Here is a 57,671-nt window from a genome sequence, read left to right as displayed (position 1 = left end):
CAACCTGAACATAGATTTATCTCCATGAAAATGCCTAACTATAAAGATTTTGAAGGAGCAAGTAAACAAATTTTAAATAGATTTCTTGGCTGATATTAAAATTTGTCTCTAATCTTAAGCAAAGGTATAGTTAAAGTTGTTAGGGTAATTTAGAAATTACCTTTAAAAATACTTTACGAGTTAATTGATGATAGTAGGATTAGAAAAACCACGTAAACAAGGAGAATATTATGAAACTCTTAAACTATTTATTAACGGCCGTTTTGTTATTCGGCATAGTGCAGAATGGGATAGCCAGGGAAAATGAGCCTGCTAAGCTTATGGTCAGTGGGGAAGCTCGTATACATAAGCCTGCAGAAAAAGCTGTGGTGCATATCAGTGTCGTCACGGAAGACGTGCATTCAGAGAAAGCCGTGTTTAATAACAATCTTAAGATGCAAAAAGTGATAGAGGCTCTCAAAGGCTTAGGTTTGACTCACAATGAATTTAAGACAGGGCAGTTTACCGTTCGTCCTAGATATTCCGATCAAACCATTAAAGGCTATGAAGTGGCAAATAGCTTGTCTATCTCAACGGAAAAAATTCATTTGGCAGGCGATATGATTGCTGCAGTGAATCGAGCAGGGGTTAATTCCATCGATTCCATTCAATTCACGGTAAAAGATCCTAAGGCTTATCGGGCAGAAGCCTTACAAGCAGCTGCCGCAAATGCGATGGCGGATGCGCAAATGTTGGCCCAGACAACAGGAGTAAAACTTGTGCGTGTTTTAGAGCTTTCGGCTGGACAATCCAGCGAGCATTACCCTATGCCTCGTTATCATACGATGATGGCAAAGGGCTTTGATAGCAATAACGCTCCTATTGAAGCTGGGAATGTAGAGATTGTGGCAAATGTTTTTATGATTTATGAAATTTCATCAAGTCCTTAATTTCTTAAATTCAAACGCTTGAGCGTTTTCAAAGACAGACCGTTCTTTCAGGCCTTGGCACCTGAAGAACGGTTAAAAGAAAATGCTTGCGAAAGAGGCTGTTTTTAAACCCTAAATAGGAAGAAAATGGAAGCCGTTACAAACATGGGAAACAAGGTGGCGAAAAAAAGTTTTTTAGGTGAAATTCCTTCGGCAAAATGAGAGTGGGAAGGGGCCTCCTGTTTGGAATTAAAGGGATGACTGATGACAGTTAATCCCCCCGCTGCAAGGGTTCCCACAATGACGGAATACTTAGTAGCATCATTCAAAGAGGGGAGCAATGTCGCAAGGTATGCCAACGTGGCTCCATCCACGAAAGATCCAAACAGATAAGAAGCTCCTGTCAACATTAAAGCATCCACCCTTTCCAGTAAGGGAGTTGTCCACCACTCTTGCAGCCCTCCATGAATAACTAAAGCGGAAAAGAAAAAGCCTACTAACATAGGAGGGCGTAATTTTAAACGGGTCTGATATTGGCGGGTGGTTTCGTGAAAAATAAGGAAGAGGCAGGTAACGCTAAGAAAAATAGGTGGGTGGTATAAGGAGAGTATGGCCACACTTAAGCACATTGTGTGGGTGGCTGTAACCCACCAAGGAATTCGCTGCCTGGTCTCGGAAGGACTAAAAGTTTTTTCTCGTTTAGCTAATTCAGCAAATTCATCCCGAAAATAAAGGTAATAGCAAAGAGTGGAGATAAAAATAGTGAGGAGGGATTTTCCGCTAAATCGAGCAAGGGTGAAGAGCTCTTCTTCGCTCCATTGTTCTACATGCATCCAATCAAGGGGGGCACCAAAATTGGTTAAAATGGCGCCGAGAGAAATATGAGTAAAAAGTAATCCGAGAGTCGCATAGGCTAAATTTTGACTAACAGGGCGTGTGTAAAATTGCTTAGCAAGTAAAAGGCTAGTCACAATCAGGGCGCCAGCTTCTGTAATCACGGCTCCTAATATGGGCCCTACAGTAAGAAGAGAAACCCACCAGGATCCAGGTGACTCTTTCCCTAAAGAAGCGATTTTGCGAATAAATGCTTCCATCAAGTTTAGGATAGGCTGAGAAGAGACAATTGTCATGATCACCGAAACAAAAAGGGCTTCCGTATAATTGCGGGTACTTAAAAAGTTTATGGCAATTCTCCAGTCATATAGGAAAGTAACCGATGCCAAAAGAGGAATAATCCAAATCCCCACAATCCGTTTAGCTGTTCTGACATAGTGGAAAAAGAGTTTTAAGGGGTTTTTTGAACTTATCCAACTTAGAGCCTGCTCATTCTCCCCCACCTGAATTTTTTGCCAATTAGGAGGGAAGGTGAGGATTTTGCGTGATAAGAAATTATAGGCAAGCGCTATTCCTAGCAAAACATTAGCAGTGATGCTCAGGGGAGTAATTCCTACAGCGCCTGAGAGCCCGTGTCCTAAATCTTCATTTGAGGCCTCTTCCCAACCCTGAAAAGAAGACAAAACTTCTTCATTGTCAGATAAAGGGGAGGAGGTGATCGTTTCCTGCGCATCAAGCAAAGTTGCTTTAGCTGTGGCAACTAAAACTAAACAAAGCCACTTCATTAAATGCCCTTTATGGTGAGACTTTATCAAGTCCGTGGTCAGTTTGTAAGATAACTTTTACTCCTTGCGTCTTTCCTTATGCTAGTAGGGTAGGCTGTTTGCCTATCCCCTATTTCCTTTAAATCTGCACTTCCTCATTTGTCACGCATAAGAATTGACTTATTTTTATTTGGCCTTTTACGCCCTTTGTAAGGGATTGGTTTTTGGCTTGTCTTTGGCAAAAACAGCATATCAATATCCAGGATTAGAATAAATGTTAAACCAACAAAAAATGCATTTTCTGGGAACCTAATTTTGGATCTTTTTCACCCTGCAAGAAAGGGAAAAATTCGTATTCTTATTTCTTTAGTTATTTTTTCCCTCTCTTTTGTTGATTTGACTTTCAAATTTTGAAAAAGAACAATTTGGTTGGAAATTTTTCTAAAAAAGCCTAAATTTTATGCCAACTTTATTCAAACGCAGAGCAAAGGAATTTTATGCATAGATTTTGGGGAGTTTTAGTAGGCTTAATGACGTTTTTTTCTAGCGGCCATGCCTTAGTGGATTTAGACTATAAGATAGGGGCTGGATACAGGCAAGATCGATTTGAATGGTCCATCTCTGATCCACAAAGTGATCCGAGTGTTTCCTCTAAATTGGCTTGGGAAGATCTCTACAGCTATAATGTCATGGGGAATTTCAAAGTATCTATCTGCTCACTTACAGCTCGGCTTAAGGGGAATTATGGAAGCATTTATCATGGCAAAAATCAGGATTCAGATTATTTAGAGGGGGAGCAGAAGCAAGAATGCTTACGCTTAATTTCCGATGCTGGAAAAGGGGAGGTTTTTGATCTGTCTGCTGCGATTGGCTTTCAAACTACTTGGTTTTGCAGTCTGCTCAAAATTATTCCGCTTGTGGGTTGGTCTCATCATGAGCTGCATTTGAGGCAGTTTGATGGAAACCAAACCGTTAATCTTTTTGGGGATTTAGGAAAAATTTCTAATTTACACAGTAACTATCGGGCGAAATGGGAAGGCCCTTGGACAGGAGTGGATACTTTTTGCTATCTAGGACCCTGGACGCTGTATGGCACATTGGAGTACCATTGGGCGCATTTCAATGGAAAGGGGCACTGGAATTTAAGGTGGGATTTTCTTAAAGATTTCAAGCAAGGAGCTCATGCCAACGGCACATTTATTACTTTGGGCACCCAATATCAATTTAAGTGGGGAGGGCTCATTGGATTAGAGGGACAGTATGTGCATATGAAAACTTGGCATGGCCTCGATTACATTTATTCCATCTATTATGGGAATACCTCGCTCCCTTTTAATGGGGCTACATGGCAATCCTATAGGATTCTAGGTACCCTGTCTTACATGTTTTAAAAAGAGAGATCTTGTTTAGGAGGGAGTATTAGCTGTGCAAATCCCCCGAAATGGCTCTCCTTTATCCTAATTTTTTAAAAGAAGGTGGTCAGAGGATTGACATCAATCAAAAATTTGATGTCTCGAGGTATAAGTGCGTGTTGTAAGGTGGTTTTGATAGCTTGATTTGCTGAATATATACTGGGGCCTCGAATTAAAAATTGAAAACGATATCGATCTTTAACTTTCGCATGGCCAGAGGGAATCACAGGGCTTAAGGTAAATATTTCGGGGAGATTTATCTGCAATTTGTGGCGGAAAAGCTGGGCGAATTCCTCCGTTTTTTTCTCATCGGGGCCGGAAAAATTGAGTTTTACTAGGCTGCTAAAAGGGGGAAAGGCAAAGAGTTCGCGCGATAAAATTTCTTCTTCGAAGAAAGCTGTATAATTTTGTTGAGCTGCTAATTGAATGGTGGAATTTTCGGGGAGGTGCGTTTGAATAATCACCTTTCCTTGTGTAACACCTCTACCCGCTCTTCCTGCAACTTGAGTCATCAGCTGAAAAGCAATTTCCGATGAGCGGAAATCAGGAATATTCAAAGAAGCATCTCCGTTTAAAATGCCTACTAAAGTGACTTCGGAAAAATGCAATCCCTTGGCAATCATTTGGGTGCCAATCAAAACATCTGCCTTGCCCGTGCCGAAATCTCGCAAGAGTTTTTGATGGCTACCTTTGTGCCGAGTGGTATCGGCATCAATCCTGATAATGCGACTATCTGGAAATACGGCGTGCAATGAGCGCTCGATTAGCTCTGTTCCCACGCCCTGATATTTCATAGGAGCGTCTTTTTTGCAACTTGGGCAAATAGAAGGAGGGGGAGTGAGAGCAAAGTCACACAGGTGGCAAGAGAGGCTATTTCGAGAGTAATAAAAAGTTAGGGCTAGAGAACAGTGAGGGCATTTAAGGGATGTATGGCAGCTAGGGCACTTCAAGGTAGTGTGATAGCCGCGCCGATTTAAAAAGAGGATCGTTTGCTCGCCAGTTACTAAGCGCTTTTCTATCTCATTTAGAAGAGGCTCGGAGAAATTTGTAAATCCTTTGGCCTTTTCAAACTCTCTTTTCATATCGACAATGGTGACAGTTGGAAGTAGAGAGGCTTCGGCGCGGTGTTTTAAAACGCTTAATCCATATTTTCCTTTTAGGGCGTTGTAATAACTTTCGATGCTAGGAGTGGCACTTCCTAAAATGACGGTTGCTTGCGCAATTTTACCCCGCATGACAGCTACGTCTCGTGCGTGATAGCAAGGGGCTTCTTCTTGCTGCTTATAGGATTGTTCGTGCTCTTCATCTACAATGACCAGGCCCAAATCTTGAACCGGACTAAACACAGCCGAGCGTGCTCCTATGACGATGCGAGCTTCCCCCCGCCGAATTTTATGCCATTCATCGAACCTCTCTCCATGGCTTAAGCGGTGATGTAAAATGGCAATCTTGTCAGGAAAACGGCTCTTAAATCGTTCAATCGTTTGGGCTGTCAAAGAAATTTCAGGGACAAGCATAATGGCGCTTTTTTGCATTTGAAGCGCCTTTTCAATTGCCTGTAAATAAACTTCGGTCTTGCCGCTACCTGTAATTCCATATAAAAGATGTGTTTGAAAAATGTTATCTTGAAGGGATTGAGCGATTCTCGTAAAAGCCTCTTGCTGTTCCTCACTTAAAATTTTGGGTTTAGTTAAGAGGTACTCCTCCCCCACTAGGGGAGAACGATCGATGCGGATGGGCTCAACAAGAAGATACCCCTTTGCGGATAGGGTATCCACAGGGCTTCGAGAGCCTCCCGTTTTTTCTAGAAGTTCAGAAAGCAAAATTCCCTTTTTGACCAATAACATGACATCCAATACCGCAGCTTGGGCGGGATGTTTGTTGCGGATCTTTTCACATTCCTCTTTGAGCCGTTCTCGAGTTTGCTTACGCATGACAAATAGCTGCTGTTTGTGTGCCATCTCTTTGCGAATACTGGAAGGGACAAGAATTTTAAAAACTTGGAAAAGAGGCGCTAAATAATAACGGGAGATCCACAAAGCGAGCTCAAAAAGGTCTTCAGGAATTTGAACATCTGAAAAAATACGCTGAATAGGGGCCACTTTTCCATAATCAGATGTGTCTTTAATTGCCAAAATATAACCATTGCGCAAACTTCCACGTAAAGGAACTTCGACTCTCACACCTTTTTGGGCGTGCACTAATAAATCATCGGGGATCCCATAATCGAGAGCTTTCTCCAGTGCAACATCGAGAACGACTGCTGCATATTTGGTAAATTTTTGGGGTTCCACAAGCACCATCAGCTTTTTAACATTTTACACAAAGCTTGCCATAGAGGTAGCTTCAACTTAGGTTCTTTTAAGTATAAGGAAAGATCGGATAATAACAGCAAAGGGATGCGGCCCAAATAATGGTGGGATTGTTTAGGTGTTTCGCGATAAAACGAGGCTAGGTGAGGACAAGCATGAATGCCGGCATCTGTTGCAATAATCAGCCGCAACTCTTGAGATTGCAGCAGTGTATTCCATTCCTTTGCTGCTTCGATAGCAAAAGCGGAGCGGATCTCAACCGCTTGCTGGACAAGATGTTCGATGGCTTTGGCGAGATTTTGAAGAAAAAGAAGCTGCTTATCAGGCTCTCCAAAAGAAAGAATGACAACAGAAGGGGAGCCTGGAGGATGTTTCCAAAGCTCGCTTTTCTTTTTGCCTTCTGCATCATCTGGAATTTGTTCTACAAGCGTTCTTGCGGGAAAAAGCTTTCGAAATAAAGCCTGAAAGTTTTCAAAAGAATCTGTCGTCGAAATTGGCACGGGTTCTAAAGACCATTCTTCAGGAGCTTTTGGCAGGGAGACCGCCGATTCTTTTTCTTTAAATGCGGCGGCTTTATTTTCTTCCTGCAGCAGCACGGAGGACAACAGAGGGGGCTTTTTGGGAGGGAGAGGAGGCGGTGGATTTTTGGGTGGCAGAGGGGTAAAAGAGGAATTTATGACAGGAGCGGGCGCGAGGGAGGCTTTTTGAGCGATTGCTCGATCCTTAAAATAAGCAAAAGCTTGCGACTCGGCAAACGTCCAATCTTTCAAAGGATGTTCTTGGAGCACATAGAATTGAGTTAACGTTAGAAGTTCAGCAAACTGTTTTTCTATATCCATCATGCGACGACAACGATTTGCAATTCTGTGATTTTGCTTGCAATAAGGGGCAAAAGATCAAAAAAACCGCGCTCTCCATATTTTTGCAGTAAAAATTGGCCTGCCCCCGGAACTCCATTTTCAAACATTTTTTCAAAAAGATTCTTCACAAAATTCTTTTCATAAATCTGATCAAATCCTTCTTTTTGTTGAAGGATGAAGTATAAAATATTTTCATCGCGACGGAAGGTTAAGGATACGCGTGCAATCAAACGTGTAAGGTGTTGAATCTGGCTAAAAAGTTTCTCTAATGTGAGGATAAGTAGGTTGTTTGCTTCAAAAACTTTTTCCACCGGGAGAACGGACTCGAAAAGATTGTGCTGTAAGAGGCGAATGTAATCTAAAGATTGTAAGCAAAAGAGCCAGGCGCGATTCGCATAGCGTTGCATGTGCATAGGGGCTTTATCAGAATTTTCTTTATTCTGAGAAAAGAACGTGCAGTAATTCCTTAGTTTAGTTAAAGCGCCTACTTCTAAATTCCAAGCGAAGAAACGCATATGCTCTTGAGCTGAACCTGATAAGTTTCGAGTAGCTAGAGTCAAGGTATTTAACAAAGAAGCAAATTCGTCTTGAGAATTTGGATCTGGCTGGCGCATTTTTAACAGGATAGTTTTCATCACCTGAATTTCACGATGAACAGCGATAAATTCACATAAAATAAACTGAAATAGCAAGCTATCTGTCCGATGGTAAAAGTGAATCGGCGCTGAATTCGCTAAATGTGAGGGGCTTTTTGTTGGTTGATGTCTCACGTAATCCTCATAGGTCCCACAAAAACACAGCTTTACATTCATCCAAATGATGGGCCAATTTTGCCTGAAATGATCATAAATGAAAAGCGACAAAAACGTTTTTATCTTGTCATTTTGAACAAAAGTAGTGCTTTTTTTGCAATTAAAAGGGTTTAAATATTTTTAACCTAATATCTAAAAAGGTTTTGCAGATGAGGCCCTTTTAAGGGGTCTTGGTTGTTTTTATCCCAGCTTTTACTTCTAGCCTTTGTTTCATGCCTCATTGTATCGCTTGTGATATTGAGGATTCACCTAGAGAGAGGTGAGTTTTTTTCTTGCCTGGGACCTTCGAAAATTGAGAAAGGGGAAGGGGTAAAAAGGGGACATTTTTTTATTATCCTCTTTTTCTATTGGTGAAAGCGATTTTTAAATCCGCTCTTATTCTATAGTCAGAAGGGGGATAGCAAAGTTGTTAGGTGGCTATGACATTTATCTGAATTGTTTCTCTCGAGGAGAAAAGCGAGAAATACCCTTTTAAAAGAGGTTTGGGTAACATACCCTATTTATTTTAAAAAGCTTGCCTGATTTATGGGAAGGCTGTTTTAAGAAATACCTCTTTTTATATAATAGGGGCATTTTATTAAAATTGATTGAATTATCATATGCTTCATTCCATTCAAAACAAAATTTATATAGCCTATATTAAACAGGCTTGCCAGCCATACCATTTGAGTAAAAAGAACCTTCGCAAGGTTATCTCTATCATTGCTATACGCTGCTTAGCTTACCTTTTTTTGTCCCGTTCAGAGCGGATAGCCATAAGAAATAGTTTAGCACCTAAAAAACATGCAACCTGCCAAAAAGTCAAGTCCACCTTTAAAACGGCTATTATTAAAAGTGCCATTCCGTCTCCAAATTTTCTGAATGTAGAGGAAAAAAAGAGCGAAAAGCCTTCTTTTCTTCATCCGCTTTTTTATAAGGCCATTTTAGAGGAAAGCCTGCCTACGGTAGAGCCTTTTTTGATTTTAACCACCAAGGCTTTTGAGCAAGAGCCGTATATTCAATTAGCTGTTCGGAGGGGAAGCCTTCAAATTATCAAATTGATGTATCAACATCAGTGGTTAAACAGCCAAAAGAAGAAAGAACAGATGTTTACATTAGCCCTTCGATATGGGCATCTTCCCCTCATGGATTTTTTTCTTCAGCAACAGGTGGGGCTAAACATAACAACCAAATGGGGATCTCCTTTAGCTGCAGCCTTCGCTTTGCAGCAGCTTGAGGTAGCCAATTATTTGTTGGATAAAAAAGCTAAATTTAAAGCCAGCAAAGCGCAAATAAAAGAGATCTTTTGTCGCTTGAACCATAAAAAAAATCGAGAATTGACTAAATTATTTATTGAAAAAGGATTGCCGCCTTCCTTGCATTCTAAATATAAATATTACCTTATTGAATTGGCGATTCGCTTTGGATTGGTGGAATTTCTCCAATCTCTGGTGAATGGCATTCTAGATTTAAAAAAATTGGATAAAGAGAAGAAAGCGGCTCTCTTGGTTTGTGCCATACAAGAGAACCAGGAGAAAACTTTAAAATTCTTGCTTAATAATGGTGTGAAAGCTGAAAAGAATGCTGAGCCTCTTGTGGCAGCGGTGTTTACTTCTTTAGGGCTTGTGAAGCTGATCATGGAACATCAGACAGAAATAGATCATATTAACGAATGGGGATTTACCCCTTTACTTGTCGCTATAACAGAAGGAAAAGAAGATTGTATGCATTACTTCCTGGAAAAGGGAGCTAATTTAATTAAATGCCAGCACCTCAGGCACCAAAAATTGCTTAGCTCCTTTTTAACATTGTGTGGGCAATCCAAGATAGGGTCTCAAACTTTCAATTGGGAAGGAATGAATTATGGATTTGGAATCCAAGAGCTTCAAAAATTTGTAAAGATTTTTTTTAATCATCCTGACCACCGAGCTCTTGACGAATTCCCCGATGAAAAATCTCAAAAGCAAATTTTAGAGGGACTTGAAGACCTAAAGCAAAACCTTTCCCCTACTAAGAGAAACGAAGATATCCTAGAGGATTATCGGCAGGGAAAAATGGTCTTGCTCACTTCAGGGTGGGCAGGACATGCTTGTTATCGATTTCTTTATCAAGGATTTTATGTAGAAGTCAACCGTGGAGCAAAAGCAGGACACTCGCCAGGATATCAGATTTACAAAATTAATGCGGCTCTAACCCCCAAACTCATAGAGAGAATGAGAGGAGGGGAAAAAAAGCTTTTCAGATATGCCCAAAAAGATCAAAAAAAAATTTGCGCGGGCCTTGATCTAAAACAAATTGTAAAAGGTAAACTAAAGGCTCAAAAAGTAGGCAATTGTACAATAGCCAATGGAAAAGCGATTTTTCGAATGATGTTGCTCATAGACCGATATATTTCTTTTAGGGTAAAAATGCCGTCAGCAGATCCGGGCGACTTGTTTTTAAAAGCTGAAGCTGTAAGCTCCCGTTTCTATAAAATGTTTTCGAAAGGTATTCGTGAAACAGTTATTCAACAAGCCTTAGATTTTTACCGCGACAACCATGCGGAGGAAATCCCTTTTTTACTTTTAATTCTTGTGCTGGCTAAGTTCAAGGGGAGCCGCGAAATAAGCTTAGCTTTGGCTTGCTTTTTGAATGAAAAGGGAGTTGATTGGCAGTTAAAAAATAAGCGAGGAGAGGGATTTGTGCATTATGTTCGAAAAACAAAAAACCATCCTTTAATCCCTTTCCTCATAAACAATGGTTTACTTGCCTCCCTTTGAAACAAGCTGGTCCCAGTATGAGCGCATTTCTTGAGAAAGATAAGGTCGAATAAACCCATACGAAGGGGAGCTACGCACATATTCAGTGTCGACAAAAGCAAATTGCCCGGATGTTGTTAAAGGAAGATTATCGGGGCGGATAGATACCCTAGATAGCTTGCTGACAATGGTATATAATTCCTTAAGTTGTTTCTTTTGTATGTGATTTTTCCAGACATCGAGGGTTTGCTGAAAGGGAACTAAATCCATTTTTTGTACCACTAAAACGACTGGTTTTTGCTTGTACGCCTTTGATAAAGGGGGGCAGGGGTTGAGAGGAAGGGGGTAAACCCACTTTTGCGGTACAATAAAAGATTTAATGTGGTATTTTTGGATGATCTCCGCAATTTTTTTAGCATATTCACAACGGCGCGCAAACCATTCCCACTCTGGTTTGCCCCGTTTTTTTCTTAATTCACAGTCGAGAACCGCCTTAAGTAGATATTGAGAAAAGGATGGATGAGAAAGAACATGAATAAAGCTTCTTCCTTGCACTGAAAGAATTTGAAAATTAGAGTCCTTTAAAGCTTTAGAATCTTGTGTAGCCCTAGCATGCAAAAATAGGCTGTCTAAAGGGGATTTAACCGCATGTCCTGCAGGGAGTAAATAAGGGCTTAATTTTTTGCGGGCGGCCGAACTTAAGTAGGGGTTCTCTTTAAAGTCATTATAAGACGCAGAAAGCTTAAAAGTTGCCTTTAAGGGATCTCTTGTAGAGCTTGTATAATACTCTTTCCATGTTTGCCATTTGGTTGCAGATGCATGCGCGCCGGAATGATTCACCCAAGTTAAAAGGTTGGTTAGTTTATGCTTTTCTTTTTCAGGCAGCGGTGTTGTTAGCTTCTTTTGAATTTGGCTGCATGCATGTATCGTTGCCCATAATTGTTTTAGGGGGGCAAAATCGTGGGAGGCATCCGCCAAATCTTGCATGGTTTCTAGAGAAACTTTCACAGGATCTTCGCCTATAAAATCCAGCCAAAGGCTATGAACCTGAAGAAAACAAGAAAATAGGAGAGAGAAAGTTTCTTCTTTAGGTTTGCTAAAATCGATTTGCCTATAGGCATGCAAGGCCCGCCTAAGGGGCCATGCGTGTGTTTGGTATGATTCATCCCCACAGAAATTTTCGATTGTAGCCCAAAGATCGAGCACGTTTTCCTCCGAAAATGGGATGCATTCAGAAGGGTTATCTTGTCCTTCTAGTGAAAGGCACACCTGCTCAAGATAATAAACTAAAGAAGCTGCTGCATTTTGGCATTCCTCGGGGGAAACGAGGTTTTTAGCATAAGTAGAAAAGGGAACAAGAAGCATCAAACAAAAAGTCAATAAACGGTTCATGCACAGCCTCCAAACATTTTCAATTTTTTAAGTATATTAATCTTTGCTTACAGGATGTGCAAGTTTTCTTTAGGATTTTTTAAAGTCTGAAGTTTTTCTTGAATGTTTATTAAGAGTTTTGCTATAAAACTACCTTAATTTACGGAAGAGTGGCAGAGCGGCCGATTGCGTCTGTCTTGAAAACAGAAGGCCTGAAAGGGTCCGGGGGTTCGAATCCCTCCTCTTCCGATACCTAGGATAATCAAACACTGCCATGAGCTTATCAAATAGCTTAAGCAGTGTTATGATCGCCTTTTTGTCTTTCATTTCCAAATTCGAAAATAAGAAATTAAGGACTTGTCTTTTTTCTTCTACTTTCGAACTTTCATAGAGTTCTCTTGCACGTTGAGCTAATTCCAAGTCAGTTTTGACAGTAATGAGGCTTGCCTTATCAGCATCAACCTGAGCTGCTATCAGAGAAATGGTCTCCTGCTGCTAATTCTTTTACTCATCGAGCTTCTTTTCTTAAATATCTCCTCGGGCATAAAGTTTGGCCAAATGCAAAACTGTCTACTGTTGAAGCGGTGCTGATCACTCTTGTTGGAATGAGTTTTTTTACGGTAATATTGAGGCCGCAAGAAAGTTTCTCACCGAGCAGAGATATATTTGCCATCATCTAAGTAAAAGTGCTTTGAATAGAAGTGTAGATCAAATGCCCATAAAATGGTGGGAAGAAATTTTGGAATTTATTCAAAAGCAGAAAAATAATGGTACTTTGCCTTTAGGATATATTATAGATAACTTTCCTGTATCTGCTTGCAAGAATATAAGAATTCGAAATTGCAGAGTTTATCAAGGCGAACAGTTTCGAGAGTCCACTCTCAGTAAGCGAGAATATTCTTAGAGGCTGAAGGTAACAGTCATCGCTTCTCGAGATGGATATCCTCTTAGAGTAGCGCTTTGCCCTGGCAGAGAACATGATTTAAATGGAGGGAGTGAAATCTACCTCAAGGCTGTGAAATTCATGCAGATTCCGTGTATTTGAGTTATGAGCATCAAGACATGCTTGAAAAAGTAGAGAAAATAAGGTTAATAGCAGAGCCCAAATCGAATTCTTTGCACCACATTGGTTTGCGTGCCTTTGTGAATGTGAAACATATTAGAAAATTTATCGAAGGAGCATTCGGTGTGATATCGAGGCTTTTACCAAGGAAAATTCCTGCAATTGCTGCTGAAGGATTTGAAATTAAAGTGTTAGATTTTTTAGTTGTAGCTGCAACAAATTTTTTATCAATATAGAGCAATTTGCAACTTATATGAAATAGCAAGATATGAAGATATCATTAGAAATCCATATTAATTTTTGTAGGTTCTTCAAGGATTGTTAATATCTCTGTAGCACAATAAATTTTATCTCGTTTGTTGCTGTTGATCTGTTTAATAATTTTTGCTTCCTCAAGCTTTTGTATGCCCCTTTGAGCTGTACTATAAGCAATTTTAAGCTCTTCTGCTATTCTATTCGTGGTAAGATAGGGATTCACCGCAAAGTGCTGTACAATCAGTATAGGAACATGAGATGCACTGCTTGCAACCTGTATTTTCCATTTATTCAATAAGTCATTGATTCTCTCTGCCCGTGACAATACGTCTTCAGTTTGTACTGCGATGCCATTCAAAAAATAAATCAGCCATTCATGCCATGTGCCTCTAGCGCTCACGTTATAAAGCTGCTTATAATACTCCTCACGTGTAGCTTCAAAAAAGGCGCTTAAATATAAGATTGGAGTTGGCAACATTTTTTGCTCAATCAACAATAATATAATTAGCAGCCGGCCAATACGTCCATTTCCATCCAAAAATGGATGAATCGCTTCAAACTGGTAATGGCAAAGTGCAGTGTGAATTAAAGGTGGAAGTTGTCTTTCATGTAGAAATTTCTCAAATTCACCTAAACAATCCATTAAGTGATCTGGTGATGGAGGGATAAATTTGGCTGTATTAAGCGTACAACCTGGTGTTCCTATCCAGTTTTGGCTACGTCTAAATTCTCCCGGTGTTGCATGCGACCCTCTAACACCTTGCATTAAATGAAGATGAATTTCTTTAATGAGCCTCAATGACAATGGAAGATTATCTAATCGTTTTATACCGTAATCAAGGGCTACAATATAATTTTGCACTTCCTGAAGATCATCTGCATTTCGTTGCACACTAATCCCTGCGCTAGCTGCTAATATTTCTCCAATAGTTGCTTGAGTACCTTCAATTTTGCTGGACAGAACAGCTTCACGAGCAATAAATGGTCTTATTAAAAGATGCGGATTTGGCAATTTGCCTCCTTCTCGAGCCAATTTACCTAATAAAAAATCAGCTCGTGATAAAGCATTCACTAATTGAGTGTTCCACTTGAATGGGGGTGGTAGTGGATTTGGCACAAAAGCTTTATATCCGCTTGGAGATCTTATAACTTGTCCGGCAGGTGATTGCATTATATCCATTCTTTCCTCTTTAAGCTATAGTGAGATCTTATCTATTATTATCGAAATTGTCAATATTCGATAATAACAAAGATTTTTATCACCACCGTTGCGAATAAGATTGCTTATTATTATCGAATTCATACCTTGTCGATAATAACGCTATTTTTTATCACCGCCCCTGCAAATGAGGTTATTGTCCTTATCGAAAATTGAATTAAGCTGCAAAAGGGAGCAATCCCTTGAGGAGAACCCCAAATTCACGCCAGGAAAAAGCTCGAAAGCTATCCCATGTTCCCCGGCACTTAGGATAATCAAATACTGCCATGAGCTTATCAAATAGCTTAAGCAGTATTGTGATTGGTTTAAAAAAATACCTATCAAGATGGCACTCATCTAGTAGCTCCGGGAAAAAACCAAAGTGCTCCTAGCGCTCTGGGCATGAAAGGAGTCTAGACGTTTCCTCCAATTGCTATTCCAATAAATTCAACACTTCTAGTCAACAAGCATTCTAATTGATTTTCAATTTATCCTCATTGGCACTTATTTAGTTTGACAAATTGTTTAAAAATGCGAAAAGTATTTAAATAAGCTCAATAGATTGCTTGCTCATTTAGGGGAGCCACACTCTGCTAATCCCTCTGATTGACGCACAAATTGGCTTTAGTCTTGAGTTCCAATTTGATAAAAAGTTTAAAACTTTATTAAGAATTAGCAAGGAGGTTAATGAGATGGGGAAATTATATAAAGGTCTAATCAAACATATTTTAATCATTGCTTTTTTTACCTCACCCTTGGTTTTAGCTGCGGGTAAAGCAGAATGGCAGGCAGCAAATGAGCTGTTAGACACCATTCACTTTGAAAAGATGATGGAGGATTCCATCGATGCCTCAATTGAAATGGTCAAACAAATGGACCCGGCTATGGGCGAACATGAGGCAACCTTGAGAAAATTTTACGAGAAATATATGAGCGCTGAAAGTCTTCGACAAGATATTCTCGAAATGTATTGTGAGATTTTTACAGAAAAAGAACTAAAAGATATCGCAGCTTTCTACCGGTCAAAAACAGGCCAAAAAGCGTTGGAAAAGACCCCTGAAATTATGCAGCATTCACTACACCTAGCCCAAACACGCGTCCTGCAACACATGGATGAATTGCAACAAATGCTAGCTCAAGAGCAGGCGGCTAAGTAAGAGCCTCTTTAGAGTGCTTAACAAAGCTTTTTAGCTGCTAACGATCGGACTTTAAGCTGTCCGATCGTTTTTTTGCCAAAAAATTTTAAGAATCCCTGCCATGATTCCCCTAGATCTTATTTATCCATGCTGTACAAATAGGGGGTGACTATCCTCGAAAATATCAAGTTATCCCTTAGCCTCTATTGTAGAGCCTAGCCGGTGTGCTTAATTGATTATCTTCCTCCATTCCAGTCATGGCAGAAAGCTCCTACGATGATTGCCTACTTGCCCTAAAACGATTCGCTTGCCTTCTTGTCCTCAAGGTGGGGCAGATGTGTTCGGCGAAATTTAAATAAGGCGTTACTTGTGCCTTGTAGGGGAGCGAGCAGCGGATGGCTTTTTGCACTTATGCCCTTTCATAGGCAAATTTTCCTTATTTAAAATTCCTCCTTTTTTACTTTATTTTAATCCATCAAACCCTCTACTATTCAGCCATTCAAAAAAAATAAAATTTAATTTAGCGAATAAACGCAGCGAGGATGGATGTATGACGAATTCTATACAATGCATTGTGAAAGGCTTTTGGATCGATCTCCCCACTGGTGAGTCTACGTGTGAGGATGATGTTGTTCAGTTAGCCCATAAGATTAATACACAAATTTATAACCGCTCCCGTGATTCTCATACTTATGGCTTTGCCAAAGCGATTTGCCGAGATATAGATCAATCTGCTACCAGATGGCAAGTCCGGTCATTGCAAGTAGAGATGCGCAAAACACCAGATACGCCACATGCGAAAGAATTTAATGGAATTAAAAAGGCGTACCCACAAGCTGAGCAAGAAAGTATTAACCTTCCTCGAAAGGGGGGATTTTCACCCCTAATCAAGGCGGTTAGGGAGGTCGTGCATGCAATCGAAGCAAATTCGGAAGACATTTTAAAACCCCATGAGATCGAGCGTAAGCTTAGAAAACTCATTATTTATCTCCTACTGGCACCTTCATGGCCTTACAAAAATGAGGGCAATTCTATTGATAAAGTTTGTGCAGTTTTTAATTATTATAAGCAATTGTTTGGGAGCAAGGACTTAACACCTTATAATCAGGCAGCGTTCAATAAATTCGTTTCTGAACTCAATAAACATCTTCATCAGCATGCAATGACGCTTGATGTATTGAGTGACAAAATTGTTACCAAAACACACCGTTCACTGCCTGAAGGATTGAGATTATTCGACCAAGTAAAAGATTTGATTAGAAAAGGCACAGAGCGGATTCTTGGGGCTGTTAAACCCGATAACAGGGCTGTTCGTCAATTTTGTCGAGTTTTTTCTACACATGCTTACATCTATAAACCGAATGCAGATAATGCGGAAGCCAGATTGCAATTACAACGTTCTGTTGACAGGTTGGTGGAGCTCCTTATTGCCTATGATCGACAAAATGATTCTTTAATCCTGTTTAATTTTATGAACGGTCTAATGCAGGCGATCCAAAATTTACTTCATTCTAATGCTCCTATGGATCTTTCAAGGCTTTCTTCGCTTGTTTGGACGTTTAGGGCACTTGTCTGTAATGCTGGATTTATCCAGTATATGCGACCCGCCGGAAAAGAACAAAATCTCTCAGAGCCGGTAAGGCAGCTTTTTTCACATGAACAAACCTGGCGGCCAACAGGTAAGTATGTCGTTCTTTTAGGAAATGCTGAATTGTTTCGTGAGATGTTAACAGCAAGGATTGATGAGAGAAAGAGAGTTTGTACCTTAAGCGAAGGACAAATAAATTTGATATTTCGGAATTTGAACTTCAAGCTTGCAAGTGAAGAAGACGTTACTTATCGAAATTCCTACAAACGCATGTATTTATTGTTTCTGCATCAACTTGCTGCAGCGAATAAACTTCACTTTCTAAAACCGTACGCCAATCATCGTGACTATCTTGTGCGATTACGTGAAAATCTCATTAGGTTGGACTATAGTTTTATGGAAGTTTCCGCAAAGGTACCTTTAGATGCCTTTTTTGGAAATGCAGCATTCATCGCCCTTCACTTTCAAAAGATTCCCCACGGAGTCCATGTTCGGAGAACTTTGGTCAATCTTTTCGCTAAATTGGGAGAAAATCCAGTTAAAAGCAAGCGTGAATTTGAAAAACTTGTGCTTCAAGCCATTGAAGATTTTTACCAAGAATGGGAAATCTTGGGCGAAGAAGTTTTAAGTCAGATAGGGAGGTCAGCGGCCCCTTTAAGAATCGAAGAAACTGCTAGAAAAGAATTGGTTCCTGTAGAAAGCTGGCTAGCTAAAACTGTAATTCCACTTTATCACTCTCTTAAGCTCTATATCCTCAAATGTCTGCCGCTCAAATGGAAAGAAGCTACATTCAATGGAGCTGAAAACCTCCTCCAACGTCTTTGTTGGCACGAAGGTAATTTTTATGTAATTGATTATCAAGAGGGTAAATACGTCTTTCACGATCCTTTTAATAAAACTTTTCTTCCTGAGTGCCCGGATACAGTCCTTTATTCAGACCTTTTCAGCAATGTGAAAACTCATTTACAGCACGAGCTTCGAGTCCAAGCCCATCGAGAGGCCGTTTCCTTTTTAACCGAAGCTTACATGTCATTTAATCATGATCAAAAAATCAAAAAAATGCTTGAAGAGTTTTTAAGCATCGTTTTTAAAAAAATGCAGGGGACGAGTTCTGCGACATTTCAGGAAAGAATTAGGATTGTAGCAAGCTTTTTACAGGTCATGTCCCCTTTCTTTAAAAAACTGGATCATATTGTCCAAGCTCGCTTCTTTAAGGATGGAAAATTAAGGGTCAATATTGCTTTGAATCTGGTTAAACAAGCAAAACCGTATGGAGAAGTTGCACAAATTCTTGAGAATTTAAGAGAGACTCTTAAAAATTTGGAGGAGGGAGAGGATGTCGCGCTAAAAGGCAGCGTGGTGAAAGGTATTTCTCAACTCGTTGCATTTCTGTGTGCCCAGGATATTAGAGACATTCTGAAGAGATGTTCTCTTAATCAACTGGTTGAGGTGACCTCTCAATTTGAAAACGTGATCTGTCGAAAGATGGATGAATTATCTTACTCGAAAGAAGATTTCATCCATTCTTTTTGTGCACATGAAGGCAATAAAAGCCAATCTCTCGATAACGATTTGCGGGCCATTATGGGCGATTTAGCAATTAAGGAAACCATCATCCATGAATTTGGCGATTTCCTTAGAACGCGACCGATCCCTGTGCATTTCATTTTACCCAACCAGGCTTTAGCCCTGCAATTGTGTATGTGTGAAGAGTTTAAAGACCAAAATCTTTTAATCAGATTAGGCACAGGACAAGGAAAAAGCATTGTAATTGCTGTTGCGGCTCTCCATGAAGCGCGAAGAATTAAAGATGTGGCGAATGGAAGGGTGTTTGTCTTTACGAGCTACGATCACTTAGCTAGGAGAGACCATGAACTAGGGGAGAACTTCTTTAAGAAGGAAGGGATTAAAAGCCTTTGCATTTCAACCATCCACGATGTCTCTCGCTTTAATAATCAGGTCAAGATCATTTATGCGGATATCGAAAACATCGATAGTATTGTCCGTGAAATCATGGTAAGGTTGCTCGAAAACAGAGCAAGCCCAGCTGAAAAAGCATTTATCAAAACCATTTATGAAAATTCCGCTGAAGATAGGATCATTTTAGACGAGTACGATTTATTGCTTTATGACCTCGAAAGAAAGAGGCCTTTTGTTGAAACTATTCCCCCAAATTTATTGAATGTTAATTTTGTCAGATCCAATCAAGATTATTGGCCATGGCTTGCAGAGCAGACGGGAAAAGGTGGCAAAGGAACAACCTCACATGCAACTGATCGTAGCACTGGAAAAGACTATTGCACTGTCCCTTTCTACAGTGCTTCTTCAGGCTTCAATCTCTATATTTCGATCATGCGCCTTTCGAAGCTTATTAAAAGGGCAAAGCGAGTGATTGGGCTCTCGGGCACCGCGCTTCAAGGTGAAAGTCACAATTTGAGTAACCCCCTCTATTTTGAAATACCTTCATCCCAAAACCCCGAGGTATTTGGAACAAAGATTCAGGAAGAGAACGCTCTCACTCCTGCTGATCAGGCTTGCATTGCATGCCATCAAAAGAAACAATTCGATTCTATAAGTGGGGAGCTTTCTAATTTGGTGATCGATCCCGCTACAATCCAAGAGTATTGTCAAACGATTGTTAGAGATATCCAAGAGATCAGACAGCGGAAGCAAAAAGATGCCATTGCTTATGAGAGACCGATCCTGATTTTCGGAGATCCGTATTTGGAATATACAACCCCTGAAAACATGCAATTGAAAAAGCAATTATGGAAGACACTCAAAGAAGCCATTATTGCAGCTGGCATCCCGCTGAGTGAACTGACGACAGATGTTTCAGATGCCGATCTCCAAAAAATCGCCCGGTCAGGTAAAGTCACTATGACCACAATTAAGTATGGGCGCGGAGCGGATATTCGGGTCAGCCTAGATATTGAAGAGGGGCTTCACGTGATTGTTTCCGTTCCTGTCATTCATAAAAGGTTATTGCAGCAGCTAATTGGAAGAACTGGGCGTATGGGGCGGCAAGGGTCCTATTCTGCTATTACGTTTGGAAGCTTGGTCGAAACTACCGCAGACGAGCCCTTTCCATCTTCCGAATTCTTTGGGGCCCTTCATGAAGTTACCAGATTTTTCGTCAATAAGCTGACAAGCGCTGGGACTTACAACGCAGAGGATAGTAAAAGATGGCTGATGTTCTTGAGCAATGCTTATGTCAGACGAAAAATTCATAAAGATCATGCCCAAAGGTTGTGTGGAGCTTTTTTTGAACCCAATCCTGAATTAGACAAATTCTATTCTTAAAAATGGAGAAAGACAATGGGCACGCTTCCCCCAAATGAAGGGTTAACACAGAAGGAATCGATAGAAAACAAAGAGCAGGGCAAAAATTTCGACCGGGCAAGTCACCCCTTCCACATTGATATCCCCCAGTTTTTCTCTTCTCCCTCTAGGGCTCATTTAAACGATAGAAATATCGTTTCTTTAGAGATGCCTGTTTTCACGGCAAGCGCAGTGGTTGCTATGACGCAGAATTCGGAAGATCGACCTTTGCAAATGCCTGGTTTTGTCTCATCTCAGCCGCCCAGATCCGGTAAAGAAGGTGAAGTCTCAATTATCATCCCCTCTTTTTCTCAAAAGATTTCAACCTTCCCAGAAATAGGATTACCGGATGATTTAACAATGCCAGAGTTTTTCCCAAGTGAGGTGCCAAGATCCGAAAAGAGACCCGAAGCATCCATCTCTTTGCCTCGATTCTCGGCTATGGCTTCTCCCTCCCCACTGCCACTATCAAGTCAAGAGCTTTTGTCCCTTCCAAACCTTGTTAATGCGGATATTCCAAAAATTGAGACTGAGTATGATCCTTCAATACACCTTCCCCGCTTTTTGCCTGAAATCTCTCCTCTCTCTAATTTTGCTCAGCCATCCCCTTTTTTAGAGGCTCCTAACTTTGTTTCCCCTAAAGATCCTATAGCAAGGAATGCGCGTCAAAAGCGGCTGAAGATCCCTGCAGATGGGGAGGAATGTAATCCTGTAGTAAAAAGTTTTGACGGACTTAGTAGATGTAAAAGCTACGAGGATATTGTCGAAGTGGCACTCAAACTTGATTCGCTCTCCGATATTCGGATGCTTAGGCAGCACAGCCTCCTTAAAGTAAGATATCTCAAAACTTTATTCAACCAACTCATCGACCTAGCTTCTTCACTTTTGCCTCACTCAGGAAGTTTTAAAGTAAAATTAGAAAACGATCAGGAACAGATCGATCTATTCACAAAATTTTGCGGAGATCTAATCGATGCTAAGACAGTAGAAATGCTTAAGCTTTCTTCCCATCCTATTCTCGATCGCCTTTTTGCATCATCTCCTTTGCCACATGATGAGGAAGTCGTTAGGCAAAAAGGCTTATTAGAACTGAAAGATTTTCTATACTGTTTTATTTCTGAAATTTCGCTCCAAGAGCGGAAAGCAGCTGAAAAGCTCGGAGCGGTCCAAAAGGATTTAACCGCATTATCACAAGCTCTTTCCTTACTTCGATTACATATTCAAAGCACAGCAGATGAGATAAGGATGCAAGTTATCCGCCTTGCCGCTCATTTTGATTTTACCCCATGGGAAGACCGAACTCCGCTAGCTCCAGTCGTTGTTAAAGTTGAAAGTCCCCAAGTTGCTCTGGATGAGCAAAAACTTCAGAAAGGGCTTGCCGATATTCAAGGTGCAAAGCCGAAGGTGTGGCAATTGCAAGATTTCACCAATCAAGTTTTATCGCTCCCAGAAGGGGACTTAAAAGAAGCCACTTACAAGGGGAAGTATCTACTCGAGTTAGGAAAGATTTATGCTAAATATCCCACAGTTTCGGCATTAAAACGGGCAATAGCGTGGATCGATCAAGCCATCGATACGTTAGCTCGATTTGCTGATAAAGGCGATCCTATCTTACTTGAATGTTATGACTGTCGAGGGGGAGTGTGGCTTCAAATTGCTAAGCTTGTCAAAAAGGTGAGTGTAAATGAAGAGGCCTTGGTGCGCAAGCGTATGGATATCTGCTATCGAGATTTTTATCGGGCTTATACGCTTCACAATAGTCGAGAAAAAAATTTTGTCCGACAGGTTAGTGCAGCTAAGGAGAAAAAAGATCTCAACCAGGCAATTAGAGAGATTTCTGAAGCAATCGAGATGGATGAAGATTATGCGGAAGCTTGGTATTTAGATTTTCTCAAACAATTTGAACAATTACAGCTTGATTCTCAGAGGTTGCTCCATCCTACATTTGCACGGTTGCGAGGAGAGCCGCCGCAAAGAGTTTTCAGAGAATTTGCGGCTCTTCTAGGGAAGAATCCTGCGACAGATCCTGTTTTTAAAGTCGTTTTATCGTCGGGCACAGCTGTCATTAAATTAGACGCACAGCGACTCTACCTCAATCGGTCGGGACCCGATTTCTTAATCGAGATGCTGACAAGGGGCTGCAAAAGTATTGAGCCTCTCCATACGAAAAAAAAGAAATTTTATTTTTCTCACCACATGGCTGCTGATGCTTTTTGCCAACTCGTTCAATCTTTAGGAAATTATGCGGCTCGCTTTAGGGAAATGGAAAAAGGGATCCGCTCTTTCCATGCCTTTGAGCTTTCGGCTTTTTATAAATCATCGCTTGTCATAGAAAAAGAAGAATTAGAGAGCGATTCGATTCGAAAACGGCTAGATCCAAACTTAATTTTACGCCTTATCGAGATTGAGTCGATGGCCTTACAAAGCTATCTTCGCCTGGGAGAGATCACAAATACCCAAGAGTTTTTTGCTGCCGCGTTATTTTATGCGTGCCGGGTCATTCGTGATTTTGATCGGTTGCTTCTGTATACAGAGGAGAAAGAAGAGCTTGAATCAAAAAAGCTTGCTCTTCTCATCAAAAAAGCTGTGATTTATCAGAGAATGGAACTGTGGAATGCGCATACTTTGGCACTAGAAGAGGCTATTGAACTTGGGAAAAAGAATAACCCCCGATTTTTAAATCCTTCTCTCCACTATTCTTTAGGCGTTGCGTATAAGCGGCTCAATCAGTTTGAGGAGGCACAAGATCAGCTTTATATCGCCTTAAGTTCTAAAAAGGGCTCCATTAAAGCATTCAAAACCGCGATTGAAGCTGAGCTTGCGACGCTTGAAGATTTAAGAAAATCCCCTCCAACCTTGCCCCCTGATGATCCTCAAATCATGGGAGCTTTCCAAGATCAGAATATTTTGGAAGAGTGTTTGCAGATCTTGCGTGACCATTTCAAAGCCAATTCTCCCGGAGAACCGAGGCGACCTGTTGCTTATTGGAATCATTTTGTTCAGAGGATCCATCAGACGACGACGATCAAAGATTTTTGTGAGGCGGTGCTCTCTTCTGTTTTAGTTTCAGAGAAGGTCTCAAGTGAAAATTTCTTGCGCATTGCCAGGCTTGCAAATCTTAACTTGAAAGATTTGAAAATTTTAGACGAGCTGAAAGGATATCTTCTTGACGCCGAAAAGGCTTACATCGAGGAAGAGTCGAAGCGTCAAGATAAAATTGTGGAGGACTTGGAAGAAGCGAAGGAGGCGTTGAGTAAGGCAGAGGCTTTTTTTGAATTTAAGAAAAAGTTCATTAAGAAACTTCGAGAAGGGGAAAGGATACGTCCCGGAAGCTTGATCCGGCAAAAAGTCTTAGACTTAGCAGCCTATTTAGCCTTCGAGAAAGAGTGCCCTCTCAAGAGCTTAGAAGAAATTATGGAAGAAGCTGTGCCGGCGGATTTACAAGTGGAGATTGATGAGCTAGACGAAGTACTTCAGAATGCCTTAGAGATTGAATGCTCTCCCCCACAAGTTATGGAGCATGTTTTGCAGATAAAGGGGAGTAATATCTTTTTGAGTCAGGTCAAGGACGTGATTGAAAAGACGTGTGGGCGAAGAGACGATATTCAGGATGTTCATATCATAGGCGTGAATGTTTACATTGATACCAGCCTCACCTTACCAGGCATCAATTTAGCTATCGGCGGGGAATATGTAGAATTCTTGTCTGATAAGGGGGGCAGCGGCCAGGAAAAACCTGAAAAACCTCTCTCCATTGATCTTTCAGGAAAGGGAGGAAAAAAAGGGGCGGATTTAAATCTCGGTCGCGCGGCAGATGGGAGAAATCCTTGTGATCCAGGTAACAATGGCCTTCCTGGAAATCACGGGGAAGAAGGACAATCCGGCGGTGATTTTTGCATCAGTTCAAAGGAGCCCATTATTGGCCTAGATCCGAAAATTATTCAGGAGATCAATCTATGTGGAGGAGAAGGGGGAAAGGGGAGCAAGGGACAAGATGGGGGAAATGGAGCGAAGGGGATCAAAGGGAAGGATGCCAGGACGGATATCCGAAAGGGGGATAATGCGGATACGATGTGGGGGCATATAGATGTACGGCGAGGGAAAAAAGGAATCCCCGCGGGTGATGGAGGGCAAGGAGGCGATGAAGGAGTAGGGGGAAAGGGTGGGGCAGCGGGCCGTTTGCTGATAGAACAGGAGATCGACACGATAAAAGATCGGATTAAGGTTGAGGATGGGAAAGATGGTGAAAACGGAGGGGTCGGAACAGGAGGAAAGGGAGGAGAAGGCAAACCAGACGGGTTTGATTATGCGATAGTCAAGGGAGGGTTATTTAATAAACAGCATAAATTTTCTGGATATGAGCTTTACTGCAAAAATCGAAAGAAAGATAGAGATCAAGAGGGATGGGCAGATGGCATTACGCGTGATCAAACAATCAAAAGAAATCAAGGAAGAGAAAAAGGGCGAGGCAAGACGGCAAATGAACAGCTACGGCAGAGGGCAGAGCATAAAAAACAGAATTTAAAAAGAGAGCTTTTTGCAGAAAATCTTAATGGGCATCTCCATATGCAGTCGTTTGCCAATAAAGCATATGCTTTTGGGGAAGTGACTGATCAAAGAGCGGTGGCGCATGATACGGAAGAAATTGTCAAAGAGCAACTGAATGCCAAGCAGAAAAAAATCCAAGATATTGAAACCCTCCACCAGCAGACGTCGACACTTCTTCTTCAAGCCCAGTCCCAGCACCAAACTCAAAAGCAACACTCTCGCGTAGGGACTTTTGCTAGGCGGGAAAAAGGGCTCAATCGTGAAAAAGAGATCGAAACTTTTTTTAATAGGAAAGAGATCGACCAAGAAAACTTGCTACCTTTTCGAAGATGCTCTCCTGTCCCTCGCGTAGAAGAACGGCAAATTCATGAGCTGGAATATGCGATGTATGAAGTCAATGTGACTCAAGCAGAAAATATGTCATGCATCGCACGGTTGATTGCACAAATTGTAAAATATTCAAAAGATCCCGCCTGTCTTCAGGATAAACGTTGTGACTTGATCAACAGGCTGGCCAAAATCATCCAACAGATTCCTTCAAGGTTTGGTGTCGAGGGATTTAACCAAATTGTCAAGGCTTGCAAAGGGTTAAGCAATGCTTCTCATTTAATTCGAGCAATTCAGGCGAGAAATTTAGAGCTTGCAAGTTTCAAAAGAATAGCCGGCGAGGAAAAACTAGCCATTAATACAGCCTATGAAACAAGGCTACAAGAGCTTACCATCCAAAGAAGCATTCTCCGGTTTCTCAGTTCCGATCGATTAGGATTTTTAATTCTCATAAACAAGATTAAGGGGGCAGAGAAATTACAAAAAGAGAAGTGGTTTAAACAAAGGCTTTATCGAAAAGTGGTCACGATTGGGAAGCAGGCATATGGGAAAGAGCTCTCTCAAGAACAGCTGAATCATTTTTTACAGTATGCAGATGAAAAAATCGCGCAATTGCAGGGCAAGATTCAAACCTTTGCATATAAATTCCCTTCTAAACTGGTGGGTCAAGCCACATCTGCTGAGCGAAAGAATTTAGGGACAAAGATAAAAACACTTAGGCAAAACCAAGAATGGGTTTTAGCTCATCTATTTGAGTTAATAGAAGGTGATATCTTACCAAGCAAGGTGTTAATGCAAGGGGAATTAGATTCCCTCTATACCGAATGTTCTAAGAGATGGGCGAGTATACAGCCCCCTCCTTCGCAAAGAGAGAGGCCTTCACAAGGGGCTGATCCATCAGATAAAGATAAAACCGAGGAGCCTACACCAGCCCAGCAAGCAATCAACGAGACCAAAAAAGAAGAATGGAGCGTTGAAAAAAAAGAGCGTTTGGAAACACATATCAAGCAGCTGATCGAGTTTAAAAAGGAGCATGCCAAGCCTTATCTCGAGCATTTGCGAGCCGTCTATGCAGAAAATAGAGAGGGTGAAGGGCTTGCGGAGGTATTTGTTGCCTTCATTCTTTGTGGTAGGGAATTAGCCGCTTGGCACCCATTTGCAGATGAGCTCAAGACAACCGACTCGGGGAAAATTTATGCTCTAAGAAACCATTATTGGCAGCCTTTAAATAATCCTTCTTCTGAACTTCGCACATTCCACTACCATCTGCTTGCCTATCTCCAAAACCGCCATCTCTTGCTCATGAAAAAGAAATGGATCGAATCCTTCGGGGGGCTAGGAGAAGAAGGTGAAGCGTTCTTCCATGAATTAGCGGATAAAGTTAATAAGCTTTACGGTAGCCAAGGTGTGCTGCCTAATGTCGATTTTTTCGCCCTTGCCACAAATACCCTCGAAAAAAATATTCGGAAAATTTCAGCTCATTTTGAGAAAGTTCGCCAAGGAATTAATCAGGAGGAAAAAAAGAATGCAGAAGAGGTTATAGCTGAGTTTGATATAAAGGACCTTATTCTTCAAAGAGCGGTGGCTGATCAACTCGGGCCCCTCGACATTCATAAGCATAAACAGCTTATTGATGGATTGGTTTTAACGTTACCGCGCAAGGAGATGGGAAAAATCGGCGCTTACCTCTTTTTATTTCTTGAACTCAACCTCTCCTATGGAACGTTACTGCATATTCTGAAGATCCTAGAAGAAAGCCAACTCTCAGGCGAGCCGATAATCAAAAAGGGAATTTTTCTCTTATCTCAGAGAGGCAATCTTTTAAAGGCCAAGTTTGAATATGAGTGGGAGGCGGTCTTAAACCGGGCCCAGTTTTACGATCAAATTCGTAAGCAAGTTCAAAAGGACGATCAAAGTTCGATCGAACGACTCCTATTTCAAATTGCTGAGGAAGCCAACATCTTGCCGGTTGATGGAAAAATTGAAACATTAAGCCAAATTATGGGAATTATGTCTGCTCGAGGCTGCTTTACAGCCTTTCCAGAGTTAAAAGCCCTCCAAAATCTTCTGGCTGCAAAAGTAGGTTTATTTCCTACCTCTGAAGGAGATATTCCCCAGATTATTCTAGATTACAACCGAGCTCTTGAGACAACCTTTAGCTCGCAAGAGGATAGCCTACAAACAGAAGGCTTGGTGCCACTTTTTATGAAAACGATTCGGGAAATGTCTTTTTGCGCAGGTTTTGTAGCTCCTTCTCTGATCGCTATTCAACATCTTCCTTTGAGTATGAGCGATCTCATCCTCCTTTACAACTCTCTCGAACAACTAAAAGAGGGCACTGATCAAGAGAAAGAAATCAAAAATGTTTGCTTAAATCGCATTCGACAGTTGCTGATCGACGATCTCGAGAGCCGGTACGAAGTCCAACTTAAAAAACATGGCAAGATGAAACAGCAGCTAAAAGATAAGCAAGCTGAAATCCTCACTAGAGTGGCTGATGTCATGAAGGCTTCGAATATTCTCCATCCTGATAGGCATATTGCGACGTTCAAACTTTGGATAAAGTCGTTGGATTTTCATTTTCAAGCGGATGGGATAAAAGATCCTCAGGGGCAAAAGCGCTCGAAGTATTATGAAGATGCGCAGGTTTGTTTTTTCAAAGAAATGGGTGGCGAGGATAGCGAAAAAGCGATCACCCTATTTAATCAGTGGCTCCGTGAAAAATTCAACCAATTGAAAGGGGACATAGCCGATGTTCCAGCTTTGCTTGACAGCATACAAGAGGTGCATGGGCAAACCCCCCCGCAAGCTTTGGAAAAGCTAAATCGGCTTTGGTGGAGGGGAACAGTTCCTTATTCGGAGCTCCTTGAGAAAATGGAGGGAAAAAAAATCCAGGAGGCGGCAGAAAAAAGGCTCAAGCTGAAATTTGACGAAACGATGATTCAAGAAGAGTATTATGAAGTGAAAAAAAAGCTTGAGGGGCTGGAGGAAACCCATGAAGAAGACCTAAAGAAATGGATCCAGCATATTAAAAGTTTTGTTTTTTCTGCAAAAAAAATGGAACAGTTCTATCCAAACGAAGAAACCTTGGTCAAGGCCGTTGTCGAACGCCAAATCCCAGCTTATGTGGCTTTAAAGCAAGAAAGGGGAAAGCCTACACAGGTTGAAGAACTCTCTTTCGAAGAGTGGATTAAAGGATCTGCCCACGTAAAAGAGATCGATGAAAAAAGACGCTCCAGTATCAGAGAGTATCTAGAAGAACTTGAAGAGAGAATTACAGATGAGATAGTAAACAGCCAAGATGGACAAATTCTAAAGAATCTCCAAAATCTATTCAGCCGTCTTGGAGATCCTCGCTTATCTAGTATGAAAGCAAAAGCCGATGAACTTCAGCTCAAGTTAATTGACTCAAAAGATGATAGAAACAAGCAAAAAGAAGCAAAGATCAAAGAATTTATCGGATTTTTATGCGAAATTAACTCCTATGATGAATTTTATTTAAAAAACCCCCGAGATAAGCTCTATAAGCAAATATCAAAAGATAAGAAACATTTAGAAAGTGTTCTTTCTTCAACTTGCTTTTTGGTTGGGGAAGAGCTTTTTCTAAAGGTCTTACAAAAATTGACTGATACCTTGAGGGCTTACCGGATTTCAATTAAGTTAACGACTTTAAGCTCTCTATTTTGGGTCTTACCTCGTTTGAAAAACCCCTCGGTGTTTTTTGAAATCCTTGAAACAAAAATCCCCGAAAACTGGACGATCACTCTTTTGGAGAGATATTGCCTCAAAATGATCCAACCTTCACTTGCTAAAATGGCAGTTGAACTTCCACCCCTCAGCTTAAATGGGCTGGCAGACGTTCAGAAAGAAGAAACGATCGATCAGGCCCTCCAGGAGAAAGAAAAACAGTCTAAGGAATGCTTAAATCTGTTTCAGGCGACCCTGGCATCTTTAATCTCCACTCCTTATCTCAAGTCGGATGATAAAGAAGCCTTATTACGGCTGATCGGCGATCGTCTGGCGATGTTAAATCAAGGAAAGCTCGAATTCCCGATCGAATCTTTTACCCACCTTATCCACACCTATTTTACATCACCTTGTGCATTAAAAAAACTCTCCCTTGAGCTCTCAAGCAAGCATTCGATCATTGCCAATGCTCTCTTTTTACCTTCTTTTCAAGGTTTCAAATATGGCCTCACCTTGGCGTGGATGCAAGGGATGCTTGAGCCTGAAATTTTAAGATTAAACAAAGCAGACCGGCAAAAGATCTATGATAGTTTGCTAGAAATTGAAACGGTTAAAAAAGAGCAAATGATGCAAAAGGTGGTGGAAAGCTTGCAAGGCAGCCTGATGGTGCTTGCCGTTGTAGAGGGGGTTAACCATTTTGCCCAAGGCTCTTGGGAATTAGATGGCACGACGCTCCTCATGCTTAAAAACAGAACAAAGACGGGTGCGTGGTATGAAGAGATCGCCCATTATACCAAAACAAAACGGTCCAAGCCACGTGATTTAGCAATGCTTATCAGCCTCATGGCTCAGGAAAGTACGGGGATTAATAGCGCTATCAAAGATTTACTCATCACCGATCAACCAAAGCTGGTCAAAATTATCCAAGAGATAAAGACCCTATTTAATACGCCGGTTAAAGATTGGGCTAATGAGGTCAAGGCACAGCTAGGTCCCTATGCTCAAGATTGGCCGGCGATTAAGGGTTGGACAGCCGAACAGGTCACTGAGTGGGCCATCCAAGAAAAAAGTGAAACTTTTTTGAATGACCCTAAGCGACTGATGATGGGAATTGCGGTGGTCTCTCGCGGTAATCAATTAATCGAAGGGCATAGCTTAAGAGATACTCAACTAATTGCTCTGTGGCTCATGCTCCGTCCTACCCATGGGGTTCCCAGAGGCCGCATCAGCCAGATGTTTACAGGTGAGGGAAAATCGATTACGTTTGCTTGCCTGGCAATTTTAAGGGCCATGACGAGGTCCCATGTAGATGTTATTACGACCTCTTTTGTGCTGGCAGAACGGGATGCAACCCAAAAAGAACCCCTTTTTAAGCTTTTTGGTCTCACGGTTTCCAATAATTGCGACCTGGCCTGTGAATCCGATGATGAAGAGAGGAAAAAACGGTACTATCAGGAGGGAAAACCGGTCGACATCGTTTATGGGGATGTGGGTGCGTTTGAGCGAGATCTTTTACTAACTGAATTTCACGGGCAAGAGATTATTCACTCTAGTCGCATGGGGGATAGGCGAAGTGTGCTAGTCGATGAAGTGGATGGATTGTTTTTAGATAATGCTGGCATGGTTCTCTACTTATCGCACAATGTGGATAGCCTCAGATTTTTAGAGCGAATTTTTGCGCAGGTCTGGGCTCTTGCCAACCACCCTTCGTTTGAAAGAGCCCTTCCTGTAGACGACAAAGCGATCGAAGAAATTTCCAAAGTGATCAGAGCAAAAATCGATGCGGAGGAGATCCCTCTTCCCCAGTATATATTGACAAACGCCAAGTATATGGAAATAAAGTCCATCATTCATCGAAAGTTATCGATCTGGGTCCGCTCTGCGCTATATGCAAAAGTCTTAGAAGCCAATAACGAATATATCATTGTCGATCAAGTTGTAGGAGGGAAGAAAAAGAAATCGGTTACTGTAATGGATAAAGGGACAGGAGTCGAACAATTTTCATTAAAATGGAGCAATGGACTGCACCAATTTTTACAATTTAAGCATGGTTTGGAGCTCTCCCCTGAAAGTTTGAAAGCTGTCTTTTTATCCAACTACTTTTTCTTTAAGCGATATGGCCAGCATATTTACGGGTTATCTGGCACTTTAGGCTCGGATACAGAGCAAAAATATCTTCAAGCTCTCTACGAAGTGGATCTTTGTAAAATCCCCCGATTTAAAGGTGAAAAATATCTCCAGCATAAAGCTGTCGTTACAGGCAGCGGAGAAGAGTGGCTAGAGCAGATTGCGGCAAGCGTTTATCGAAATGTCAAAGAACTCAAAAGAGCTGTTTTGATTATTTGTGAGTCTGTTATAGAGGTCAAAGCAATCGAGCATGCTCTCAAAAAAGATTATCCTTTACTCCAAACCTATACGAGTTCCTTACAAGAGCTATCCTTTTTGTCGAACGACAAGCCAACTCCTGTGGGACCTGGCGATGTAATCATTGCCACAAACCTTGCGGGGCGAGGCACCGATCTAAAAACGAACCGTGTGCTCGAAGATCATGGGGGATTACATGTGATTCTCAGCTATCTTCCTCCTAATATAAGAATTCAGGAGCAAGGATTTGGGCGGACTGCCAGGTCAGGCAACGAAGGAAGCGGAGAATTTATTATCCTAGACCCCCATCGCCGGCCAATCACAGCCCTTTGCCGCATCCGAGATATGGAAGAAAAGCAAAGGCTCGAGAATGTGGCAATCCGAGAGGTGAAAAAAATTGAATTTGAGAACGAACTCCTCAGGGGGCTTGTCCACAATGGGGAACAAATCCCTGGGTTTCAATCCCTTTTAGATGAAATCAAAGAAGCCCTTAAAAATGAAGAGTCTTTTTATCGAGAAGCCCAACTCAGTAGCCTCAAAAACCGGTGGGCCTTTTGGATCGATCACATGGACGAAAAAATCGCTTTGGTCCACGCGATAGGAAAGGAGATCGTGCTTGCTTCATTTAAGAAATTTCAACAAGGGGTGCGGGAAGACTTCCAGCGGGGCGATTTTCGTTTAATCCAGGAACCCATAGAACTCATTAAGCTGGGAGGTGAGTATCGGCGCAAGGAGATGTGGTCTGAAGCAGAAAGCTGTTACAAAAAAGCGGCTAAAGATCCTCATTATGCTTATGCCAAGTATTACAAAGCCGCCTGCCGGCTTGTTGTGGAGCCTTCTTCCTCATCTTCAGCAAAACGCAAATTTAAAGCTGGTGCCAAGCGAGCTATTGCGGCTATACGTCCTGAAATTTCTCAGCTTCAGACAATGGTTCAAAGCGTTGCACCTCTTGTGGAGCAGCGGCCTGCTAAAACAGGTGAGCCTGATTATGGCAATCCGTATAAAGCCAGAACTGAGGAAAGAATCCAGATTTGGTCAATTTTTCTTTCTGCAATCGACGAAGCTCTCGGCGGCACGTTAACGGAAGAATCGCTTAAAAAAAGTCAGTACGTCACTGGGGAAAATGCGGGCAGCATTATAAAAGCCTTGGGGAATCGCTATCGGTCAACACGTCTGAGCAAAAAATTAACAATACACGCAGACAAAATGACTTATTGCGACAAAACGTTGGCAATTCCTCGGATGTTTAGATCTGTGTTTGTTCGTTTGCAAGGAAAGCGAGAAATCAGTAAGGAGATTCTCCAAACAGCTTGTGAGGTTGTAGTGACAAGAGAGAAGGCAGAACAACTTCTCGATGGTAAAAAAAGTGTAGTATATAAATTGCAGGGAATTCCCCCTTCGTTCGATAAGTGGCCTGAAGGTTATTCTGAAGGAGTGAAGTTTGTCTTATCTACCCTCATCGATGAATTGAGATATGAGATTTTTGCTTCCCACCAAGAAATCAAAGAAAAGCTAACCGAAAAAAAACAGACCAGTAAGCTCCTTAAGGAGGAAAATACCGATCTTTTCTTCCATGCGCTCGTCGAAGGGAAGCTAATTCAAAAAGACTATAAAATAGATTTACAAACAATCCTTGTTAAGGATCCGCCTAAATTCAAATCTTTCCAAGAAGCCAAGGATGGAGGATTTAATGAGAGATATCGTCAGCTACCTAAGGAGCTACAAGAAGCTCTCTTAAGCGCTTGTTGCGGAAGAGAAATGGAAGATACAACTATCCATTGGTATTTGAAAACTTCTATCTATTTAAGCGAATTGAGCCTGCCGAACTCAACGACCGAAGCAGCCGATATTTTATGGGCACTTTTAGAAGAGCAGCATGTCCTTAAATCCCCCAAAGTTAAGGTGGGTCATAAAGAGTATGAAAAGCAGATAAAAAATATTGAGAAAGATGTCAAAGCTTTGTTTCCAGATCATAAAGAACTCGATAAAGTCGCCGAGTCTATCTGTGGAATTATCGAAAGCAGCATCGGCATGATCTACAAGCTAGAAAGCAAGAAGACGACGGCTAAGTTTGCCGACATTATTCGAAAATATTATCACGATCACAGTCAACATGCGCCTGAAGGTTTAAGCTTTTTTATCGAACTTGGTTTAGAAGTGATTGCTGATCTCATCGAAAAGAAAGATCCCCCTGCTTGGTTTGAAGTGTTAGCTGTGACTGTCATGGGAGTCATCCAGATGGTTGCGGGAGCCATTATCAAGGCCTATTTACCTATTGCAGGCGAGTTGATTGGCAACGCTTTAATGAGCACAGGGATGGATGATATTATGTTTGCCATTACAAGTGCTGTTTCGGGTCAATTTAGCTGGGACGATTATGCAGCAGCGAAAGTTCAATCGTTAAAGCGCTCAATTATCTCCTCTGCAATCTCGTGCGGAGTCTCTTTTGGTACGAGTGTGGTAAAAGCGGGCTCTTTTAGCCAAGCATGGGATGTTCAAAAGCTCTCAGGGGCCGGAAAGCTTGCTCCAGGAGCATTTAACCTTGGAAATCACGTCTTAAAAGAGGTGGGGCGCAACTTTATCAATATGGGGATTTCTCAGCTTGCAAGCCGGGGGCTCGAAGGGATGGCAAAATTGATTGCCGGCTCTTATGAGGATAAAATTAAAAAGGAAATTCAAAAGGCAGTCAGCCGACACTGGTCTTTAGTGGTGACCCAGGCTTTAGCTCTTTATGAAAAATTAGGAAGAGACGTATCTGTCCCCGGGAAGGTTGAAGGGTGTTTAAATACCTTGATTCAAAGAACCAGTAAGGAGAATTTTTTTGAAGGAGTGGTGCGAGGCAGCAAGCAAGTACTTTCCCATGCGGGCTCGGTAATAGGAGATAACGGCTGGGCAGAATTTCTGAATCATGCCCCTGATTTGGTTAATCTGGGTGTCTCTGTAGCTAAGCTTGTCAATCTTGTTGAAAATAATGTCCACCAATTCGCACGAGACATTCGAGATACTAAAGAAAAGAATGCCCCAACCTCCCCATCCCCCTCCGAAATGAGCAAAGATGCTTTTATAGCCAAGTTGGATGAACTGAAGGCGACTTATATTGAACAACTCGCCCAGACCTTTAATGATTTACTAAATAGCGCCGTCTACGCGCCCTTAGTCTCCATGGGATCCAAGTATCTTCTTAAGAAAGGCAGCGAGTTGATCCCATTGTCAGAGCAAGGGAAAACTGCCCAATCGCCAGAAATGCTTTCTAAAAATATGGATGCCCAAAACAATCCAGAAGAAGCGTTTTTTGATAAGATCTTCCGGGATTGGAAACATGCAAATCTGGAAGTTTCAGAATTAAGCGATCAAGACTTACAGCAGACTCCCGTCAATTCAAGTGAAACCATCGAAACTCTCAAAAACCAATATGGAAGTCTCTTAAAAATCTATAAAGATGAGGATGGAAATTTGTATGCTCAGCGGCCGACCAGAGCGGAATACGCTCAGGGGGTTATGGAAGGAAAAGTTGGAGGTGATCCAGAAATTGGAGCGCTTGCCAAGCAAGCTGGCAAGGATATTGCCATTATTAACCCAGATGGAAAAATCAAAACCTATGCCCACACACAGGAGGGAACTATTCGCATTACCGAATCTGAAGAAAACGGTATAAGAAACGCACCCAATACTATTTATTTAAAGTTCGAACCTAATACTGCCACGGGGGTAGGTCATGTAGCAGTGGAAAATGCGGCGAACCCTGCTAATCCAATCGACTTCAAGGGGCACGATTGTCTTTATGAAGCGGTAAGCCAAGCAGCAGGGCTTAATAAGACAATCGATCAGCTCAGGCAATCTATCGCTGAAACTTTGGAAAAGGATCCATCGTTCAAGCGTTTTTATCACGATTGGAGTTTAAGCCATGAGCCGAAACAGTTTGCTGGAGCTGCTCTCGCAAGCTTAGGAACTCGCTTAATGGCTGGGGTAGGTGTTGTTGGTGCGCTCCGTGAAATCAGTATTGGGGCTTCTTTATCAGCTCTCACATTTGCTACAGGTGTCCCCACGATAATGGTAGGGGCGCCTTTATTGGCGCATGGAGTAGATAATTTAATGGCTAAGTTGCAGACATTGTACGCGGGAGAAGAAGTCGATTCTTTGGCTACCCAGTTTTTGGAACATACAGTGGGCCTATCCCATACTAAGGCGCGGCTTCTCAACGATGCTCTCGGTATGGTGGGCAACCTGGGTGGATCAGCTATTTTTAAAGCTGCCAAGGCGGCATCCATTTCGTCCAGTTCTTTAAATGAAGCAGTAAAATTTACATCCCAACGGGGACTCTTTAATTTTAGCCAGACTACCATTAAACACATGGACAATCCAGACAGAATGGTGCCCATTCAATTATTAAAGGAAGTGATTGGCTCGCCCATGGGGGCCCCGATAAGGGATCCTAAGGGAGCTTCATCAGCTATGATGTATTATTCCCAGATAACGAAAAATGGAAAGCTCTATAATATTGAAGTGCTTTATGATAAAGCTTCTAACACCATATTGCATTTTGAGTATGCTAGAAAGAAGATGGGCCCCCTAGAGAGGATACTAATAAAATAAAATGTACGGCAAAGAAGATAAACGAAGAATCTATGCTCTTATAGATTTGTACTTATCAGGAAACATAGATGAACCCAAGTTTTGTGAGGAGTTCCACTCTTCCTATAACTTAGAGCTTGATTATGACTCCCTTACAGATGAGGAGCAGGAGGCTTTTGCATCACTTGGAGAAGTAACTGGTCGATTTTCTGAGTTTGCAGAAGACCATCTAAAATATCCTGGAATTTATTATACCAAAGAAGAGCTAAGGAGACAGATTAGTGAAACAAGGAAAAAATTAGGGAGAGGACCTATTGAATAAATATGCTGACTTACTTCTAGTTCAGCTTTTCTTTATAGGGTTGCAGCATAACCATCCAATTCACCATCCAAAAAGGCAACTAAAAACCTTGTGTAAATGGGTTATCGAAAAAGCAAACGAAAAAAATCGGGAAGAAAACAGGAGATTGTTCTTTTAGGGGAAAGGATAAATTTTTAACGCATTTAATATAGCACTCAACCTGTTTGACTCCTTCCACGAGGGAAGTGGGAATTCCCTACTTTTAAAATATAAGGCTCCCTATTTATCAGTTCCGATCGAACGCTGAAAACATAAGCCATAGAAAAAAGAGCGTTCAAAACCCTTAATCAACCTTGAGTCATGGCTAGCTAATTTGTGAGGAGTTACCAAGAGTAGGGGGTGGTTGAGAGGCGGGAATACTAAACTTCATTAGGCTCGTCCAAACTATGTAAAAATGGGCAGCATGAGAAGTCGGGGCTCTAGTATGACACATGGAGAGGATACAAGTGAAAATTTTCGTTTCAGACTCAGATTCCATACAAAAGATAACGGATTAAAGCTTGTGCTGTTAATTTAGCCGTAGCCGATGAAGTGGGGCTCTGTAAATGTAGGAGGAGGCTTCAAAGAAAAAGTGAGAAGGTGTCCCTTCTCACTTAAAAGGTGTAACTGTCCTAAATTAGAACGCGTAACGGATTCCGAGAGTTACTGGAACGGATAAGATAGGTCCAGTTTTGCCATGCACGATGATTGGAAGTGACACAGGAGTTTCGACTACGCTTGTGCTGCTTCCTTCTTCACGATCCACAGTTGGTCTCCAGTCTCCTGACCAAATAGCCTCTGCTTTCAGAGTTACTGAGAGGTTTGCAGAAAGATCCCAGTTCACACCAGCATGGAGCCCACCGCTGATTGTGGTGTCAGATCTAAAGTGTGTATGTTTATGACCCACGCCAGATGTGTCTGCCACAACTGTACGGGTAGATCCACGGATTTTGTCACGAGTAACTAAACCCACTTTTCCCCCAAAGAAGGGTGTTAAGTTGCTAAAAACTGGGAAAAGGTAGTAGCGAGTTCCTAAATAGAAATCATAAGCACGGTAGTGGCCAATTTTTTCTTTAGAAGCGAGTGAAACATCGCTAGTTTTATAGGAATGATGTCTTCCGCCAGCTTGGGTGTAATTAAAGTCTGCAAAAAGTTCAAGACGATCACAGTACATGTAGCCAAATTCGATTCCTAAGTTCCAAGGCAAATCGAAGGCTTTACTGAACCGTGGTGTTTTGTGGGTTGTAGGGATTGCAAAGAGATCATCCCCTGAGTAGTTGAAGTAAAGAGCTCTTCCTTTACGTTGAAACCAAGATGGGGATACACCACCATTAAGGGTAAGGCTCCATTTGGCTTCATCATACGGTGTCCCGTAATCACTGCAACCAAAGTCATAATCAAAAGCTGAAAGGCTTTGGGTTGAAGTAAACAAAGTTGTCAAAAACAAAAAGCTTGCATAGATCGTTGATTTAAATTTCATAATTTCCCTCAGTTTCATAAATTGCCTCACAAGATAAGTTTGTGAACCTGAGTGAGCTTTTAGCAAAATAATTTATAATTCTCAAGCATAAAAAATGAAAAAAAATAAAAAAAATGCAAAAAAGCTGTTCTCAAACATTTCTAAGGGCGCTTTTTATTTCTTCTATTTTTTTTGTTTGTTTCATTTCTAACGCTTGTTAAGCGAAGAAATTTTCTAAATAGGGCAAAATATCCTCACTCTTTTCGGTGGTTAATGGCTATGAGGGCAGCTTTTTAAAATTAGGAATAAACCTAGTAAATGTTGCAAAACCTATCGTACTACGGGGGGAGCTTACAGAAGGTAAGAGTTGCGCTTTGCTTGGGGGCGCAAAGTATGACCAAGCCGCGATGGCTTGTTTTGGCACACGGCATAGGTCTGAAATGGGCGTAAAATCTTGTGATTAGCAAAAAAGGAGGAAGGGAAGCGCACGCCTCTTCAGTAATATACGAAGAGTAATTTGAAGAGCTTGCGATCATAACGTGCAAAAAAAAGACAGGTAAATTCTCGTCCTTCTGTCAACTACAGAGCTGGCCGTGCATGATAACTATATCTTGTTATTTAAAGATTGTTATTCTCATGAAATAAGATTAAATTTATCGCCAAGCTTATTTGTAAAATGATATTTTGTTATGAACTTAATTTTTTTGGTGTATTAACTTATTTTTATTAAAAATAATTTTTTTATTGGTCTGCGGGATTTTTAAGGGATTTTTTGGTTTTACGCAAAATAAAAAAGACAAGATGATGTTCTATAAAATTAAAGCTTAATCGCTGATTTTGTTGTGGTTTTATTTAAAAACAAAAAATTTGAAATAAAAAATAAGTAGAATAAATTAATGGATATTGAACACAAGTGAGTTAATTAATACGTTGGAAGGTGTAAAAATAAACAGTTGAGTTTTTGATGAGGATTTATTTCAAAAGGAGGCTTCCTTTAAACCCCCTAGAAGCGTTTCCAATATTCCCTCTTCAAGATAGGTCGCCAGCGAGCCTCTAAAAAGCCTGGTTAATACCTTTGCTAAGCTATCCTATTGTTCATTAAGTGATCAAGGCTCCGCTTTCTAGGCTGGGCAACGATATTCTCCTGAGAGGCATCCAAACGTCCATCGAAAAGGCTTTTAAAAATTTTCAAGGGAAAACGAGAATCTGGCAACTTCGTGGCTTCAGATCTGCAGGGCTCACTTTGGTTGCTCAAAAACTGTTTTTATTAAAATAAGTGAAAACGTTTGAGTAGGGGTAGGAACGCTGTGACATCACCTTTTAGTAGGGGAGAATGGTTCTTTTATAAAAGAGAACCATTCTTCATTCTATTACAGCGCTTCTTTCACAGTTTCCCACGCATTAATATAGCGAATGTTGTCTTCCGCCAAGTCTCGAATCACTTCGGATCTTTGCAAAATTTCGTGGGGAAGATTAAAAGCCGGGTGATTTTTAACTTTGGGAGTAAGGTATTGTCCTGCGGCTGTATTGGGAGAAACAAAGAAAATAAATTCCATATTTTCTGCTGCTCTTTTGGGTTCCAAGAGGAAGTTAATAAAGGCGTGAGCCAATTCGACTTCTAGAGCATTTTTGGGAATGACAATTTCGTCAATTGATATGGTTGTCCCCTCCTGTGGATAGAGAATGCCAATGTTTGCGTCTTCTTGCATGACTTGAATAAGATCGCCACTGAAACCTTGGGTGACTAGGTATTCTGCGCTTGCAATTCCATTTTTATATTGCTCACTTTCAAATTTTGCTAGATTGCGTTTCCAATTGATTAAAGTGGAAGTCGCTTGGGCAATTTGAAAATCGTCGGTTGAATTTAAACTATATCCCAGGCTTTTTAAGGCTGCGCCTAAAGCTTCCCGAACATCGTTGAGCATGGTCATACGTCCTTTTAGGTCGTTGCGTGCAAAAATCTCCCATGAAGGAGAAATACGTTGAACCTTATCTTTGCGATAACCAATGCCTGTATAACTGACCATGTACGGCACCGCCCATTCCAAGGCATGCTCACCTCCAGGAATCGGGTAGCTTAGATCGACATATTTTAAATTGGGGACAAGGGAAGGATTTATTTTTTGAAGGAGCCCTTGCTTATGCATGATTTCCACGTAATAGCTACTCGGAAAAATGAGATCGTATCCTGAAGCGCCAGCTTTCAATTTGGCATACATCGTTTCATTGGATTCAAAGGTATCTAGGACAACTTTGCAATTGAAAGCCTTTTCAAACTCTTCAATCATGACAGGTTTAATATAATCGGACCATCCATAAATATGGAGTTCTTTTTTGCTTGAATTACAGGCGGAAAGCAAAAGCCATAAACCCATCATTCCGTAAAGCACATAGTTTTTCATAATGTTTCTCCTTTGGTTAAATGCTGGGTAATCCAAGCAAGGGCGAATGTTACCACAAGTAGAATAGTTGAAAGCGCATTAATAAGGGGAGTCGATCCAAATTTTATCATTCCATAAACATAAATAGGGAGCGTTGTAGAACCTGGGCCCGCTACAAAAGAGCTGACAATATAATCATCAAGCGACATGGTGAAAGCCAGTAAGGCTCCGGAAATAATCCCTGGAGCAAGGAGAGGGGCAAGAATGCGGCGCGCAATCGTTCCCCAGCAAGCCCCTAAATCTTGGGCAGCTTCAATCACCGCAAAGTCAAAATTTTGAAGTTTTGACCATACAACCATTGTCACATAGCTTACGCAAAAGGTTGTATGGGCAATAAAGATGGTCAATAAGCTCAACGGAATTTTGCTTATCACGAAGAAAAGCAGCAGACTCATCCCCATCAAAATATCAGGAATGACTAAAGGGGAGTAAATGAGAGCATATTGGAGTTGCTGAATACGAGACTTATAACGATAAAGCCCAAATGCCGCAATCGTTCCCATCACGGTCGAAACAACTGTGGCGCTCAAGCCAACAACCAAAGAATTTTTGACCGCCTTCCAGATAGCTCTTTCTTGAAAAAGCTTTTCATACCACTTCAGGGAAAAACCAGTCCAAACCCCTCCAAAGCGGGACTCATTAAAAGAGTTGATCACTAAGATCATAATGGGCAAATACAAGAAGAGTAAAACTAAAATGGTAGCGATCAAAGGAATACGGCTCCGCTTCATGTTCCTCTCCTAATCCCACGTTTTCTTTTTTCAACTCGCCTTTGCAACCAAGCAATAGCTGCCATAGGAACTAAAACGGCGATTGTCAGTAAAGCCGAAAGGGCACTAGCTTGAGGAAGGTTGCGATTCACAAAGGTTTTTTGAACAATTTTATTTCCAATCATTTCGCTACTAGGCCCTCCCACAACATCAGGAATCACATAAGCCCCTAAAGAAGGGATAAAGACCATTAAAATTGCAGTGATCATCCCTTTTTTAATGCCAGGAATGAAGACTTTAAGGAAAGCCTGAAAACGATGTAAGCCTAAGTCAAGAGCTGCTTCGATCAGTTGAAAATTAAATTTTGAAGCTGAGGCATAGACCGGCAAAATGGCAAATGGCAGGTAAGAGTAGACCATCACTAATAAAACAGCCCCAGAATTGTAAAGCAACACAGTGTCTACAGAGACCACATGTAAAAATAAAAGAATACGTTTGGCTAATCCTTCCGGGTGTAGAAGAGATTTCCACGCGAAAATACGGACAATAAAGCTACTCCAAAAGGGGAGAATGGTTAACAGAAGCAAAAGGTGCCTTACCCGCGAATTGGCGCGAGCAAGATAATAACCCATAGGCAGAGCGAGCAAGCAGCAAATAGCGGTTGTTAAAACACTGAGCCAAATAGTGCGCCAAACAATGGCATAGTAACTAGCTGTATTTAAACTTTTAAAAGTCTCTAAAGTCCATCCTTCCCCTACGCCTCCATAAAAATCGAAGGGTTTAAAAGCCAGGGCAAAAATAATCAGGGTTGGGATCAAGAAGAAAATAAGTAGCCATGTGAGGGGGGGAAGAGTGACAAGTAGCTCGCCTGCACGAGATTTTAAAAGCTTCATTCAAAATCCTCTTCTGTTTCATTTTCAGAACTTCCGACTTTTTCAGGTGGAAGTTGAATTAAGCTTTCATCCGAGGCATGCCATATTTTTAACATGTAACCATCATCTGCATGCCAATAAACCCACACTTTTTCTCCCCAAGTAATGGGAATTTGATCCAACAAAAAGCGATTGTGTTGTAATAAGACCGCAATGCGATAATCGCCTGTTCGCACCCAATAGTTTGTATGATCCCCTTTATAAATGATATCATCTACAATGCCTTCAAACAGGTTTTGTCGTTCATGATGTTTCGGTTTTTCGCGCGCGATGTGAATTTTTTCTGGACGAATACTTAAGTGGGCTTGATCTCCTATGTTTAGCTGCTTGTCGTTAAAGCATAAAACATCGGCTAATCCTTCTAATTTTAGTTGGCAATAATCCTGATTGATTTGTTTAATCACCGTGCCATCTAAAAAGTTAGTATCTCCAATAAAGGCTGCCACAAAGCTGCTTTCGGGGGCTTCATATAGCTCTACGGGGGTTCCAATTTGTTCCACTTTACCCTGATGCATTACCGCAATCCGATCGCTGACAGCCATCGCCTCCGTTTGGTCATGTGTGACAAAAAGAAAAGTGATCCCCACTTCATCGTGGATTAAATCGATTTCAAAAAGCATCTTTTGCCGAAGCTTAAGATCCAAAGCAGAGAGAGGCTCATCTAATAGCAACAAGCGAGGCTTATTAATTAAAGCTCGTGCGATTGCCACTCTTTGTTTTTGGCCTCCGCTGATTTGGTCAGGTCTTTTATGCGCCTGATCTTCGAGTTGAATTAATTGCAACATCCGTTCGACTTCACGATTGATTTCGTCCAAAGGACGCTTGGCTACTCGCAGGCCAAAGGCGATATTTTCCCATAAGCTCAGATGAGGAAATAAGGCATAATTTTGAAAAACTGTATTAACAGGCCTCTTATAAGGAGGAAGGTGGGTAATATCTTGGCCATCTAAGAGAATACGCCCTGAATCTGGAAGCTCGAAGCCTGCCACAAGACGCAAAAGGGTTGTTTTGCCACAACCACTTGGGCCTAAAAGAGAAAAAAAATAACCACTTTCAATTGTGAATGAAACGTTGTCAAGAGCGACCACGTCCCCATATTTTTTAGATACCTTTTCAAATTCAAGTTTACCCAACATTCCGTAGCACCTTATTGACTCATATTTTTAGTTTAAATGAACTTCAAAAGTGTAACAAACAATGCACTCCTGTGCAATACATTTAGCCCAAAAATTAACCCCTTGCGCTAGAAAAAACGAGAATTTAAAAATCGCTTTTCAAGGCATACTATAAATGAAACCGGCTAATTTATTGAATATAAATTGGTTTATTTTTCTTTTATAGCGAAAAGAGGGAAGAGGCGTTAGCTAGATTTGTCCAATAATTTGGCTCTCCCTCTCTATTTTCTACAATTCAGAAAGAAGGCAAGCGATTTTCTCCTTGCGAACTGTGGAGTGAAATGGCAAAAGAGAATCGCAGTTTTTATTGAGGGACTTTATGATCACGAGCACGGAACCACACTTTGCAACATTTGATTTATCCCTTTTAGGATTTAGCCTCGGCAATTTGCTGTTGTGTAAAGTAAGAGAGTTAAATCAAGAAGATGATAGGATGCTTCACGTCATTGGATGCATCGCAAGTATGGCTTTATGGGGAGTAGGATTAGCCTATCGGGACGCTCCCGCTTTTCAAAGTGTCAAATGGATGTTTAAACCTTTAGGGCTTCTGGCTTTTATGTCAGCTTGTATTGTGAATGTGGTGGGGCTTAAAGCGATTTTTCAACAGCCTCTGGTAGCCTTAAAGGCTGCAGCCTTCTCGGCTGCTTGGTGTGGAATGAAACGGCTGTATGATAAATGCTACATAGTTGCTAAGAAGCCCCTTACAAAAAATTTGGGCAGTGTGGAGGGCTCTTCTAATCAGCCTCTCTCTGGAAGGATCTCAAAAGATTTAGCGATCACGACTAGCTCTATCTTGCCGCTTGCTCTAACAGGCCAAATCATTCTGCAGTCTACGCCCACGCTTATGAGGGTAACCACTACAACTGTAGCCATGTTGGCGCTGATGGAATTTAGCAGGAATTGGGTTCATTTTAAAGCAAGCCGCACTTATACATGGGTAACGATTAAAGTCGCAATTCCTCTGCTTGCCTGTGCGGGCCTGATCGCATGCACCATTACCCACATTTAAGGTCGTAGCTTTTCCCCTTAAGGAGTCGCATTGTACTCCACTTATAAAGGCAGCGGCTTTCATTTTAAAAGAGAAAATACCCCCTAACAAGGTCATTCTCAAGCAAAACTAAGGAATTCGAGAATTACTTTTGAAAAGGATTGCCAAGCTTTCTAAAGGCGTAATGCCTTTGCTAGTTGGCTGCAAATTGAATTTGTTTTATTCCAAAAATATACGATTCATCCGCAGAAACAGAGCGGATATCTCGAAAGCCGTTATCACTCCCATCTACAAAGCAAGAAAATCTTCCCGTTGTATGGTAATGAGCTAATAGGCAGCATTGTTCACTCAGAGGCAGGGCAAATGTATCCGTAGTTGCTACCGGCCCAGAAATTAGCTACTAAAGTGATAGATTCCTTTATGAAAGAATATCATTAAGGGCTCAACAAAAGGAGCCCAACAAACAAGGCTTTTTGATTTCATCAGCAGGCATTCATCCTGCCTAGCTAAAATATAACCTTAAAAATTTAAAAAAAAATAAAGCTATAGAGAGTAAGGTGGCTCAGGAGAATATAATTTTCATCGAAGTTAAACTCCTAACCTTGGTAAAACCCCAGCAGCAAAAACAGGCTTGCAGCAAAATGGAAGCAAAGCATCCAGGCTATCTTTTAGCACGAGATAATGCATTTTTAAATGTACCTATAGCAGAGTTTTTGCGGAGCCTATATGGAATAAAGAAGCTTGAAACCAAACTAAAAAGCTTGTACAAAACTAAAATTTTAATTAGTTTGGTTGGTAAAGGGATTTAGGAATAGGAATAAATTAATCTCCCATTTCCCAATTTTTAGAAAACATTTTTTACGCAAAACAGAAATGCATTAACCAAAGAGCTTATTTATGATTAATAGTCAATATTTTAGCCACCATTCTAATGATATCAAAGGTTTGAAAGGTAAAGAGTGGGATGATCGCAAATCAGATTATTTGAATGCTATAAAACGAGGCAGGTCTCAAGAGCAAGCCGCTCAAAAAATGCGAGAAAATATTAAGAGTCGCGATATAGTCGACTATGTCAGCTACAATATAGCCATTTCAACGATATTCCCTGATTTTAACTTGAAAGCAAGAGTAAAAGGTACCCTAAAAGTAACACCTAATGGGGAGGATGTCCTTGCCTCGAAATGGTACGAGTTTGTAGTCAAGCAGAGACCAGATCATGAGCCTACAAGTCGAGAAGAGAAGCAAAGTTGTGAGATTAAAATTGACGCCCCTGGGAGCCGCACCTTAACCTCGGATATTGACACCTCTATTCTAACTACGTTTAAAGGCAATAGTTCTTTTTTTGAAAATGCAGTCAGCATATTTAAAGATGAAGAAAAAAAAACGAAAGATGAAGAAAAAAAACTGAAAGAAATAGATTTTGCAGGAAGGGTCACTAAGCAGGTTATCGATAACTTTTATAAATTTTCAGAAAAAGAATTTAAGATGACCTCTTCTACTCATAGAGATTCGAATGCTTATGCCGATACGCTTGCCAAAGATAAAGAAAATTATCCAAAATTTCTGCACGACGAAGAAAATAACCCCTCAATTCATAGAAGGATGCTTTTTACTGTAGAAGAATTTACCCAAGAATTTACACAGCATAAATATCAAAAACACGTGCAAGAAATGGCAGCCAGCTTATTTTCTCTACGCGTTAGCTTAGAAGAAAAAGAATGGAAAGAATTTAAGGATCAAGCCAAGGAGCAGCTAAGAACAATACTTAAAGCAGAGTTGGGGAAGTTGCCTGGGCAGCAATGCGATGCCTATATCTCCGCGTGCGAGCAGGACTATGACAGGATTTTTCGAGAGGTAAAAGACATACATCAAGAACATTCTGAAGCATTAGCAAATAAGGAGAAAGGAAGAGAGGTACAGGGATTACGCCGCACACTACTGAACCCCAAAAAAGATATTAAAATTGCGGCTCTCAATAGGCTCTATGTGGAGTATTTGGAGAAATGTACAAATTGCTATGAGCAAATCCTAGCTTTAAAGAGTAATAAAAAGCCTTTAATGGATCGAATCGATGAATTAGGGGCAGAAAAGGAAGAACTAGGTTACCAGATAACTGGTTTAAAAAAACATATCGAAAGCAATAAAGTTAAAGATGCAGAAACCGAAAAGCTTATTGGAAAAAAAGAAAACAGGCACAATTTATTAGTAGGAGAATACGGAGAAGAAAAAGAACGCCTACGCCGCAACATCCTAGAAACCGCTCGGCTGCAAGTAAAGCTCCATCGTGCTCAAATTCTAGCCAGCACGTTTGCCTATGAGGCGTATGTATGCCGCTCGGCTGTGCACCATGTGGTTAATGGCCAAAAGGGAGCCGAAAACCAGCCTATTTCACAACAAACTCTTTTAGGCTCAGCTCTACAGCAAGTGGGCTTTAAACTTTTGCATACTAATGAATTACTGCACAAAGGTGATTCTTATGAAGAGGTTGCTTATTATACAGCTAAGTATGGGCAGCGGATTTTTAACCTTATTTTTAGTGGGCGAAGGGCGGAGCTTGATAATAACGACATCAAGTATGTAGCCAGAGGCAGAACAGTGGAAGGGTTTCCTCAGCTGGCCTACCTTAAATCTGAACAGGTCAGGAACAATGCTTATGTTACTTTTGAGGAAGAAGAGCTAGCCCTTCTAAATAGCCAAGCAAAAATTATTCAGCGCATCAAGTCAAATTCTAAGGTTTCAGATGCTGATAAGCCTCGAGAAACGCTTGAGTTAATCCAAAAATTATATCCTTTCTCAAATGAAGAGGAAAAAAAGCGTTACTTTGAAAAAGAAAAAAAGCTCTATTTATCAATTAGCGCTAAATTAATCGGCCTGGTGTACGCCTCGCGCTTAAAACACAAGGGATATCTTTGGGGACAAAATCCAAGCATTCCTTTGCTAAATAAAGTTGAAGAAAAAAAAGAAGCAGAATCTTCCATCCCCCTTTCTAATTCAAAGTCTTTACAAACCCCCAAGGTTCCAAAATCTACTAGCGAAGAGGTTATTACAGATCAAGAAGAAGAAACTGTAGATATAGACAGTAAGCAAGATGAAGATTCAACAAGAGTGGTGTTAGGTGTGAAAAGAGTAGTATCAAAAAATGCGGAAATGAAAGGTAATTCTTATGCCCTAATTGCCGCAGGTTATACTGGAGAAATAGCCCTACCATTTTTACCATCGCCGTCTGAAAAAAAAACGGCGAAATAAGTAATCTATCTGGCCAACGTTCCCCTGATAGGTTTAATCGCTGTGAACATAGCTTTGAAGAGCCTTTTATGGCTCTTTCTCCAAACTTGCTCACTAAGCATGGGCTTGTCAGTCCCCAGGTTATCGTTAAAAATCCCCAGCTAAGTGGGCAAAATCCTCAGCTGAATGTGCAAGCTATCACCGTTGTTTATCCACAGGGAGCTCCTGTTCCTAGATTGCCAGGGACAGAGCTTAGAAAACGGTTACAGGCAAAACTAAGCCCGCAATTTCTAGTTAGGTCTCTTCAAAACTATTACCTTTCTCAGGAAACCCTTTCTATTTTCAAAATTAAAGCAGAGCAAGAGTGGGAACTTAAAGTTCCTTTAGAAGAGATTTATGTGCGTTTAGCGATCATTGAAAATCAAGAAAGAAAAATACGCGACCAAGCGCTTGATAAACATTCTGATCGCATTCAAGATGATCGCATCCCAACGTATGAAACCATCTATGAGCCTAAACAGAATATTGAGCTTGAAAAGCTCTTCGAACACAAAAACTTTGAAGAAAAAGATCGTAAAAGGATTTACCTCCAAGGCGCAGCAGGAAGCGGCAAAAGTACCTTATGCCACTACATAGCTTATAGCTGGGCAAAAGGGGAGCTTTGGCAAGGCCTTTTTTCTTGTCTTTTTTGGATTCCTTTGAGAAACCTCACTTTAGGGAAATATCCTCCTGATAAGGATTATACTCCAGCTGGCCTGATAGCTAGGGAATATGCTGGAAAAATTGATCCTAGGGTGATTGAGGCTTGCATAAATAATGCTGCTTTTCGAAAAAAAACTCTATTTATTTTGGATGGTTATGATGAACTCTCCTCAGAGGCCCAAGGAAACTCCAGCCTCGCTAAAGTCTTTAAGGAGCTAAAAGAATTATTTCCCCATATTCTAATTACCTCAAGACCTGGAAGCTGCTTTTTTGACCGCTCTTGCGAGATAGAACTTCTAGGCTTTGATAAAAAAGGGATCGGCCGCTATATCGATAGATTCTTTACACAAGTTAAAGCCGAAGAGAAAAAAGAAAAGTTTTGCCAACTATTAAAAAACTCTCCCTACGTTGCAAATCTTGCGCAAATTCCCCTTCACTTAACTCTGTTGTGTTGCCTCTTTAACGAAGACCCAGAATTGTTTGATGCCAAGCAATCCATTACAATGACTGCTATTTATGAACGGATGATTAGCTGGATGTATAAATGGTTTATATTGAGAAGAATCGACCAAGGCAGCCCTGAACAAAACAAGGAGCAAATTCTGGCAGAGAAAAACCTACGCCTAAATCCAAAAGTGGCTGAATTCGCCACTGCTTTTGAAGAAATGGCCGATTTTGCTATGAAAAATGATACCCTTTATCTAAGCAAGCAAGAAATCGAAAGCTTTAGAGGTAACAAGCTCTCATCCAATGAGCTCGCAGATTGCGGGCTTATGCGCATTCCCGAAGAAAGAGGGTATTTTATTCATTTAACTTTTCAAGAATTTCTAACTGCTTCAAAAGTGGCTAATCAATATCTTACTCTTAATAAAAAAGAGAGGCAAGCCTGCCAACAATTTGTGCGAAAGTACAAGTTTGAGCCCCGCTATAACTTAGTTTTGCGCATGATCGCCGGCTACCTTTCCCTTGCTGTTTCCAATAATCGGCTTTATTTAGACTCCAACCCCTTGCAGCAGTTCTTTGATGACTTGTTTGCAGGGCCTTATGATTTAGCTGTCAGAAACGAGCTCACTTTAATTGCACAGTGCTTTGAAGAATGCCAAAATCCTAGTGTAGTGAGCCAGTATAAAGGCTTTGTGAAGCTTTTAAAAGATTATATTAAATATCTCTGTAGGCTGGGTTTAGAATTTGACCAATTATTGAGTAATAAAGATTTTCTTAGCTATTCCGCAGTAGTGCATTCTGTTGAAGAATTGCTCGCCGAGCCCGAGATAACTGAAAATATGCTAGGAAACCTTGAAAGACTTGTAAGTAGAGGTCACAAGCTAACTCCAAACATAATAGAATGGGTGATACAGGTGCTTAGGGGTCCTAACAACAGCCGTGTTGCTGAAAATCTTGCTAGGAATGTTTTAAGAAAAGCAGCGGAGCAAAAGGGCGGGCTTTCTCAAGAAGTACTAGTCTCTCTCATCCATACTTTTAGAGAAGGGGAGAATAAAGATAAAGATTGGAGTGCCTCTGCTCTAACGGCAGCGGCAGAACAAGGAGAGCTTCCTAAAAAAGCGATAGCTGCTCTTATTCATGTTCTAGAAGAAGGTAATGTTTGGGCTAAAGGTTACGCCGCTTCTGTCCTAGACGCTGCGGCAAAAGAAGGGGGGACGATCCCTCAAGAAGCGCTAACCGCTCTCATCGATGTTCTCAAAGAAGGAGAGAAGTGGCCTAAGCGTTGTGCTACTTTTGCCCTGGGAGCTTTGGTAAAACAAGGAGGGATGCTTTCACAAGAAGCGCTAGCTGCTCTCGTTAAGGTTCTTAAAGAAGGGGAAGAGTGGGATAAAGTGTCGGCTGTTTTGGCTCTAGAAGCAATAGGAAAAGAAGGAGGGACGTTTTCTCAAAAAGCGCTAACCGTCCTTATTGATGTTCTTAAAGAAGGCGATATTAGGGCTAAACCTTTTATTGCTTCGTCTCTAGGAGCAGTGGTACAACAAGGAGGGATACTTTCACAAGAGGTGCTAGCTGCTCTCATCGCTGCTCTCAAAAAAGGTGAAGGTTGTGATAAAGCTTCGGTTGCTTTGGCGTTAGGAGTTGTAGCAAAACAAAGAGGGATGCTTTCACAACAAGCGCTAGCTGCTCTCATTGACGTTCTTAAAGAAGGTAAAGAGAGTGATAGAGTTTCGGTCGCTTCGGCCCTAGAAGTGGTAGCAAAACAAGGAGAAACGCTTCTTCCAGAATTGTTAGTTGCTTTCATCCATGTCCTTAAAGAAGGTAAGGATTGGGCTAAACCTTTTATTGCTTCTATGCTAGGGACGATGGCAAAACGCGAAGAAGAGCTTTCTCAACAAGCTTTAGCTATTCTCATCCATGTTCTCAAAGAAGGCAAGGATTGGGCTAAAGGTTGTGCTGCTTCGGCTCTAGGGGCAGCGGTACAACAAGGGGAGGAGCTTCCTGAAGAAGTACTAGTTGTTCTCATCGATGTTCTTAAAAAAGGAGAGGATTGGGCTAAACCCTTTGCTGCTTCGTCTTTGGGAAATATGATAAAAAAAGGAAAAGAGCTTCCTGAAGAGGCTTTAATTGCTCTCATTGATATTCTCAAAAAAGGTAATGGTAGGGGTAAAGATTATGCTGCTCATGCTTTAGGATTAGTAGCAAAACAAAGAAGAAAGCTTCCTGAAGAGGCTTTAGATGCTCTCATTAATATTCTTAAAGAAAGTGGTACGACGACCACCGATTCTATTGCTTTTGCTTTAGGAGCTATCGTAAAAGAAGGCGGGATGCTTTCTGAAAAAGCGCTAGATGCTCTTATTCATGTCCTTAAAGAAGGTGAAAATTGGGCTAAAGGTGGGGCTGCTTTTGCCCTAGAGGCTGGGGTACAACAAGGCGGAGTTCTTCCTGAAAAAGCGCTAAACGTTCTTATTCATGTTCTTAAAGAGCGGGAAGGTTTGGCTTGGGCTCAAGAATTTGCTGCTTCTGCTCTAGGAACAGTGGCAAAGCAAGGAATAGAACTTCCTCAAGAAGCACTATCTGCTCTTATCCGCTTGGCTAGAGAAGGTAAGGATGGGGCTCAAGGTTCCGCTGTTTCGGCTTTAGCAGCTGTGGTAAAGCAAGGAAAGAAACTTCCTAAAGAATTGCTAGCTTCTATTATTCAAGCCCTTGAAAAAGATGAGAGTTGGACTAGAGATCCTGCTGCTTCCAAAGTGGGAACTGTGATAATACACGGAATGAAGCTTTCTAAAGAAGAACTCTTTGCTTTCATTCAAGCCCTCAAAAAGGGTGATAATAGGGCTAAAAATTCTGCTGCTTCTGCGCTAGGAGCTGTAGCAAAACAAGGAGGAGAGCTCGCTAAAGAATTGTTAACCGCTCTTATCCAAATTGTTGAGGAAGGGGATGTTTGGACCAAAAAATTTGTGGCCCAAGCTTTAAAAAAGGCTGATAGAAATGCTTTTCTAAAAATTGATAGCAAGGCATTTGTTCTAGTTGCCGAGCTTTGTTTCTTTACTGCTGATAGCATGTATGTTCAAAACCAACAAATTCAAATTTCTGACAAAAGAGCAGCTTATTCATCTGGGTGCAACCTAGAGCTTAGCTACGATGAAATAAGAAAAAAGCTACCTAGCAGGCTTAGAGAGTGGCGTGAAAAAGTAGACAAGCTTAGCTAGCCAGAAGCTAACAGGGAACTTTGGTTTAAGTTTGATGCCAAAATAGGCTGGTGTCATAATTTCTTAGTACTTTAGAGGCGATTAACTGCTCGCGGATGCTTCCTACTTATAATACGCTCTGCAAAAGCTGTTTTAGGAAGTAAGCGATAAGGACATGTTTTGGTAAACCCAACTAAGGAGGATAATTAAAGATCGGATTGGAAAGGTACTGAGATATTGCAAAAGCACCATTCAGAAGAGGGAGCGTCCTTATAATCAACATTAGGTGGAAGACTTAAAATCATAGGAAGAAAAAGGCTCCCACTTCTGAGGAAGAAATAGCTTTTATAAAAGGGTTAGAAAAAGGGCCTCGAAGAGAAGAGCAACTAAGGCGCCTTTCGTTTGTACGGCCTTCAATCTGTTTTGAAAAAAGAATCGGGAAAAGTTGATATGAGCGGAGGCTTGAGAGTTTTTACGTTGCTTAGGGAATAAGCCCTTAGCCTCTTGCCCTCAGTACTATAAAGCCTGTCACTATAGGCAAGCAACCTTTAAAAAATCCCGAAATCATATCCCATTTAGCTACATCCTTCTCTCAAGAAATCGAGATGTAGCTTGAAGATGAAATCAGATTAGGCCAACAAAAAACCTTTAGTAAGGCATAGGCAGAAGGAAGGCGGCCTAAAGCTTCCAAACAAATCGACAAAGCCTGCATGGTCGCTAAAGCTATTTAACCTAAAAAGGAAAAAAGAGCATGAAGGTTATAAAGAACTAGAAAATTTAGCTATTTCTTCTTGGAGGAAAGCCCGCCTAAATACCGAAAGGATAGAAGCCTATGCGCGCCCTCATATGTCTAATTGTATAAAAATTATTCAAAAACGCATGATTTTCTTTATTTGAAAAAAGCAGTTTAGATTTAGGGGCTTTAAGCAGCCGTAGGCTAGTCTAAAGCTGCCATCCAGCTGCCGAGAAATCCTACTGATTTCTGTATTGATGGTGTTCTATCTGATAGCTATTTCAAAAAGCATTGACGGCTTTCAATCATAATTGCCTGCTGCCTTAATTGGGGCCGGCGGGTTCTGTTCGCAGGCAGGTGACCGAGCTTCTTTTAAATAAGCTCAATTAATCCCTTTTCTTCCCACTGCTGTAAATATTGGAACACGAGGTCTACACGGGCTTGAATTTTTGCGGCAATTTGTTCGATAAAGCATTCTTGAGGCATAATGGGAAGCAAATCCATTAAAAGGCGGAGTTTTTTCTGATCTTCCTCTATAGCTATCCCAAAGGCGCGTTGGCCAGGCTCCACATAAAGATTGTAATCGGGATGGGCAGTAGCGATAACGCCAGAAAATTTTTTGCGCATAAAAGTTTGCCGATCAAGCGTTTCGATTGTTTCTAGGAGAACAGAAACCGATTCATCTAAAGCTTCTTGATTAATGATAGAAAGATTATCTAAATCGGAATGGTATTCAGGATAAGGAAAGCGAGAAATACTCGACATAGGAATTCCATAGCTTTCCCAAATCATCTCATCATTGCAAATCACACTGCGAAAAGGACCTTCCCGAAAGCCGGCTTTATTTTTAAGGAGCTTTGCTAAAGTGTTCTCTAACTGACTTTTTCCCTCATGGGAGTGTTGCAGAGCCAGGGGCGTGTTTGATCCTAGCATCTCTAAAAAGATGGATTCGAGCACATGATTTTTCGTCTCAGGTGTTTTTCCTAGATAATAGGCTGATCCCACAATCTCTTGAACGAGCACGAGCTTATAGGAGAATTTTGTTTTTTTAGGAAGAAGGCGATGAAATAGCTCCACTCCTACTGCGACTCCTGCTAGATCGTCGTTAGCCATGCCTCCATGGTCGAGGTGGGCCACAAACACAAAGGTTTCAGGATTTTCTCCCACATGGGTATGTTCGGCAACTTTTAAATACCCTTCTGACTCTTGGGTGAAGAGCTTAACTTCATACAGCCCTTCGGTTAATGAGTGATAGAAATCTTGCGTGACACAAAATCCCCAATCCCTATTCCAGGGGCGATAATTTTGCCTGAAGTGGTAGGGAACGGCTTGTGGGAATCTAGCATCAAAATGTAAATGTTTTTTCAACTCCTCCAAAGAAATGGTTCCACAAAAGCTAGAGGATAATCCGATGACATTTAGAGGGGTTTTCGATTGAAAAAGGCATTGTCCCTCTTTCCAAATTTCTCCCTTTACCAAATCCCATTTGGGGGGAATGACCCAGCCATTGAAAATTTCATGGGGGGTGTAAGTGTAAATTTTTAAAGGGATAAAAGAATGAATATAATCGAGACAATAGTCATAATCGGTTGAACAAAAATTGCGATTTTTTTGCCAAAGTTCGCAAATCAGTTGGTAGGCTAGTGAGTGGGGCATGGTTGTTTCCGTTATTTGGGGATCCCATCACAGGGGATCTGCCCTGCAATAAATTGGGGAGGGGCTTTCAGAAATGCGTAAATGTTATTTCCTAAATATTTAATCCCTGCTTGGTAGGCATCTTCAGCCGAGACAGATAAGATATTTCCTTTTCCTACAGCTACTGAGCGGGCTAACCCTGTACGTAAAAGATGGCTTTCAAAAGGTTTTAAGTCATACTCAATGCCATAATTCAAATAGCGCACAGCGCTTACAGGATTCCCCGGGATTGGATTACCTCCTCGCGTAATGGGGTAAGGATATACCTTAAAGTAGAGGTGGGGTACGCCCACTTCTTGTTCAAGATGGTGGACATAGGTCATTGTTTCCATTCCAATCCCTATAAAAACCAGTTTGGCGTTCAACATTCTTAAACGATGCCAAGGAGAATTGACGCCATAGCCGCTAAGAGAATTGCTGCCTGCGATGAACTCGGCGTGAGGCCCTAAGGCCGCAATGCTTTGCAAGGGATTAGTGCTGCGTACTTTTCCCGGTAAAGTGCAAATGTGGGCGCTGAACGCCCCTAAAGATTTGGAGACGGGGGAAAGCTCAGTATCAAAGGGGATGCCATAGCGGGCATACTCATAAAAATAGGCGGGAACAGCGATCGTTCCTTTTTCACCTAGCACGTTTTGAAAAGCGCGAAGATAAAAATTTAAGATGGATTCACGGTTTCTGGCTTGCTCAGGAATTCCTAAACGTAGCAAATCACTGTGGACAAGAACCACATCGCCTTCTTTTATGCCAAGCTGTTTTAATCCCTTTTGCATTGTTTCATTGTTCAGCTGTGTCATAAAATTTTCCTTTAAACTGAAAGTCCGCCATCCACTGCGATTGTTTGGCCGGTAATAAAGCTTCCTTTTTCAGATAGCAAAAATTCGACAAGAGGAGCGATATCTTCAAACTCAGCTAGCCTTCCCAGTGGAGTTCTTCGCACAATGGTTTGTTGCTGCTCAGGCGAAAGAGAGGAGGAAAGGTCTGTGAGCATATATCCAGGGGCAATGACGTTGACGGTGATCTGTTTAGAACCGACCTCTCTGGCTAAACTGCGTGCCATCCCTTCTAAGGCCGATTTTGTGGAGGAGTAAACCGCCAATCCTTTTGCTCCTCGAGTTCCTACGACAGAGCTGATGGAAAGAATTCTACCCGGAACTTGGCAGACAAGCATGTGGCGCAGGCATAAGCGTGTTAATAGCAAGGCTCCTGTTAAGTTAACAGCTACCATCTTTTCGATTTCAATTTCAGGCAGAGTGGCAAAGACGCCGTCAATAGCCACGGCAGCGTTATTGATCACTCCATAAATCCTTCCTTGGCGAGAAATCGCCCGTTCACAAAATTGTTGAAGCTGCTCAGGGGAGGTGTTATCGACAGTGGCAAAATGGTAGTGATTGGGGTAAAAATTTTGTAAATGCTCGACCTCAGGGGTTAAATGGCGACTAAAGGCACTGACTTTATAGCCTCGATTTAGCAAATATTGGGATAAAGCGAGCCCTAAACCTTTGGAACCTCCTGAGAGGATCAGATGTTTAGAGGAAACCTCTGATTTTTTTTCCGTTACTAGAGATGGCAAAATGGTCTACCCTCCGAATGAGATGGGGAATTTTATATTCCTCTAAAATTTTTCTTAGTTCTTGTTTGATTGCTGGGGAGTCAAATTTTTTAGATGACCGCATTTTCACATCTGCCACGATTAAAGAGCCGACGATCGGGCTTTTTCTCGCATACACTAGGCTATCTTCTACATCTTTAAGACTATTGATGGCTTGCTCTACTTCTTCTGGTGAAATTTTTCGCCCTCCGCTATTGATGCGACCATCTTTTCGCCCGACAAAATAAACGCGATCTCGTTCGATCTCCACTAAATCTCCTGTGGGGATCCATTGATCATGCACGCTTGAGGTATTTAGATAGCCGTCCATTCCCTGAGGAGCTAATACTTCTAATTCATTTTCCTCAGTAATGCGTAAGAGAGCTCCTTTTTTTTCATTTTGATTTAAAAATGAAAGTGGAAAGCCCGCATCTCGATCTGACACTACAATGGCGCTTCCCGCTTCTGTAGAGGCATAGATATGGGTTAGACGTTGGGGATGAAAGAAGGCCCCAATGAGGTCGATCGTTTGTTGATCGACAATTTCTCCTCCCAGGGTGGCTTGTAAGAGCTTAGGTGGCTTAATAAGGGGCGGCCACGCGGCTATTAGCATCCTCCAAAATGTGGGAGTTGCGGAAATAATGGAGACTTGATGCTCTAACATCCCTTTTGCGATCTTCTCAAAATGATGATCGTCATAATACAAACTCCCCTGGCTATTTAACGCCGAAAAAAAGACTTGTAGCCCGGCATAAGACCAGGGGGCATAGCTCAATAACCAGGTTTTTTGGTAGAGATAGGATGGAACAAGGTGTGAAGGAGCTTGGATAGCATCCCATCTATGTAAGGCAATTTTGGGCTCGCCAAGTGTACCGGAAGTAAAAATCCCTAAATGCGGTGCAGGAGTTTCTGTTTCTGGGCGAGAAAATTCAATGGAATTATCCTCGCTTAAATAAAGGGAAACCGGCCATTCGTGTAATAACCTTTCGATCTGCGTCTCGCGAATAACTAAAGGAGATAAATAGAGAGAAATTTGAAGCTCTCTTGCGGCAATGATAGAAGCGAAAAGGGATAAAATATTTGAAGTTCTAACTAAAATGGTAGAATGATGGCTGAAAAGAGCCTTATGCTTGAGAACATTTTCTTCAAACGTCTTTAATGAAACGGTTTGGTCAGGTAAAAAGAGAAAATCAGAGGTCATAAAGCTTTGCTAATTCCTCAACGGTAGAAAAAGGGATAAACCCATTTTTAAATGGATCCTTGCCAAATTTTTCTTCCAATTTTACTACGGCAATTGCCAGATCGAGAGAATCGAGGGAAGTATCTGCTAAGATTCGGGTATCTGGCTTTAAAGAAGAAGGGGACTTTTGTTGCTCTTGCATAACCTCTAATAAAGTTTGGATGACCAATTCGATTGTTTGTGACGACGGCATTGCAGCTCCCTCTGACATTAACTGAGTATATGGCACTATAATTTTAGGAATTTTTGCTGTCAACCCGGGCTTGGTTTTTTCTTGTTGATTTTCAGACCCTTTTAGCTGGCTGGTTAAGCTATTTTGAAGAAAAGCAACAGTTACCTTTTTTATGCAACAAATCCTATGGTTGAGGTCCCCCCATTTCTGTGCATCTTTTTGCATAAAACTCAAAGTTTAGGCTGTCGACTAGACGGTGCCGCTACGGCCTAAGACCAAACATGCCGCCCCCTCCACTGGAAAAGCTAGATGCTCCTAAAATGGAAGGAATATCCCCTCTTTCGACAGCGTTTTTCCAAAGAATGGCTTTTTCTTTAAAAGGCATAAGGAAAGCGATGATTTTTTCTCCGGTGAGATCTTGCATAGGGAGTGTACCAAAAAGGATGAGTTGATCTGATTGCTTGCTATAAGCAAAAGTTCCTATGCGAGGTTCTGGCAACCCATTGGATTTAAGGGCTTCTCGGAAGACATTTTCCCGAAATTTACTGGGAGGGATTGACCCGATGGAGGTTCCCACTATTAACCGCTCT

At 41.3% G+C, this 57,671-nt stretch carries 30 protein-coding genes, 1 tRNA gene and 1 pseudogene (2 of these 32 running past the window's edge); 13 read left to right on the top strand and 19 right to left on the bottom strand.

What is annotated here, in order from left to right:
- Positions 1–12, bottom strand: the beginning of a protein-coding gene (locus PARA125_RS08680) for a hypothetical protein (protein ID WP_249274310.1). It extends 744 nt beyond the left edge of the window; 12 of the gene's 756 nt are visible here — the first part of the coding sequence; it begins with the start codon at positions 10–12; the stop codon falls past the left edge of the window.
- Between the two features lie 218 nt (positions 13–230).
- Between PARA125_RS08680 and PARA125_RS08675 the strand changes: the two genes are divergently transcribed.
- Entirely contained in the window at positions 231–929 is a 699-nt protein-coding gene (locus PARA125_RS08675; RefSeq protein WP_213158489.1) for an SIMPL domain-containing protein, read from the top strand.
- A gap of 104 nt (positions 930–1,033) precedes the next feature.
- Here PARA125_RS08675 and PARA125_RS08670 read toward each other — a convergent pair whose 3' ends face one another.
- Complete coding sequence (locus PARA125_RS08670; RefSeq protein ID WP_213158488.1) at positions 1,034–2,527, bottom strand: putative Na+/H+ antiporter; 1,494 nt, start codon at positions 2,525–2,527, stop codon at positions 1,034–1,036.
- A gap of 476 nt (positions 2,528–3,003) precedes the next feature.
- On the opposite strand from PARA125_RS08670, the gene PARA125_RS08665 reads away from it, so the two are divergent.
- Positions 3,004–3,897: a hypothetical protein gene (locus PARA125_RS08665; RefSeq protein ID WP_249274309.1), complete on the top strand. Its 894-nt coding sequence runs from the start codon at positions 3,004–3,006 to the stop codon at positions 3,895–3,897.
- A gap of 74 nt (positions 3,898–3,971) precedes the next feature.
- On the opposite strand, the gene priA is transcribed toward PARA125_RS08665, so the two are convergent.
- From priA to PARA125_RS08650, 3 genes are read right to left on the bottom strand one after another with little or no spacing between them, the layout of a single operon-like run.
- Positions 3,972–6,221, bottom strand: coding sequence for a primosomal protein N' (gene priA / locus PARA125_RS08660; RefSeq protein WP_249274308.1), 2,250 nt, complete (start codon positions 6,219–6,221; stop codon positions 3,972–3,974).
- Positions 6,221–7,072, bottom strand: a complete 852-nt coding sequence (locus tag PARA125_RS08655) for a hypothetical protein (protein WP_213158486.1) — start codon at positions 7,070–7,072, stop codon at positions 6,221–6,223. The genes priA and PARA125_RS08655 overlap by 1 nt, the downstream gene beginning before the upstream one ends.
- Positions 7,069–7,860, bottom strand: a complete 792-nt coding sequence (locus tag PARA125_RS08650) for a hypothetical protein (RefSeq protein ID WP_249274307.1) — start codon at positions 7,858–7,860, stop codon at positions 7,069–7,071. The genes PARA125_RS08655 and PARA125_RS08650 overlap by 4 nt, the downstream gene beginning before the upstream one ends.
- Positions 7,861–8,501: 641 nt before the next feature.
- Between PARA125_RS08650 and PARA125_RS08645 the strand changes: the two genes are divergently transcribed.
- Positions 8,502–10,640, top strand: coding sequence for an ankyrin repeat domain-containing protein (locus PARA125_RS08645; protein WP_213158485.1), 2,139 nt, complete (start codon positions 8,502–8,504; stop codon positions 10,638–10,640).
- Here the strand turns inward: PARA125_RS08645 and PARA125_RS08640 are convergent.
- Positions 10,623–12,011 carry a hypothetical protein gene (locus PARA125_RS08640; protein WP_213158484.1) on the bottom strand — a complete coding sequence of 463 codons (1,389 nt, stop codon included), beginning with the start codon at positions 12,009–12,011 and terminating at the stop codon, positions 10,623–10,625. The genes PARA125_RS08645 and PARA125_RS08640 overlap by 18 nt on opposite strands.
- A gap of 143 nt (positions 12,012–12,154) precedes the next feature.
- On the opposite strand from PARA125_RS08640, the gene PARA125_RS08635 reads away from it, so the two are divergent.
- Together PARA125_RS08635 and PARA125_RS08630 are read left to right on the top strand one after the other, a co-directional pair.
- Positions 12,155–12,239 (top strand) — tRNA-Ser (locus PARA125_RS08635).
- Between the two features lie 287 nt (positions 12,240–12,526).
- Positions 12,527–13,289 (top strand): annotated as a pseudogene (locus PARA125_RS08630) (transposase family protein); the annotation flags it as partial.
- 44 nt (positions 13,290–13,333) lie between these two features.
- On the opposite strand, the gene PARA125_RS08625 reads toward PARA125_RS08630, so the two are convergent.
- Entirely contained in the window at positions 13,334–14,488 is a 1,155-nt protein-coding gene (locus tag PARA125_RS08625; protein WP_213158483.1) for a Fic family protein, read from the bottom strand.
- Positions 14,489–15,198: 710 nt separating this feature from the next.
- Between PARA125_RS08625 and PARA125_RS08620 the strand changes: the two genes are divergently transcribed.
- The 4 genes from PARA125_RS08620 to PARA125_RS08605 all read left to right on the top strand — a co-directional run bounded on the left by PARA125_RS08620 (position 15,199) and on the right by PARA125_RS08605 (position 36,371).
- Positions 15,199–15,663, top strand: coding sequence for a DUF2059 domain-containing protein (locus PARA125_RS08620; protein ID WP_213158482.1), 465 nt, complete (start codon positions 15,199–15,201; stop codon positions 15,661–15,663).
- Positions 15,664–16,192: 529 nt separating this feature from the next.
- Complete coding sequence (locus PARA125_RS08615; RefSeq protein WP_213158481.1) at positions 16,193–20,533, top strand: DEAD/DEAH box helicase; 4,341 nt, start codon at positions 16,193–16,195, stop codon at positions 20,531–20,533.
- Positions 20,534–20,548: 15 nt separating this feature from the next.
- Entirely contained in the window at positions 20,549–36,070 is a 15,522-nt protein-coding gene (locus tag PARA125_RS08610; protein WP_213158480.1) for a hypothetical protein, read from the top strand.
- 1 nt (position 36,071) lies between these two features.
- A complete protein-coding gene (locus tag PARA125_RS08605; RefSeq protein WP_213158479.1) occupies positions 36,072–36,371 on the top strand; it encodes a hypothetical protein in 300 nt (99 codons plus the stop codon).
- A 655-nt stretch (positions 36,372–37,026) separates the two neighbouring features.
- Here PARA125_RS08605 and PARA125_RS09875 read toward each other — a convergent pair.
- The 6 genes from PARA125_RS09875 to PARA125_RS08580 form a co-directional block, all read right to left on the bottom strand.
- On the bottom strand, positions 37,027–37,563 hold the full coding sequence (locus tag PARA125_RS09875) for a hypothetical protein (RefSeq protein ID WP_249274306.1): 537 nt from the start codon (positions 37,561–37,563) through the stop codon (positions 37,027–37,029).
- A gap of 17 nt (positions 37,564–37,580) precedes the next feature.
- The gene (locus PARA125_RS09870; RefSeq protein ID WP_249274305.1) at positions 37,581–37,751 is read right to left on the bottom strand and encodes a hypothetical protein; all 171 of its coding nucleotides are present in this window, start codon (positions 37,749–37,751) and stop codon (positions 37,581–37,583) included.
- Between the two features lie 1,467 nt (positions 37,752–39,218).
- A complete protein-coding gene (locus PARA125_RS08595; RefSeq protein ID WP_213158478.1) occupies positions 39,219–40,250 on the bottom strand; it encodes an ABC transporter substrate-binding protein in 1,032 nt (343 codons plus the stop codon).
- Positions 40,247–41,020 (bottom strand): ABC transporter permease, encoded by a 774-nt coding sequence (locus tag PARA125_RS08590; RefSeq protein WP_213158477.1) that lies wholly within the window; start codon positions 41,018–41,020, stop codon positions 40,247–40,249. Before PARA125_RS08590 ends, PARA125_RS08595 begins: the two co-directional genes overlap by 4 nt.
- The gene (locus tag PARA125_RS08585; protein ID WP_213158476.1) at positions 41,017–41,892 is read right to left on the bottom strand and encodes an ABC transporter permease; all 876 of its coding nucleotides are present in this window, start codon (positions 41,890–41,892) and stop codon (positions 41,017–41,019) included. Before PARA125_RS08585 ends, PARA125_RS08590 begins: the two co-directional genes overlap by 4 nt.
- The gene (locus PARA125_RS08580; protein ID WP_213158475.1) at positions 41,889–43,067 is read right to left on the bottom strand and encodes an ABC transporter ATP-binding protein; all 1,179 of its coding nucleotides are present in this window, start codon (positions 43,065–43,067) and stop codon (positions 41,889–41,891) included. Before PARA125_RS08580 ends, PARA125_RS08585 begins: the two co-directional genes overlap by 4 nt.
- Positions 43,068–43,425: 358 nt before the next feature.
- Between PARA125_RS08580 and PARA125_RS08575 the strand changes: the two genes are divergently transcribed.
- The 4 genes from PARA125_RS08575 (at position 43,426) to PARA125_RS08560 (ending at position 51,674) form a co-directional block, all read left to right on the top strand.
- Positions 43,426–44,115: a hypothetical protein gene (locus PARA125_RS08575; protein ID WP_213158474.1), complete on the top strand. Its 690-nt coding sequence runs from the start codon at positions 43,426–43,428 to the stop codon at positions 44,113–44,115.
- 536 nt (positions 44,116–44,651) lie between these two features.
- Positions 44,652–44,903 carry a hypothetical protein gene (locus PARA125_RS08570; RefSeq protein WP_213158473.1) on the top strand — a complete coding sequence of 84 codons (252 nt, stop codon included), beginning with the start codon at positions 44,652–44,654 and terminating at the stop codon, positions 44,901–44,903.
- Between the two features lie 88 nt (positions 44,904–44,991).
- Positions 44,992–47,340, top strand: a complete 2,349-nt coding sequence (locus PARA125_RS08565) for a hypothetical protein (protein WP_213158472.1) — start codon at positions 44,992–44,994, stop codon at positions 47,338–47,340.
- 68 nt (positions 47,341–47,408) lie between these two features.
- Positions 47,409–51,674 carry an NACHT domain-containing protein gene (locus PARA125_RS08560; RefSeq protein WP_213158471.1) on the top strand — a complete coding sequence of 1,422 codons (4,266 nt, stop codon included), beginning with the start codon at positions 47,409–47,411 and terminating at the stop codon, positions 51,672–51,674.
- A gap of 1,084 nt (positions 51,675–52,758) precedes the next feature.
- Here PARA125_RS08560 and PARA125_RS08555 read toward each other — a convergent pair.
- The 6 genes in view from PARA125_RS08555 to PARA125_RS08530 are tightly spaced (at most 37 nt apart) and all read right to left on the bottom strand, a layout consistent with a single transcriptional unit that may run on beyond the window.
- Positions 52,759–54,042, bottom strand: a complete 1,284-nt coding sequence (locus tag PARA125_RS08555; protein ID WP_249274304.1) for a DUF4910 domain-containing protein — start codon at positions 54,040–54,042, stop codon at positions 52,759–52,761.
- Between the two features lie 11 nt (positions 54,043–54,053).
- The gene (locus PARA125_RS08550) at positions 54,054–54,875 is read right to left on the bottom strand and encodes an AAC(3) family N-acetyltransferase (RefSeq protein WP_213158470.1); all 822 of its coding nucleotides are present in this window, start codon (positions 54,873–54,875) and stop codon (positions 54,054–54,056) included.
- Between the two features lie 11 nt (positions 54,876–54,886).
- Complete coding sequence (locus PARA125_RS08545; protein WP_213158469.1) at positions 54,887–55,651, bottom strand: SDR family NAD(P)-dependent oxidoreductase; 765 nt, start codon at positions 55,649–55,651, stop codon at positions 54,887–54,889.
- Complete coding sequence (locus tag PARA125_RS08540) at positions 55,608–56,870, bottom strand: class I adenylate-forming enzyme family protein (protein ID WP_213158468.1); 1,263 nt, start codon at positions 56,868–56,870, stop codon at positions 55,608–55,610. The genes PARA125_RS08545 and PARA125_RS08540 overlap by 44 nt, the downstream gene beginning before the upstream one ends.
- Positions 56,860–57,306 carry an acyl carrier protein gene (locus PARA125_RS09865; RefSeq protein WP_249274303.1) on the bottom strand — a complete coding sequence of 149 codons (447 nt, stop codon included), beginning with the start codon at positions 57,304–57,306 and terminating at the stop codon, positions 56,860–56,862. The genes PARA125_RS08540 and PARA125_RS09865 overlap by 11 nt, the downstream gene beginning before the upstream one ends.
- Before the next feature lie 37 nt (positions 57,307–57,343).
- Positions 57,344–57,671, bottom strand: the 3' portion of a protein-coding gene (locus PARA125_RS08530) for a CesT family type III secretion system chaperone (RefSeq protein ID WP_213158467.1). 143 nt of this gene lie beyond the right edge of the window; 328 of the gene's 471 nt are visible here — the last part of the coding sequence; its start codon lies beyond the right edge, outside the window; its stop codon occupies positions 57,344–57,346.

The organism is Parachlamydia sp. AcF125 (genome assembly GCF_018342475.1).
Classification (GTDB): domain Bacteria; phylum Chlamydiota; class Chlamydiia; order Chlamydiales; family Parachlamydiaceae; genus Parachlamydia.
This window is presented reverse-complemented; position numbering and strand designations above follow the sequence as displayed.

Coding starts and splice junctions, on each gene's coding strand:
- PARA125_RS09865 (WP_249274303.1), bottom strand. CDS start 57,306: ATGCAAAAAGATGCACAGAAATGGGGGGACCTCAACCATAGGATTTGT.
- PARA125_RS08565 (WP_213158472.1), top strand. CDS start 44,992: ATGATTAATAGTCAATATTTTAGCCACCATTCTAATGATATCAAAGGT.
- PARA125_RS08605 (WP_213158479.1), top strand. CDS start 36,072: ATGTACGGCAAAGAAGATAAACGAAGAATCTATGCTCTTATAGATTTG.
- PARA125_RS08670 (WP_213158488.1), bottom strand. CDS start 2,527: ATGAAGTGGCTTTGTTTAGTTTTAGTTGCCACAGCTAAAGCAACTTTG.
- PARA125_RS09875 (WP_249274306.1), bottom strand. CDS start 37,563: ATGTACTGTGATCGTCTTGAACTTTTTGCAGACTTTAATTACACCCAA.
- PARA125_RS08580 (WP_213158475.1), bottom strand. CDS start 43,067: ATGTTGGGTAAACTTGAATTTGAAAAGGTATCTAAAAAATATGGGGAC.
- PARA125_RS08590 (WP_213158477.1), bottom strand. CDS start 41,020: ATGAAGCGGAGCCGTATTCCTTTGATCGCTACCATTTTAGTTTTACTC.
- priA (WP_249274308.1), bottom strand. CDS start 6,221: ATGGTGCTTGTGGAACCCCAAAAATTTACCAAATATGCAGCAGTCGTT.
- PARA125_RS08610 (WP_213158480.1), top strand. CDS start 20,549: ATGGGCACGCTTCCCCCAAATGAAGGGTTAACACAGAAGGAATCGATA.
- PARA125_RS08675 (WP_213158489.1), top strand. CDS start 231: ATGAAACTCTTAAACTATTTATTAACGGCCGTTTTGTTATTCGGCATA.
- PARA125_RS09870 (WP_249274305.1), bottom strand. CDS start 37,751: ATGATGAAGCCAAATGGAGCCTTACCCTTAATGGTGGTGTATCCCCAT.
- PARA125_RS08665 (WP_249274309.1), top strand. CDS start 3,004: ATGCATAGATTTTGGGGAGTTTTAGTAGGCTTAATGACGTTTTTTTCT.
- PARA125_RS08655 (WP_213158486.1), bottom strand. CDS start 7,072: ATGATGGATATAGAAAAACAGTTTGCTGAACTTCTAACGTTAACTCAA.
- PARA125_RS08550 (WP_213158470.1), bottom strand. CDS start 54,875: ATGACACAGCTGAACAATGAAACAATGCAAAAGGGATTAAAACAGCTT.
- PARA125_RS08615 (WP_213158481.1), top strand. CDS start 16,193: ATGACGAATTCTATACAATGCATTGTGAAAGGCTTTTGGATCGATCTC.
- PARA125_RS08555 (WP_249274304.1), bottom strand. CDS start 54,042: ATGCCCCACTCACTAGCCTACCAACTGATTTGCGAACTTTGGCAAAAA.
- PARA125_RS08560 (WP_213158471.1), top strand. CDS start 47,409: ATGGCTCTTTCTCCAAACTTGCTCACTAAGCATGGGCTTGTCAGTCCC.
- PARA125_RS08625 (WP_213158483.1), bottom strand. CDS start 14,488: ATGGATATAATGCAATCACCTGCCGGACAAGTTATAAGATCTCCAAGC.
- PARA125_RS08645 (WP_213158485.1), top strand. CDS start 8,502: ATGCTTCATTCCATTCAAAACAAAATTTATATAGCCTATATTAAACAG.
- PARA125_RS08585 (WP_213158476.1), bottom strand. CDS start 41,892: ATGAAGCTTTTAAAATCTCGTGCAGGCGAGCTACTTGTCACTCTTCCC.
- PARA125_RS08575 (WP_213158474.1), top strand. CDS start 43,426: ATGATCACGAGCACGGAACCACACTTTGCAACATTTGATTTATCCCTT.
- PARA125_RS08540 (WP_213158468.1), bottom strand. CDS start 56,870: ATGACCTCTGATTTTCTCTTTTTACCTGACCAAACCGTTTCATTAAAG.
- PARA125_RS08640 (WP_213158484.1), bottom strand. CDS start 12,011: ATGAACCGTTTATTGACTTTTTGTTTGATGCTTCTTGTTCCCTTTTCT.
- PARA125_RS08595 (WP_213158478.1), bottom strand. CDS start 40,250: ATGAAAAACTATGTGCTTTACGGAATGATGGGTTTATGGCTTTTGCTT.
- PARA125_RS08620 (WP_213158482.1), top strand. CDS start 15,199: ATGGGGAAATTATATAAAGGTCTAATCAAACATATTTTAATCATTGCT.